The organism is Stenotrophomonas sp. YJH_SMC_81 (assembly GCF_059370875.1).
This window is the reverse complement of sequence record NZ_JCAFUB010000007.1, coordinates 1-57671: the sequence shown is the minus strand read 5'-3', so window position 1 is coordinate 57671 and position 57671 is coordinate 1. Positions and strand designations below refer to the sequence as shown.

Genomic DNA, 57671 nt, shown 5'->3' with positions numbered 1-57671 from the left:
CGGGTCGAACGTGGGCAGGCCACCATGCGCATGCGGAAGCGGCAGCAGGCCATGGCGCGAGATCACGTGCAGCGGGCCGGTGTGGCCGGCGGCAACCAGCGCCAGCACGGTGTCGGCCATGCTCAGGCCGGAGCCGACGATGGCCACGGCCTGCTCACCGGCCAGGGTACGCACGCCGTCGTAGTCCCAGGCCTCGATCACATCATCGGCGGGCAGTGCCTCGGCACCGGCCACCGGCAGCGGCCGCATGCTGTTGCCGGTGGCGAGCACCGCCTGCACGGCGTGCAGCGTCTGGGCATCGCCAAGTGTCAGCCGGTAGCCATGGTCATCCGGCTGCAGGCCCAGCACCGGCTGCGCGATCACCTGCAGCTGCGCCGGGCTGGCCGCAGCGGCCTCCTGCAGGCGCTGCTGCAGGTAGGCCGCAAAGTAGTGGCGGCATACGTAACGCTCGCCCAGCACCTCGCGCGCCTCGCCCGGGTAGGCGTTGGCGGCCATCAGGTAGTCGAGGAAATCGCCAGGCTGGTCGGCAAACGCACTCATCTTCGCCGCCGGCACGTTCAGCAGGTGCTCCGGCCACGGCGTGGCATAGGCGATGCCCTGCGCCAGCTGCGAGGCGGGTTCGAAGATGGCAATCGCCAGCGGCGCCTGGGCCTGGCGCAACACCTGGATCGCCACCAGCACCCCGGCCGCACCACCGCCGATGATTGCCAGGTCCAGTTCGCCATTACGCGGTGAATCAGTCATGCGCCGATTGTAGGCCATCGGCGATGACGGGCCGGGTTGCCGAAGCGGGCGATTGCCGCCATCTCACATCAACGCATCGGCCAGACGTGCGATGCCTTCGCGGCTGCGCCGCCACGTGGGGCGGCTGCGCCACTGCTGCAGGTCCAGCTGCCGCGACTCACGCAGGTAGCCATCCTCGATCGCACACAGCTGCTGCACCAGCGCGCGGTCGTAGCAGACCAGGCCGATCTCGGCATTCAGCGCGAATGAGCGGATGTCCATGTTGATCGAGCCGAGCACGGCGATGTCCTCGTCCACGCTCATGTGCTTGGCATGCAGGAACTGCGGCTCGTACAGCGCGATGCGCACGCCACAGCGCAGCAGCTCGTCGTAGTAGGCCTCCTGCGCCCACGACGTCAGCCGCTGGTTGTTGCTGGCCGAGAGGATCAGCTGCACCTGCACGCCGGACAAGGCCGCAATGCGCAACGCACTGAGCGTGGCTTCGTCAGGCACGAAATACGGCGTGACCATCACCAGCCGTCGCCGTGCCAGGTGGATCAGCGCCGCCACCGCATCACGCGCGTTGCTGTACGGATAGGCCGGGCCGCTGGGCAGCAGCTGGGTGGCGATGTCGTCGCTGCACTCGGGCACATCGGCGATGACGTCCAGGCGCTGGCCGGTTTCCATGTACCAGTCGCTGGCGAACACCGCTTCCAAATGCGCCACGGCCGGGCCACGCACGCGCGCCACCAGCTCGCGGTTCGGGTGGCCGGGCACGAACTGCGGGCCGGCCAGGTTCTGCGAACCGACATAGGCCACTTCGTTGTCGATCACCGCGATCTTGCGATGGTTGCGCAGATCCATGCGCCCGCTGCGGCGCCAGCGCAGGCCACCGGGCAGCATCGCGCGTACCTCGATGTCGCGCGCCTGCAGGCGCTTGCGATAGGCGCGCAGGCCGCGCTTGGCACCCACCGCATCCAGCAGCACGCGGCACTGCACGCCCCGTGCAGCCGCACGCTGCAGTGCCTCGACGATAGCCTCGCCGACCGCGTCGTCGAACATCAGGTAGTACAGCAGGTGCACCCGGTCTTCGGCCTGGTCGATGTCGGCGATCAGCGTGTGCAGCGATTCGTCGTAGTCGGTCAGCAGATCGACGGCGTTGCCGTGCACCGGCATGAAATCGCCCTGGCGCTGCACCAGCGGCACGATTTCGGCGCTGGCGGTGTCCGGCTGCGGTGTCCAGCGCAGGCGATGCTGCAGCGCCTGTTCCTCGCGGATGACCTGCGAGGCCTCGGCCTGGCGGCGGATGCGCTCGCGCGACAGCCACGGGTGGCCGAACAGCAGGTACAACGGCAGCCCCAGCAGCGGCACGAAGCCGACCAGCAGCAGCCAGCTGCGCGCCGCCCCCGGCGTGGTGCGGGTGGGGATCCAGCACAGCGCGACCAGCCGGATCAGCCAGTCGATCAGCAGCAGGTAGGAACCCAGCAACCACTCGAACAGCATCGTGTCGCCCGTCGGGAGGTGATGGGCCATTCTGCCCAGCGGCCTTTGTAGAGTCGAGCCATGCTCGACTGCCTTTCGGCCCGACCGCAGAGCAGCCGAGCGTGGGCTCGGCTCTACAGAATGGCTCAGTGCCGCACCGGCACCTCGCACAGCTGGCGTACCGAATCGGCATGGCGGCGGCCGTTGAGCGCCATGCAGGCAATGGCCTGCGCGGCCCGCTCCAGCTGCGCCTCCGGCAGCGGCGACGGTGCGCCGTTGGCCAGTGCCAAGTGGTGATCGCACAGCAGCAGCGCCATGCCCTCGATGCCTTGCAACATGCGCTGCAGGCGCAGCCAGCCCAGTTCCAGGTCCTGGCGGTGTGATGGGGTGTTCATGCAACCTCCTTCAACGGATCTGGCCACCGGTGAAGGTGGCGGACGATGCGTGGTTGCAATACCGGGGAACAAGCAACGGAAACCAAACCGGCGGGCACGCGGCCCCCACGCACCGCCCGCCATAAGGCAGAGCGGGTCGCCAGCCGCTGCACACGCAGAGACAGCGGCTGGCGAATTTACCGTTACTCGATTCCTCGGGATTGCAAGCCCGACCGCTGCAACCGCAGCGGCTCGCCATCATGGGCACGGCCACGCCCGTCGTTCCAATCGATTTGAACCGTGCGAGGCGCCGGAACCGGTAGGAACAATCACTTATCGCATTCAGCCCTTCGCTCCAGGCATGGTGCCATTGGCGACAGCGTGCGCAGGGACTGCCCAGTGCCGACCAACGGTCGGCACCCACCACGGCAATGCAGGAAGTTCCCACCACCCGAATGCCAGACATGAAAAAACCCGCCACAGGGGCGGGTTTCTTCGCGGGGACCAGCAATCCGTGCGGATTACTTGATCTTGCCTTCCTTGTACAGGACGTGCTTGCGCACGACCGGATCGTACTTCAGGAATTCCATCTTCCCCGGGGTGTTCTTCTTGTTCTTGTCCGTGGTGTAGAAGTGGCCGGTACCGGCCGAGGAAATCATACGGACCTTATCGCGCTTGCCTGCCATGATGCTTTACTCCTCAGACCTTTTCGCCGCGCGCACGCAGCTCAGCCAGAACGGAATCAATGCCGTTCTTGTCGATGGTGCGCAGTGCATGCGCGGAAACACGAAGCTTGACCCAGCGGTTCTCGCTGGCCACCCAGAAACGGCGCTCGTGCAGATTCGGCAGGAAACGACGACGGGTCTTGTTGTTGGCGTGCGAGACGTTGTTACCCGTCTGCACTCGCTTGCCGGAAACCTGGCATACGCGGGACATTGCGCACCTCGATAGTAGTAGTTGTCAGCCCGTAGCCCGGGAGACGGCGGCCTCGATGGTTGCCCACCACACGTCAAGAGAATCAAAGGGTTACGCTGGCGTTGGGCGGCCGGGGACGTGCTCCCGGGGACGCCGCCCGGTAGAAAACCGGACACAGCGAGCCGCGCATTATGCACCGGTTCAAGCACTTGCGCAAGTTACCCACAGGCGGGGACTGAACCGGCAGGACCGGGGGCACTCCGCCAACCGGCATACTGGCCCGGACCACTGCGGAGCTTCCCATGCGGCTGCTGGCCCTGACCTACGGAACCGAAGGCGACACACGTCCCCTGGCCATGCTCTGCCATGGGCTGATCGGCGCGGGCCACGAGGTGACGCTACTGGCCGATGGCGGCACCTTGGGCAGCGCGCAGGCCCTGGATGTGCCCCACGCGGCCCTTGAGGGTGACATCCATGACGACGTGGTCGCCCTGGTCTCGCGTGGCAACGGCGTTGCCGCCGCCAGTACCGGCCTGGCACGGATGGCGCTGCAGCATGTCAGCAGCTGGATGCGCCAAGCCGATGCCGCCGCCGAAGGCTGCGATGCGATTCTGACCGGTGGCCTGGCGGCCTTCGTCGGCATGAGCGTGGGCGAACGCCGCAGGATTCCCGTCATCGGCAGCGGCATGATTCCGCTGACCCCGACGCGGGCCTTCCGCTCTCCGTTCCTGCCACCGGGACGCTCGCCGGGCTGGTTGAACCGCGCCAGCTATGGGCTGGTCAACGGCCTGATCTGGCGCCAGTTCCGCCGGCCGATCAACGCGGCACGCCAGCAGTTGGGGCAATCGCCGCGCCGCGCGCTGTGGTCCGGCCTGCCGATGCTCTATGGCATCTCACCGCAGCTGCTGCCGCTACCGGCGGACTGGCCGGCCGACCACATCGTCTGTGGCCAATGGCGGCTTCCTGATGCGCCCTGGACGCCCCCGGCCGATCTGCGGGTCTTCCTTGATGCCGGCCCGCCGCCGGTCTACCTGGGCTTCGGCAGCATGACCGGCTTTGATCGCGAACGCGTGCTGCCGGCCCTGCTGCAGGCGCTGGCGCCACGCCGGGTGCTGCTGTTTCCTGGCTGGGTGGGACTGCCTGCGATGCGCTTGCCCGATTCGGTCTTCGTACTGGGGCCGACCCCACACGAAGCGCTGTTCCCGCGTTGCGCACTCGCCATCCACCACGGTGGCAGCGGCACCACGCATTCGGCCTGCCGGGCCGGCATTCCCTCGCTGGTGATGCCGTTCGCTGCGGATCAGTTCTTCTGGGCCGATCGCCTGTGTCGGTTGGGCGTGGCACCGGCACCGTTGTCACCGAAGCGACTGGATGCAGCAACGCTGGCAGCAGCCATCACCTTCGCAGAAGCCGACGCAGTACGCGCACGCGCGGCGGCCCTGGGCGTGGCGATGAGCGATGAAGACGGGGTGGCCTGTGGCGTGGCGATGATCGAGCGCTGGTTACGGCCGATGTAACAGCGGGCAAGCCTCAGCGCAGGTGCGGAATCACCTGGGCCAGCAGATGGGCATCCTTGAGCGCACCGTGCAGGCCCCGGTTGCCGGGGATGCGCAGGCGCTGCAGCACATCGTCCAACTTGTTGCCCTGGCCGGGCCAGCGCCCGCGCGCCAGCTTCAGGCTGCAGGTGATGCGGCAGTGCTGGGCCAGCGTGCCGGGAATGCCGGCCAGGCGCAGCTCGTTGTCCAGGAAACCCACGTCGAAGGTGGCGTTGTGCGCGACCATCTCGCTGCCGCGCAGGAAGTCCAGCAGTTCAGCGGCCTTGCTGGAGAACAGCGGTTTGCCCACCAGCATTGCATCGCTGATGCCATGCACGCGCTGTGCGCCCCAGTCCACCTTGCGCTGCGGCTGCAGGTAGGTGTGGAACTGGCGGCCGCTGAGCTGGCCGTCGATCAGTTCGACGGCGCCGATTTCGATCACGCGGTGCCCCAGGCGGTGGGAGATGCCGGTGGTTTCGGTGTCCAGTGCGACGATGCGATTCATGCGTGGCGATGTTTCCTGTTGCGTGCCGCGATGATTTTCGCATGCCTGCAGCAGGAAGCCCTCCCTGTAGCCGAACCCGTGCTCGGCTCACGCGCGAAGCGCGGGCCTTGAGCGTTGGAGCGAGAAGCAGCCGAGCGTGGGCTCGGCTCTACAGGTGCGTGTGCATCACCCCAACGCTTCCACCACCCAATCGATGAACACCCGCAGCCGCTGGCTCATGTGCCGGTTCGGCGGGAACATCACATGCATCGGCATGGGTGGAAGCTGCCAGTCCTGCAGCAGCGGCAGCAATTCGCCGCGCGCCACGTGCGGCGCGGCCATGTAGCTGGGCAGCGCGACCACGCCCAGCCCCGCCAGCGCCGCCGCCAGATAGGCGTTGCCGTCGTCGAAACCGACCGTGTAGCGGCCCTGCACCTCGATGCGCTCATCGCCACGTTGCGCGCTGAACACGCGTGCGCGACCACTGCGCGGGCTGAGGAAGCCGACCATGTGGTGGTCCGGCCCTTCCAGCGCGCGCGGGTCGGTCGGCACGCCGAAACGCTTCACATAGCCGGGGCTGGCGTGGAAACCGATCGGCAGCGCCGCCAGCGGCCGCGCGACCAGTGCCGGGTCGGCCGGGGTGCCGCCGCGGATCACGCAGTCGACGTTGTCGGCGATGACGTCGACCTCGCGGTCACTGACGCCGATATCCAGCTGGATCTCCGGGTAGCGCGCCTGAAACTCCGGCAGCGCCGGTACCAGCCGCAGCCGCGCGTAAGGCCCCGGCACATCCACCCGCAGGCGGCCGCGCGGCTGGCTGGCTGCGTCACCCAGCCCGCCCTCCACCTCTTCCAGCTCGGCCAGCAGGCGGGCGATGCGCGGGTAGTAGGCCGCACCGTCGGCGGTGACGCTGACCCGGCGCGTGGTGCGGTTGAGCAGGCGCAGCCGCAGGTGTGCCTCCAGCTGCTGCACCAGCTGGGTGGCCGTGGTGCGGCTGATCTGCAGGGTCTGCGCCGCACGGGTGAAGCTGCCAGTGTCCACCACCCGGGCAAACGCCCGCATCGCCTCGAAACGGTCCATGGCTGGCCGTGATTGTTTGGAATTGGCAATCAATCTAGGCCGATCATCGCGGTTTATCCAGACACCGCTGGCGGGGAGGATGGCGTCCTCTCCCACGGGATCTTCCCCATGTCACAGCGTGATGTCGTTTTCCCCGCCGGCCGCCAAGCGCTGTACGAGCGCAACCGCTACTCGCCGGCGATCCGATCCAACGGTTTCCTGTTCGTCTCCGGCCAGGTCGGCAGCCGCGAGGACGGCTCGCCCGAGCCGGACTTCGAAATGCAGGTGCGCCGCGCCTTCGAGAATCTCAATGTGGTGTTGGCTGCCGCAGGCTGCACGTTCGATGACGTGATCGACGTGACCGTGTTCCTGGTCGATCCGGAGAAGAACTTCGAGAAGGCCTGGGCGATCGTGCCCGAGTACTGGGGCCAGGCGCCGCACCCGACCCTGACCGGCATCGGTGTGACCTGGCTGTACGGGTTCCAGTTCGAGATCAAGGTGATCGCGAAGCTGCCGTGACCCGGGTAGTGCCGGCCGCTGGCCGGCAACGCGGTGGGGTCAGAGCCCTTTCCGGAGGAAAGGGATCCGACCCCGCGCCCGGTCCACCTGAACGGGAGAATCCGACGGATTCCCGAAGCGGCCATTGATATTGTATCCGGCGAAAACCGCTTGCTAGCCTCCCTTCCATGCGCCGGATCACCCGCCAACTGCGTACGTACCTGATGCTGCTGCTGATGGCGGCATTCGTGGTCGTGCCGGTGGCCGACGTGCTGGCCTGCGCGGTCGAACCGCACGACACCACTGCGGTGCACGTGGAAAGCAACACCAACGATGCCGAGGGTGACAGTGACAGCAAGCACGCCGGTGCCTGCAGCCACAACCACTGCCACCACTCGAACCTGAGCCTGCCGGCCAGCAGCCTCGCCGCCTTCGGTGCGCCGCTGCCGGCGCGCTGGATGAATGCCGGCGACACGGCGACCTATGCGGTCGCCCAGGATGAATTGACGCGTCCCCCCCGGGCGTGAGTTGAGCGCGTCCCGCGATTGCGGGCTCCCGTTTCACTCACAACCGGAATCCCCCTATGTCGATCCTGACACCTCGGTCGCTGCGTGCGGCCGGGCGGGTCGTCGCCGTGTTGCTGGGCCTGGCCCCGGCGGCATCGGTGATGGCGCAAGCCGCCCCTTCCTATGACACCCTGCTTGAACGCCTGGACCAGCTGCCCGGCACCCGCGTCGGCGCGGCGCTGGCCGAGGCCGCCGATGCGCGCGCCGACCAGGCCCGCGCACTACCCAACCCTTCACTCTCCTATTCCGCCGAGAACGCCTGGGGTACCGGCTCCTATGGCGGCATGGGCAGGGCCGATACTGTGCTCACCCTGTCCCAGCCACTGGAGATCTGGGGCCAGCGTGGCGCGCGCGTCCGTGCGGCCCGCGCCGAGGCACAGGCCGCCAACCTGCGTGGTGCCCAAAGCCGCAGCGATGTGGCCAGCCAGCTGGCGGTGGTCTACGCACAGGCGGAAAGTGCACTGCGCCGCTACACCCTGGCCGAAGAGGCACTGAGCCTCACCCGCGATGACGCCAACGCCGTCAACGCGATGGTCAAGCAGGGCCGCGAACCGCAACTGCGCGCGGTGCAGGCGCAGAGCGAAGTGGCCAACGCCAACGCCGCGCTGGATGAAGCGCAGGCCTTCCGCGATGCCGCGCTGGCCCGCCTGGCCGGTGCTGCACTGCTGGATGCGCCGGTGCAGTCGATCGACAACAGCCTGCTCGACCGTGCGCCGCCGCTGCCGCGCGGTGCCACCGATGTAGCACTGGCCGTGCGCATCGCCGAAGCCGAAGCCGATGCGGCGGGCAAACTGGTCGAGGTGGAGCGCAAGCGCGCCCTGCCCGACCTCAGCGTCACCGCCGCGCAGACACGCTTCCGCGAAGGCGGCGAGCGTGCCTACAACCTCGGCGTCAGCATCAGCATCCCGCTGTTCGACCGCAACCGCGGTGGCATCCGCGCCGCCAGTGCCGACCAGCGCGCGGCCGAGGCGCGCCTGGACCAGCAGCGCCGCGACAGCGAGGCGGCACGCCTCTCGGCCGTGGCCGGTTTGAAGGCCGCCGGCAGCCGAACCCGCGCCGCCGATGAAAGCGTGGTCGCCGCCGAAGAGGCGTATCGCCTGGCCCGCATCGGCTTCGACGCCGGACGCATCTCGCAGCTGGAACTGCGCAGCACGCGCAGCGCTCTTATCGCCGCCCGCGCCGCCGCCGTGGATGCGCGCCTGTCGCGCGTCGGCGCGGAAATCGATCTTGCCCGCCTTGAAGGGCGCGCACCCTTTGTGGAGGCCCCATGACTCTCTCCCGTACTTTTCCGCTGATCGGCGGCATGCTGCTGACTGTGCTGCTGGCCGGCTGCGCCGGCAACGCGCAGACGCCTGCCAATGAAGACCCCGCTGCGGCCAAGGCCGGCACCGACGATGGCCATGGCCACGCCGGCAGCAGCAAGGAAGCCAAGGCAGAAATCGCGAAGGCGCCTGCTGACGCCGACGAAGGCGTGGTGCAGCTGACGCCCGAGCAGATCAAGGCGTCCGGTATCGAAGTGGTTGCCGTCGGTCGCGGCGGTGGCGGTTCCACCCGCCTCGCCGGTCGGGTGGAACCCTCGGTCGGTGCCCGTGCCTCGGTGGCCTCGACCGTGACCGGCCGCGTCGAGCGCGTACTGGTCGCGCCGGGCACGGCGGTGAAACAGAACCAGGCGCTGGCCATCGTGGTCAGTGGCGAGGCAGCGGTGTTCCGCGCCAATGCGCTGGCCGCATCCGCCGAAGCCGAGGCCGCACGCCTGGCCTATGGCCGCGACAAGGCCCTGGTCGAGCAGGGCGTGGTCGCCCGCCAGGAGCTGGAAGCCTCGCGTGCGCGTTCGCTGGCGGCACAGGCCCAGGCCGCTGCCGCACAGGCACAGGCCGCCGCCAACGGCGCGCCCGACGCCAGTGGACGCGTGCGCATCACCAGCCCGGTGGCCGGCATCGTCGGCAACGTGCAGGTCACGCCGGGCGGTGTGGTCGCCGCCGGCAGTGCGGTGGCCGACGTCGCCGACCCGTCGATGAACGAGCTGGTGTTCACCGCACCGCCAGCGCTGGCTGCGCAGGTCATGCCCGGCATGACGCTGGAAGTGAGCGTGCCGGGTGGCAGCTTCACCGCTACCGTCACCGGTTCGGCCGCCGATGTACGGCAGCAGGGCGGCGTCGCAGTGATCCGCGCCACGCCGGTGGATGCGTCGCTGCCGCCAGCCGGTTCGCCGGTATCGGCCGTGGTGGTCACCGAAGGCCAGGACGGCTCGCTCAGCGTGCCCGCCGATGCGGTGCAGAACGTTGATGGCAGCAGCGCGGTGTTCGTCGCCGTCGAAGGTGGCTTCAAGGCGCAGCCGGTACTGGCCGGGCGCCGTGCCGGTGACCGCATCGAGATCCTCGGTGGCCTGAGCGGCAACGAGCGCATCGTCGGTGCCAACGCCTTCCTGCTCAAGGCCGAGCTGGCCAAGGGCGAAGCCGAGCACGGCCACTGAGGAGGCGATCATGTTCAAGCTGATCATTGAAACAGCGGTGCGCCACCGCTGGCTGGTGGTGTTCATGGCGGCGCTGATCGCCGCCGTGGGCCTGTTCCAGCTGGGCAAGCTGCCGATCGACGCCGTGCCGGACATCACCAACCGCCAGGTGCAGATCAACACGGTGGCCCCGGCGCTGACCCCGGAGCAGATCGAACGGCAGGTGACCTATCCGCTGGAAACCGCGCTGGCCGGCATTCCCGGCCTGACCACCACGCGTTCGCTGTCGCGCAATGGCTTCTCGCAGGTCACTGCGATCTTCACCGATGCCACCGACATCTACTTCGCCCGCCAGCAGGTGGCCGAACGCATGCGCGAGGCATCGGAAGACCTGCCCGATGGTGCGTCGCCGATGCTGTCGCCGGTCACCACCGGCCTCGGCGAGGTGCTGATGTGGACGGTGGACTTCACCGCGTTCAATCCGGCCAGGCTGGCCAAGCCCGGTGAAGCCGGCTGGCAGGCCGGCGAGGTCTACCGCACGCCGGAAGGCAACCTGCTGCGCACGCCGGAAGAGCGCGCGACCTACCTGCGCACCGTGCAGGACTGGATCATCGCGCCGCAGATGCGCTCCAGCCCGGGGCTGGCCGGGGTCGATACGGTCGGCGGCTACGTCAAGGAATACGGCGTGCATCCGGACAGCGCCAAACTGGCCGCGCATGGCCTCGGCCTGGCCGACCTGGTCACTGCCCTGCAGCGTTCCAACGTGCAGGCCGGCGCCGGCTTCGTGCAGCGTGCCGGCGAAGGCCTCGTGGTGCGTGCCGATGGCCTGGCGCTGACCACCGAGGATCTTGCACAGGCGCCGGTGGCCACCCGCAATGGCGTGGTGGTACGCGTGGCCGATGTGGCCACCGTGGAACTGAGCCGCGCGCCGCGCCTGGGTGCAGCCAGCCGCAACGGCCACGAGGCTGTGCTGGGCACCGCGCTGATGATTGCCGGTGGCAACAGCCGCACCGTGGCGCAGGCCGCGGCCGCGCGTCTGGAACAGGTGAACACCTCGCTGCCGGCCGACATCATGGCCGCACCGGTGCTGGACCGCAGTGTGCTGGTCAATTCCACCATCAAGACCGTGGCCCGGAACCTCACCGAGGGCGCGCTGCTGGTGGTGGTGGTGCTGTTCCTGCTGCTGGGCAACCTGCGCGCGGCCACCATCACCGCGCTGGTGATTCCGCTGTCGTTCCTGTTCGCGGTGATCGGCATGAACCGCTTCGGCATCAGCGGCAACCTGATGAGCCTGGGTGCACTGGACTTCGGCATCCTGGTGGACGGTGCGGTGATCGTGGTCGAGTCGACGCTGCTGATGCTGGGCCAGCGCCGCGCCGAACTGGGCCGGACGCTGACCGCGATGGAACGGCTGCGCGTGGCCGCCGATTCCGCGCTGAAGATGGCGCGCCCGGCGGCGTTCGGCCAGCTGATCATCCTGCTGGTGTTCGCGCCGATCCTCACCCTGGAAGGTGTGGAGGGCAAGACGTTCCACCCGATGGCGGCGACCTTCATGCTGGCCCTGGTCGGTGCCTTCCTGTTCTCCTTCACCTTCGTGCCGGCGATGACGGCGCTGCTGGTGCGCGAGCCGAAGCTGAAGGACGCCGATGCACATGCGGACGACGGCGAGCACGAGACCAGGCTGATACGCGTGCTGCGCGCGCGCATCGAGCCGGTGATCCGCAAGGCCGTGGCGCATCCGCGCACGGTAGTGGCCAGTGCGGTGATGATGGTGGTGGTGGGCATCGGCTCGTTCTTGCTGCTGGGCCGCGAGTTCATGCCGACGCTGGATGAAGGCAACGTGGCGATGCAGGCGTTGCGCGTGCCGTCGACGTCGCTGGAGCAGTCACTGGCCATGCAACTGGCGTTGGAAAAGGTGATTGCCACGCAGCCGGAAGTGGAAACCGTGTTCTCGCGTACCGGTACCGCCGAGGCGGCGATCGATCCGATGCCGACCAACATCTCCGACAGCGTGATCGTGCTGAAGCCACGCAAGGACTGGCCCGATCCGAAGTTGGCCAAGGACGCGCTGGTGGCCCGTTTCGAAAAGCTGGCCGGGCAGCAGCTGGGCAACAGTTTCGAGTTCAGCCAGCCGATCGAGCTGCGCTTCAACGAGCTGATTTCCGGCGTGCGTACCGATCTGGCGGTGATGATCTTTGGCGATGACTTCGGCCAGCTGCAGAAGGTAGCCGACCAGGTGGCGCTGAAGCTGCGTGCGGTGGAGGGCGCGGCCGACGTGCGGGTGGAGCAGATCTCCGGCCTGCCCACGCTGAACGTGGCGATCGATCATGTGGCGGCGGCGCAGTACGGGCTGACTGCAGCGGATGTGAGTGATGCACTGTCCACCGGCATCGGCGGTACCGCCGCCGGCAAGATCTTCGAAGGCGACCGCCGCTTCAACGTGGTGGTGCGCCTGGACGATGCCGCGCGCAACGATCCGGACCAGCTGGCCTCGCTGCCGATCGCCACGCCGTCGGGGCTGGTGATTCCGCTGTCGTCGGTTGCCCGCATCACGGTCAGCGAAGGGCCGAACCAGATCAGCCGCAACAACGGCAGCCGCCGCGTGGTGGTGCAGGCCAACGTGCGTGGCCGCGACCTGGGCGGCTTCGTCGGCGAAGCGCAGGCCGCGGTAGCCGACGTGGCACTGCCGCCGGGTGCCTACCTGACCTGGGGTGGCCAGTTCGAGAACCTGCAGCGCGCGGAAAAGCGGCTGGCGACGGTGGTACCGGTAGTGTTCCTGCTGATCGGCAGCCTGCTGTTCATGGCCCTGCGCAGCGGCAAGGAAGCCATTCTGGTGTTCAGCTGCGTGCCGTTGGCGCTGGTCGGCGGCATCCTCGCACTGCTGCTGCGGGGCATGCCGTTCTCGGTATCGGCAGCGGTCGGCTTCATCGCCGTGTCCGGCGTGGCGACCTTGAATGGCCTGGTGCTGATGCAGGCGATCCGCGAACGTCTGGATGCCGGCGACCTGCCGCTGCAGGCGGCGATCAACGGTGCCTCCAGCCGCATCCGAGCGGTGCTGACCACGGCGCTGGTGGCGATCGTCGGCTTCATTCCGATGGCGATCGCCAGCGGTTCCGGTGCGGAGGTGCAGAAGCCGCTGGCGACGGTGGTGATCGGTGGCCTGATCACCGCCACCGTGCTGACCCTGCTGGTGCTGCCGACCTTCGCAGCACGGGTGGCCAAGCCGCGGGCGGTAGGCTGAGGTGAGAGGGGGTCGGATCCCTTTCCACGGGAAAGGGAACCGACCCGGTGACCGGGTCGGATTGCCGGCCAGCGGCCGGCACTACCCGGTACCGGTCAGGCCTTCTTGCGCTCGGCGATGTAGGCCTGGATCTGCTGTTCCAGCACCGGCAGCGGCACCGAGCCCTGCTTGAGCAGGGTGTCGTGGAAGCCCTTGATGTCGAACTTGTCGCCCAGCTCCTTCTCGGCCTGCGCACGCAGGCGCACGATGGCGATTTCGCCCAGCTTGTAGCTCAGCGCCTGGCCCGGCCAGGAAATATAGCGGTCCACTTCGGTGGTCACTTCATGCTCGCTCAGCGCGGTGTGGTCACGCAGGTAGGCCAGCGCCTGCTCGCGGGTCCAGCCCTTGCTGTGCACGCCGGTGTCGATCACCAGGCGCGCGGCGCGCCACATCTCGTAGGTCAGGCGGCCGAAATCCTCGTACGGGGTTTCGTAGATGCCCATCTCCACGCCCAGCTTCTCGCAGTACAGCGCCCAGCCTTCGCCATAGGCGGAGATGTAGGCGTTGCGGCGGAACTCGGGCAGGTTCTTCTGCTCGGCGGCGATCGCGCCCTGCAGCGAATGGCCCGGATCGGATTCATGCAGGGTCAGTGCCGGCAGGTTGTACAGCGGGCGCGACGGCAGGTTGTAGGTGTTGAGCCAGTAGGTGCCCATGCCACCGCGGCCGGCGGTCCAGAACGGTGCGATGTCCGGCGGCACCGGCACGATGGTGAAGCGCGCGCGCGGCAACGTCATGTACTTGCCCAGCTGGCCATCGGCGCGCTTGGAGATCCACGCGGCGCGCGACAGCAGCTCTTCCGGCGTCTTCGCATAGAACTGCGGATCGGTACGCAGGAAGGTCAGGAACTCGGCGAAGCTGCCCTTGAACTTCACCTGCTTGATGATGGCGTTCATCTCGCCCTGGATGCGTGCGACTTCCTCCAGGCCGATGCGATGGATCTCGTCCGGCGACAGGTCCAGCGTGGTGTACTCGTGGATCTGCTGCCTGTAGTAGGCCTTGCCATCGGGCATCGCTTCGGCGGCCAGGGTGGTGCGCGCCTGCGGCACGTACTCGTTGACGAAGAAGGTGCGCAGCTGCTGGAACGCCGGCACCACCTTGCCGCTGATCGCTTCACGCGCCTGCGCCTGCAGCCTGGCCTGTTCGGCGGCCGGGATGCTGTTGGGCAGCTTCTTGAACGGCGCGTACAGCGGCGATTCGGTCGGGTCCTTCAGCTCGGCGACGGTGGCGATGGACACTTCGCGGCCATCCAGCACCGCGCGCGGCACGCTGAAGCCGCGCTTCAGGCCGGCGCGCATGTTCTCGGTCTGCTGGCCGAAGTAACGCGGCACGTCGTTCAGCCGTGCGATGTAGTTCTGGTAGTCCTGCACGGTCTTCATCTCGCGCCGGGCCATGAAGGACAGGTTGGACCAGAACGAGGAATCGGCGTTGAACGGCATTTCGTAGCCGCGCAGGCGCGTCTCTTCGGCCAGGTTGAACACCTGGTCGTGGTAGATCGCGTAGTTGACCTGGTTGTCCGGCGACAGGGTCTTCGGGTCGATCTTCTTCAGCGCGGCCAGGGTCTCGTCCCACACCTTCAGGCGTGCCTGCTGCGCGGCCGGGCCGACGTCGGGCATGCGGGTGGCGTTGGCGGGCGCGTCTTCGTCCTCGCTGGCTTCACCACCTCCCTGCTGGCGCCACTTCCATTCCTTCTCGTACAGCGCGCGGAAGGCGGCATCCGCGGGCGATTCGGTGGCCACGCTGGCGGGCGCGGCGGCGGCGGGCGGCGCGGCCAGGGCCACGGCGGGAGCGGACAGGGCGATCAGCAGGGCAACGGCAAGACGGGTTTTCACGAGCACAGGTTCCCGGGAAGGCAGGCCCCGATGATGGCACCGCCCACGGCTCATGGCATGGGACGAAGGTCCTGCCTGCAGCTTAGGCAGGACCGGGAACCGGCCGCAGGCCGGGGCCCCAGCGCCGAAGGCGCGTGGTAGAGCCGACTGCTAGTCGGCTGCTCTTCGGCCAGACGTGGCAAAGCCCGCGCTCCGCGCGAAAGTCGACTGACAGTCGACTCTACCCACGGCAGACCGCATCCCGGCGCAGCCTCAGTGGCTGGCCCTGTCGCGCTTCCAGCCGCGGTGCTTGATATCCAGGTGCAGGCTGTACAGGGCGGTAAACGCCGGGAACAGGTTCTGCAGCACGCCCACCGAGTCCTGCTTGGCCGAGAACAGGAAGTAGCTCAGCGTCATCAGGCTGCCGATCACGCTCATGTACCAGAACAGGCGCGGGATGACCGGCTTGCCGGCACGCTTGGAGGCAATGAACTGGACCAGCCAGCGGCCGCCGAACATCAGTGCGCCGGTGTAGCCGATCAGCTTCCAGCCGGTCACATGCAGGCCGGTCCAGTACAGCCAGGTCAAGGGCTGATCCAGCCAGTGCAGCTCCAGATCCATCAGCGCTCCTCCACCGCGGTGCGCTTGCTTCGGGTGATCAGCCAGGCCACGCCACGCAGGTCGCGGATGCCGACCAGCGCGCGGCCGAGGTTGTTGTACTTGGACACGCCGGCGGTACGGTGGCGGTGATTGACCGGCACGCTGGTGGTCTTCCAGCCGGCACGCTGCATCAGCGCCGGCAGGTAACGGTGCATGTGGTCGAAGTACGGCAGGTCGAGGAACGCGCTGCGTTCGAACAGCTTGATGCCGCAACCGGTGTCGGGCGTGTCGTCGCGCAGCATGCGCGCACGGATGGCGTTGGCCCACTTGCTGGCCCAGCGCTTGCTGCCGCTGTCCTGGCGGTTGACGCGCCAGCCGGCGAACAGCTTCACCTGCGCCTCGGCGGCGTCGCGTGCGGCGAGCAGCTTGGGAATATCGGCCGGATCGTTCTGGCCATCGCCATCCAGGGTGGCGATCCACGGCGCCCGCGCATGCTTGACGCCGGTCCGCACGGCGGTGCTCTGCCCGCTCTGGTTCACGTGGTGCAGCACCCGCAGTTCCGGCGTGGTCGCCTTCAGTCCCTGCAACACGGCCAGGGTGTCATCGCGCGAGTGATCGTCGATGTAGACGATCTCGAACGGCAGCCGGCCACGCAGCGCAGCGGTGATTTCGGCGACCAGCGGGGCAACATTGTCGCGCTCGTTGAACACCGGGACGACAACGGAAAGCTCGGGTTGGCTCATAAGGCACTCGGCCAAAGGGGGACAAAGACCGCGCATTCTCCGAAACCGAGGTTATCCGAAGATGAACCCGGCGGCGTGAGGATCCGTCCTCAGGCGCGATCACCAAAATACTCGCGGCACCACTGCACCACAGGCGGCAGGCCTTGTTCGATCGGGGTCACCGCATCGAAGCCGAAAGCGTCATGTGCGCGCCGGGTATCGGCCATCGTGCGCACCATGTCGCCGGGCTGCATGGGCTTGTAGACCTTCTGCGCGGGGCGGCCGGCGGCCTGCTCGATCACGCTGATGAAGCGCTCCAGCTCGACCGGCGTATGGTTGCCGAGGTTGAACACCCGGTGCGGCACCGGACCGTCGGCCGGATGCGCGAGGGCGCCGAGGATACCGGAGACGATGTCGGAGACATGTGTGAAATCGCGCTGCATGCGGCCTTCGTTGAACACGTCGATCGGCCGACCGGCCAGCACCGCGCGCGAGAACAGCAGCGGTGCCATGTCCGGCCGGCCCCACGGGCCATACACGGTGAAGAAGCGCAGCCCGGTGGCATGCAGGCCGTACAGCTGCGCGTAAGTGTAGGCCATCAGCTCGTTGGCGGCCTTGGTCGCCGCGTACAGCGAGCGCGGCTGGTCCACGCGCTGGTCTTCGGAGAACGGCGGCGTGGCCGAATCGCCGTAGACCGAACTGCTGGAGGCGTACACCAGGTGCTGCACGCCACGGTGGCGGCACAGCTCGAGCATGTTGACGAAGCCGACCAGGTTGCTGTCGACGTAGGCATGCGGGTTTTCCAGCGAATAGCGCACGCCGGCCTGCGCGGCCAGGTGGATCACCGCGGTCGGCTGCACCTCGTCGAACAGCGCGGCCAGGCCTTCGCGGTCGGTCAGGTCCAAGGTGCGCAGGTCAAGCGCCGGACACAGCGCGGCCACGCGGTCACGCTTGATCTGCGGGTCGTAGTAATCGTTGAAGTTGTCCAGACCGACCACGGCCTGGCCGGCCTCCAGCAGCGCGCGGGCGGTGTAGGCACCGATGAAGCCGGCAGCGCCGGTGAGCAGGATGGTCATCGCGGGTCTCGATCAAAGCACCCCGCTGCCATCGGCGTGGCCGACGTCGCGGGGATGCGTCGGCCGGCGTGATGTGGCGCCGGGCTCAGCCCTGGCGCGTGCGCAGTTTTTCCAGCACGCCGTCCAGGGTGTCCAGGTCGGTGTAGTGGATGATCAGCTTGCCCTTGCCGCCACGGCCGTGGCTGATCGCCACCTTGGCGCCGAGCGCTTCGGACAGCTCGGTTTCCAGCGAGGCGATGTCGGCCTGCTGCACCTTCGGCGTGGCCACCGGACGGCTGCTCGGCACCTTGCCGGCGGCGAAGGCCTGCGCGCGCCGCTCGACCTCGCGCACCGACCAGCCTTCGTCGGCCGCTTCCTGGGCCAGCTTGCCGGCCAGTTCGGGGGCCAGGGTCAGCAGCGCACGGGCATGCCCCATTTCCAGGCGGCGGGTTTCCAGCAGCAGGCGGATCGCCACCGGCAGTTCCAGCAGGCGCAGCAGGTTGGACACCGCCGCGCGCGAGCGGCCGACGGCCTCGGCGGCCTCGGCATGGGTGAGGGTGAACTCGCTGATCAGGCGCTGCAGCGCTTCGGCTTCTTCCAGCGGGTTGAGGTCTTCGCGCTGGATGTTCTCGATCAGCGCCATCGCGATGACGGTGCGGTCTTCCAGCTCGCGCACCACCACCGGCACTTCGTCCAGCCCGGCCAGCTGCGATGCGCGCCAGCGGCGTTCACCGGCGACGATTTCGTAGTTGCCCGCCGGCAGCTGGCGCACCAGGATCGGCTGGATCACGCCCTGCGACTTGATCGAGTCGGCCAGCTCGGACAGCTTGCCCTCGTCCATCTCGCGGCGCGGCTGGTATTTGCCCGGCTGCAGCTGGCCGACCGGCAACTTGCGCAGCACTTCCCCCGGCAGCGGCTCGATCACCGCCGTGGTGGCCTGCACCTGGCTGACCGCGCCCTTCGGGCCCAGCAGCGCGTCCAGGCCACGGCCGAGGCCTCGCTTCTTGGCTGCCGGCTTGCTGCTGGTCATCAGACGGTCTCCACGGCCTTGGTGGCCTTGTTGCGTTCGTTGTTGCGGCGGATGATCTCGCCGGCCAGGCCCAGGTAGGCCACGCCACCGCGCGAGGCGCGGTCGTAGCCGACGATGCTCTGGCCATGGCTGGGTGCCTCGGCCAGGCGCACGTTGCGCGGCACGATGGTGCGGAACACGCGATCGCCGAAGTGCTCGGTGAGCTCGGCCGACACCGCGTTGGCCAGGTTGTTGCGCACATCGAACATGGTGCGCAGCACGCCTTCGATCTCCAGCGCCGGATTGAGGTCGGCACGCAGCGCTTCGATGGTTTCCACCAGCGCGCTCAGGCCTTCCAGGGCGTAGTACTCGCACTGCATCGGCACGATCACCGAATCGGCGGCGGCCAGCGCGTTGAGCGTCAGCAGCGACAGCGCCGGCGGGCAGTCGATCAGGATGTAGTCGTACTCGTCGCGGATCGGTGCCAGCGCGCGCTTCAGCCGCTGCTCGCGCTCGCTCTGCGCCATCAGCTGGATCTCGGCGGCGGTCAGGTCGATGTTGCCGGGCAACAGGTCGTAGCCTTCGGCGGTCTGCACGCGCACGTCGGCGGCGCTGTTCTCGCCCAGCAGCAGATCGTAGGTGGAGGCGGCCAGCTCACGCTTGTCCACGCCGCTGCCCATGGTCGCGTTGCCCTGCGAATCGAGGTCGACCAGCAGCACACGCTTGGGTGCGTTGGCCAGGGAAGCGGCCAGGTTGACGGCGGTCGTGGTCTTGCCGACGCCACCCTTCTGGTTGGCGATGGCGATGATGCGGGCCATGCGGGTGTGCCTCGTCGACGGATGGTTGGGACCGGTCATTATGCGTACAACCGGCCCCTTGCGGAAATCGTGGATCGCCAACCCGTTGTTCCACAAAGGGCTGGCGGCGGGAATCAGGGACCTGTAACGGTGACCAGGTGGCGTTCGCCGGCCAGGCCGGGCACGCTCAGCGGGGTCACCTCGCGCACCTGCCAGCCCGCCGGCAGTTCCGCGATCTCCTCATGCGGGTAGACGCCCTTCATGGCCAGCAGCACGCCACCGGGGCGCAGCAGATGGCCACCGACGCGGACGATGCCGGCCAGGGTATCCATTGCGCGCGCGGTCAGCTGGTCGTAACGGCCGGCCTCGTCCAGCGCCTCGGCGCGCGATTCGGCCACGCGGGCATTGCCCAGGCCGAGCTGGCGCACGGCCTCGCGCATGAAGCGCGCCTTCTTGCCATTGCTCTCGACCAGGGTCACCTGCAGGCCCGGGCAGGCGATGGCCAGCGGGATGCCGGGCAGCCCGGGCCCGGTGCCGAGGTCGGCCAGGCTGCCATCGGCCACGAACGGCTGCATCGCCAGCGAGTCGAGCAGGTGGCGGGTGACCATCTCCTGCGGGTCGCGGATGGCGGTGAGGTTGTAGGTGCCGTTCCAGCGGTGCAGCAGGGCCAGGTAGCGCAGCAGCGGCAGCGCCAGCGCGGCATCCAGGCCCATGCTGGCCAGGCCCTGTTCCAGCGTGGCAGCCACGCTGGCGGGAAGTGGGTGTTCGCTCATGCCGGCATTATCGCCGGTTTTGCGCGCTGATTCCCCGCCTCAGTGCGGATACCAGGCCAACGCCGCCCGGAACTGACCGGTGGCCTGCCATTCGTGCAGGTGCCAGCGCGCGGCCTCGCCCAGTTCCGGGTCGCACCAGCGCAGGTGCAGGGCGCCATCGGCCCCCGGCGCCAGCTGCAGGCGGTGCAGGCCGAACGAGATACCCTGGCCGTGCGCCTTCAGCATCGCTTCCTTGGCGCACCACACGCGGAAGAACCAGTGTTCGCGGTCGGCCTGGTCCAGGCTTTCCAGCCACGCCACCTCCTCCGGGTGGAAGAAGCGCTGCACGATCTCCAGCAGGCGGGCGCGCGGCCGCAGCAGTTCCAGGTCCACGCCCAGCCGCACGCCTTCGCCCAGCGCCACCAGCAGCACCTCGCCGCTGTGGCTCCAGCCAGTGCCGTAGTGGGCCAATGCGCCGCTCAGTTCCGGCCGGCCCTTGTCATCGCGGACCAGCGGCAGCGTCTCCGGATCGGCCCCGAGGGCCTGCGCCAGAACCTGCCGTGCCTGCGGTTCGCCGCGATGGCCGGGCACGTGCGGGCGCCGCCAGACCGTCACCGGACCAAAGCGCCACGGGCCGTCGAGGGTGGCTGGCAGGCTCATGCGCACGCGCCCGTCACACGATTGCACGACGGGTTCACGGCCGTGCGCGTCAACTGGTCACCGTTCCCCACAGGAGGTTCGATCATGGGCATCATCATCTGGCTGATCGTCGGCGGCATCGTAGGCTGGCTGGCCAGCATCATCATGAAGCGCGATGCCCAGCAGGGCATCATCCTCAACATCGTGGTCGGCATCGTCGGCGCGCTGATTTCCGGCTGGCTGTTCGGCGGCGGCATCAACGAAGCGATCACCATTCGAACCTTCCTGTTCTCGCTGATCGGTGCGGTGATCCTGCTGGCGATCGTCAACCTGTTCACCCGCAAGAGCATACGCTGACGCGGCGGTAACGCCGGCCGCTGGCCGGCGGGCCTTTTAGAACGGGCCCGGCAATCGCCGGGCCTCGTTCATTCAACCGATCTGTACCCACGCCGGCGCATGGTCGCTCGGGCGTTCCCAGGTGCGCGGCTCGCGGTCGATGCCCGAGGCCACCGCACCGCTCTTCAGCGCATCGGAAACCAGGGTCAGGTCGATGCGCAGGCCCAGGTTGCGACGGAAGCCGGCGGCGCGGTAATCCCACCAGCTGAAGGTGCCCGCCTCGTCGTTGTGCAGGCGGAAGCCATCGTGCAGGCCCAGCTGCAGCAGCTTGTTCAATGCGCCGCGCTCGGCGGTGGAGGTCAGGATGTGGTTGTCGTTCCACACCTCCGGGTCGTGCACGTCGCGTGCGTCCGGGGCAATGTTGAAGTCCCCCATCACGATCAGCTTCGGGTGGCGCTGCAGTTCTTCGGCGATCCAGGCATGCACCGCCTCAAGCCAGCGCAGCTTGTACTCGTACTTGTCGGTACCGATGTCCTGGCCGTTGACCACGTACAGGTTGATCACCCGCAGGTCGCCGAAGGTACCGGCGATGACGCGCTTCTGTTCGTCCTCGAAGCCGGGAATGCCGATCTGCACGTCCTGTGCAGGCTCACGCGACAGCAGCGCCACGCCGTTGTAGGTCTTCTGGCCGGCGAACACGCTGCGGTAGCCGGCGGCGATCAGCGCAGAGTCGGGGAACTTGTGGTCCTCCAGCTTGGTTTCCTGGATACCGACGATGTCCGGGCCGAACGCCTTGAGCCACTGCTCCAGGTGCGGCAGGCGGACATTGAGCGAATTGACGTTCCACGAGGCGATTTTCATGCGGGCATTCTACCCGGGTGGCCGGGATGGGGCTCGGGCCGGATTCCCGTGTAGAGCCGAGCCCACGCTCGGCTGCATTGACCAGGCACAGCCAGGAGCAGCCGAGCGTGGGCTCGGCTCTACAGAAGAATCGGGCCGGGCCCTGATTCAGCAGAGCCACGCCCTGCCTGGGTTCACCGCAGCAGCAGCTTCAACAAACCCGCAATCTTCGAATACGGCGGCCGCAGCCGGTCGCTGGCCGCCCAGCGCGATTGCCACAGCACCGCCAGCCGCTTGCTCATCGCATCGAACCCGGCCCGGCCGTGGTAGGCGCCCATGCCGCTGGCCCCCACCCCGCCAAACGGCAGGCCATCGGCGGCGAAGTGCAGCAACGTGTCATTTACCGTCACGCCACCGGCCACCACCTGGCCGAGGATGCGCTCCACCGTGGCCGTGTCATGGCTGAAGGGATACAGCGCCAGCGGCCGGTCGCGGGACAGCACGTCGGCCAGCGCGGCATCCAGATCCGGATAGGCCCGCACCGGCAGGATCGGCCCGAAGATTTCCTCGCGCATCAGGTCCAGATCGTCGGGCGGGTCCAGCACCACGGTCGGCACCAGCAGACGCTCGCGGTCGGCGCGCGCCTCATCCACCTGCGCCAACGGAATCACCGGCACGCCACGTTCGCGCGCCTGCACCAGATAGCCCTGCAGGCGCTGGTACTGGCCCTCGTTGATGATGCGCGTGTAGTCGTCGGCATTGCTGAAGTCGCCATAGCGTTCGCGCACCTGCTGCTGCAGCGCCTGTACGAACTCGCGCTGGCGGACCGTATCGATCAGCACATAATCCGGCGCGATGCAGGTCTGGCCCGCGTTGAACCACTTGCCGGTGGCCAGCCGCGCGGCGGCTTTGTCCAGCGGAAAATCGCGGCAGACGATGGCCGGCGACTTGCCGCCCAGCTCCAGCGTGACCGGCACCAGATGCTCGGCGGCGGCGGCCATCACCTTGCGGCCCACGGCCGTCGAGCCGGTGAACAGCAGATGGTCCAGCGGCAGCGAGGACACCGCCGCGGCCACATCCGCCCCGCCCTGCACCACCGCCACCCGATCGGGCGGGAACACGCTGGCCAGCAGATCGGCCAGGAACGCGCTGGTGCGCGGCGTGTGTTCCGAAGGCTTCAGCAGTACGTGGTTGCCCGCAGCGATGGCGGTGGCCAAAGGCACCAATGCCAGCGTGACCGGGTAGTTCCACGGCGAGATCACCCCGACCACGCCCAGCGGCGTCGGCCGCAGCTGCGCGCGCGCTGGCCACAGCTTCCAGCCCGCCGATGCCCGCTGCGGCTTCGACCAGCGCCGCAGGTGGCGGCGCAGGTGGTCGATGGCCGACAGCACGCTCATGCCATCGGCCAGTTTCGATTCAACGTGGGCGCGATGGCCGAAGTCTTCGGCGATGGCCGTGGCCATGTCGTCCAGGCGTGGCTTCAGCGCCTCGCGCAGGCGGCGCAGGTCGGCCTCGCGCTGGTGCAGCGATGGGCGCTGCGACTGCCAGGCGCTGCGCAGGGAGTGCAGGATGGCGGGAAGGTCGGCTGGGGCGGTGATGGTCATGGGCCGACTATACGGGGTGCTGCGCAACGCCATGGTAGTGCCGGCCGCTGGCCGGCAATGGGTTCATGTCTGCGAAGATTCATGGGGTTGCCGGCCAGCGGCCGGCACTACCGGAATGCGAGCCGAGTGGGCACGGTCCACAAACAGAAAGGCCGCGGTCTGCACCGCGGCCCCTGAAACCCGGTGGGTGCCGACCGTTGGTCGGCACGCCGGTTACTTGGTGATATCCACGTTCTTGGTCTCGCGCAGGAACAGGCCGCCGATCACCACCGACATCAGTGCGATCGCAATCGGGTACCACAGGCCGTAGTACAGGTTGCCGGTACCGGCCACCAGCGCGAACGAGATGGCCGGCAGGAAGCCACCGAACCAGCCGTTGCCGATGTGGTACGGCAGCGACATCGAGGTGTAGCGGATACGGGTCGGGAACAGTTCCACCAGGTAGGCGGCGATCGGGCCGTAGACCATGGTCACGTACAGCACCAGCAGCCACAGCATGAAGATGGTGCCGGCGATGTTGATGCGTGCGCCATCGGCCTTGGCCGGGTAGCCGGCAGAGGTCAGGGCGGTCTTCAGTTCCGCGCCGAACGCATCGGCCTTGGCCTTGCCTTCTTCCTTGGTCAGGCCGGCGGCCTCATACGAGGTGACGCTGGCACTGCCCACGTTCACCATCGCCAGCGAACCGGCGGCGGCGGGCTGCACGTCGTACGGCACACCGGCCTTGGTCAACGCGGCGGTCGCCACGTCGCAGGAGCTGGTGAACTTGCGCAGGCCCACCGGATCGAACTGGAACGAGCAGGTGGCCGGATCGGCGACGACCAGTGCCGGGGAGCTGCTGCGGGCTTCTTCGATGGCCGGGTTGGCGAAGTGGGTCAGGCCCTTGAAGATCGGGATGTAGGTGATGGCCGCCAGCAGGCAGCCGGCCAGGATGATCTTCTTGCGGCCGATGCGGTCGGACAGCCAGCCGAAGAAGATGAAGAACGGCGTGCCCAGTGCCAGCGCTGCGGCGATCAGCAGGTAGGAGGTGGTGGCATCGACCTTCAGCATGCTGCTGAGGAAGAACAGCGCGTAGAACTGTCCGCCGTACCAGACCACGGCCTGGCCAGCCGCCGCACCGAGCAGGACGAGCAGCATCAGCTTCAGGTTGCCGCCCTTCAGGCTGTCGCGGAACGGGGTCTTGGAGCCCTTGCCTTCAGCCTTCATCTGCTGGAACAGCGGCGATTCGCTCAGCTGCAGGCGGATCCATACCGAAATGCCCAGCAGCAGGATCGACACCAGGAACGGGATGCGCCAGCCCCAGGCCTCGAACGCCTCGTTGCCCAGGGTCATGCGGCAGGCCAGGATGATCAGCAGCGACAGGAACAGGCCCAGCGTGGCGGTGCACTGGATGAAGCTGGTGTACAGGCCGCGCTTGTCGTCCGGCGCGTGCTCGGCCACATAGGTGGCGGCACCGCCGTACTCGCCGCCCATCGCCAGGCCCTGGGCCAGGCGCAGGATGATCAGGATCACCGGTGCGGCAAACCCGATCGAGGCGTAGTTGGGCAGCACGCCGACCAGGAAGGTCGAGATGCCCATGATCAGGATGGTGACCAGGAAGGTGTACTTGCGGCCGATGCGGTCGCCGAGGCTGCCGAAGAAGGCCGCGCCGAACGGGCGCACGAAAAAGCCGGCGGCGAACGCCAGCAGGGCGAAGATCATGCCCGTGGTTTCATTGACGCCACTGAAGAACTGCTTGGCGATGATGGCCGCGAGCGAGCCGTACAGGAAGAAGTCATACCACTCGAAGACCGTGCCGAGGCTCGAGGCGAAGATGACCTTCTTGTGGCCCTTGGTCAGGGTGCCCGCTTTATGTGCGGTGCTGGGTGTACTGGACATGGGACGCTTCCCCTCCGAAGCAATCGTTGTTGGTGGGTGCCGACCGTTGGTCGGCACTCAATTCGGTAGATGCCGACCTTGGCCGGCACCCCATCTCGGTAGGTGCCGGCCGCTGGCCGGCACGCTCCTAGAAGCTGTACTTCGTAGTGAACTGCAACCGGGTGATGTCACCCTTGTTGCCGTTCTCCACTTCGCGACGGCCATACATCAGCTCGGCGCCGATATCGACCTTGGGCAGCGGCGAATAGAAGATGTTGCCGCGGATGCTCTGCACGCTCTTGGTCACCAGCGGGCCGAGGATGCTGTCGTTGTCGTAGTCGCTGCGCGCGTAGATCAGGTTGGTGCGCAGCTTCGGCGAGAACGCATGCCGCCAGCCGACATAGCCGGCCAGCACGCCGGTCGGGTTGAGTTCGTCGCGGGCCACGTCATAGGCACTGTCGGCAGTGATGCCCAGGCCGATGTAGCGGGCGATGCCTTCGCCACCGGTCAGCTGGTAATGCAGCGAATCGCTGTCACCCATCACCCACTTGCCGCCCAGGGTCAGGCCGCCGGCCACCTTGTCGGCCTTCGCGCCGGTCGCCTGGTTGTCGACCTTCAACTGGCGGACGATGCCGCCGACACCGAAGGTGCCCCAGTCGCCCTTCCAACCATAGCGCAGGGTCAGGTCGGGCAGGCTGCCACGGTCGGAGTTGGCGCTGGCGTTGGTCCAGGCGCCGGTGACCGGGTTGCGGGTGCCGGTGAGGGTGGTGGTTTCCGGGTTTTCCAGCGCGACGCTGAAGCCACCCTGGGTGTAGCGCACCTGCGCCTGGCGCACGAAGATCACGCCGTCGGTGGGGCCGACGAAGTCGACCGCTTCGGGTAGTGCGGCCGCGTCCATGAAGTTGGACCAGGTCTGGCCGGCCAGCCAGTTGTTCCAGTACATGTAGGCGTGGCGCAGGGTCACGCCGTAGGTATTGGTGGCGGTCTGGTTGCCCAGCGAGTTGCCGAAGAAGTCCATCTCGAAGAACGCACCGGCCTTGTTGCCCGATTCGCTGACGTTGTCGATGCCCAGGTTGAAGCGCGAGAACTTGGCATGGGCGTTGAAATCGGTGCCCGACCGCTTGCCGCTGCCGCCAGCGCCTTCCACCGGGGTCTGGCCCGGCAGGTACAGCGAGCGGCCGGTGGCGTCATCGGCCAGCTGGCCATCGCTGGTCTGGGTGGCCAGGAAGTCGGCCTTGATGAAGCCGCCGATCTTGACCGTCGTGCCCGGTGCCGCGCCCGGGGTGAGGGTGGTGACCTGGATCGGCTGCTTGCCGGCCGGCACCTGTGCGACCGGCTTCTGCCCGGCCTGCACCGTGCGGACTTCGGTCACCGCCTGCTGGGTCTGGCTGATCTGGGTCTGTTGTTGTTGCTGCGAAGACAGCAGCAGCTGGACCTGGCGTTCCAGTTCGGCAACGCGTGCTTCCAGTGCCTTCTCTTTGGCGGTCTCTGCGAACGCCATGCCCGGTGCGACCAGGGCGACCAGCAGGCAGGCCGCCAAAGGTGTGCGCACGGCTTTCAACGTACGGTGGCTCATGTTGCCCTCTCTCCCAAGTGGCAAGGTGATGCCGCGCGTGGGGCACGGTCGAGCCGAGACTGCGGGGCGATTATGTATAGCGGCTATTCGCCATTGGTCGAACCCGGCCCTGCAGGGCGCTCACTTTCGACCATGGTCTAACCAGGGTGGTGACGCGGCCGGGGGTGGATGGGGCAAACTGAGGGGGATTGGTCGTTGCGATGCTGCGACCGCACATACAAAGTCAACGTGCAAGTGAGGGTGCCATGGCTGATATCTACCCCGTCGATCCGCAGTTCGCCGCCAAGGCACGCATCGACAAGAAGACCTATGAACAGCAGTACCAGGCGTCGGTAACCGACCCGGATGGATTCTGGGGCAAGGCCGCCGAGCGCCTGCAATGGATGCGCAAGCCGACGAAGATCAAGAACGTCAGCTACGACCTGTCCGACTTCCACATCAAGTGGTTCGAGGATGGTGAGCTCAATGCCAGCGTGAACTGCCTGGATCGCCAGCTCGAGACGCGCGGCGACAAGACCGCCCTGCTGTTCGAGCCGGACGGCCCGGATGCACCGGCCCAGCACGTGACCTATCGCGAGCTGTATGAGCGCACCTGCCGCCTCGGCAATGCGCTGCGCAACCTCGGGGTCAAAAAGGGCGACCGCGTCACCATCTACCTGCCGATGATCATCGATGCTGCGGTGGCCATGCTGGCCTGCGCGCGCATCGGTGCGATCCACTCGGTGGTGTTTGGTGGCTTCGCGCCGAACTCGATCGCCGACCGCGTCAGCGACTGCCAGAGCAAGCTGATCATCACCGCCGACGAAGGCTTGCGCGGTGGCCGCAGGATTCCGCTGAAGGCCAACGTTGATGCCGCGCTGAAGCTGCCGGGCACGAACACGGTTGAAACCGTGCTGGTGGTGCGCCACACCGGCGGCGCGGTGGACATGCAGGCCCCGCGCGACCGCTGGTTCCACGATGTGGTGGACAGCCAGCCGGCCACCTGCGAACCGGAACGCATGAACGCGGAAGATCCGCTGTTCATCCTCTACACCTCCGGTTCCACCGGCAAGCCGAAGGGCGTGCTGCACACCACCGGCGGCTATCTGCTGTACGCGGCCTGCACCCATGAAGCGGTGTTCGACCTGCGCGAGGACGACATCTACTGGTGCACCGCCGACGTCGGCTGGGTCACCGGCCACAGCTACATCGTGTACGGGCCACTGGCCAACGGTGCGACCTCGCTGATGTTCGAAGGCGTGCCGAACTATCCGGACACCTCGCGCTTCTGGAACGTCATCGACAAGCACAAGGTGACCATCTTCTACACCGCCCCGACCGCCATCCGTGCGCTGATGCGCGAGGGCGAGGAGCCGGTGAAGAAGACCTCGCGCGCGTCGCTGCGCCTGCTCGGCAGCGTCGGCGAGCCGATCAACCCGGAAGCCTGGCGCTGGTACTACGAAGTGGTCGGCGACAGCCGCTGCCCGATCGTCGATACCTGGTGGCAGACCGAGACCGGCGGCATCCTGATCTCGCCGCTGGCCGGTGCGATGGACCTCAAGCCGGGGTCGGCCACCCTGCCCTTCTTCGGCGTGCAGCCGGCGCTGGTCAATGCCGATGGCGAGATCCAGGACGGCCCGACCGAGGGCAACCTGATCATCCGTGACTCCTGGCCGGGCCAGATGCGCACGGTGTACGGCGACCACCAGCGTTTCATCGATACGTATTTCCGCACCTACCCCGGCAGCTACTTCACCGGCGACGGTTGCCGCCGCGACGAGGACGGCTATTACTGGATCACCGGCCGCGTCGACGATGTGATCAATGTGTCCGGCCACCGCATCGGCACCGCCGAAGTGGAAAGCGCGCTGGTCTCGCATCCGAAGGTGGCCGAAGCGGCGGTCGTGGGCTTCCCGCACGACGTCAAGGGCCAGGGCATCTACGCCTACGTCACCCTGGTGGCCGAAGAGGCGCCGAGCGATGAGCTGCACAAGGAACTGATCGCCTGGGTGCGCAAGGAGATCGGCCCGATCGCCACACCGGACCACCTGCAGTGGGCGCCGGGCCTGCCGAAGACCCGCTCGGGCAAGATCATGCGCCGCATCCTGCGCAAGATCGCCGAGAACGCACCGGACCAGCTCGGCGACACCTCGACCCTGGCCGATCCATCGGTGGTGGCGTCGCTGGTGGACGAGCGCAAGGTGCGATGACGTACGACCCGGGGTCGGATCCCTTTGCTCAAGGAAAGGGCTCTGACCCCATCTGCTTTCCCCCACGGTTCCCCCCGACCATGACCACCCTCCTGATTGCCGATGACCACCCGCTGTTCCGCGAAGCCCTGCGCGGCGCCGTGCAGCGGGTCATCCCGGGCGTGCAGCTGTTCGAGGCCGACAGCGTGGAAGCGCTGTACGCGCTGGCCGACCAGCACAACGACGCCGACCTGGTCCTGATGGATCTCAACATGCCCGGTGCGCAGGGTTTCAACGCACTGGTGCACATGCGCTCACTGCACCCCCAGCTGCCAGTGGTGGTGGTGTCCGCGCGCGAAGAGGCCACGGTGATGCGCCGCGCGCTCGACCACGGTGCGCTGGGCTTCATCCCGAAGTCTGCGGATTCGGACACCATCGGCCATGCGTTGGGCACCATCCTCGATGGCGAGACCTGGGCACCGCCGGAAGCGCACAACGTGCCGCCCACCGGCAGCGAAGAACGCGAAGTCGGCCAGCGCCTGCGCGAGCTGACCCCGCAGCAGTTCCGCGTCCTGCAGATGCTCGGCGCCGGCCGCTTGAACAAGCAGATCGCCTACGACCTCAACGTCTCCGAAGCGACGATCAAGGCCCACGTCACCGCCATCCTGCGCAAGCTCGGCGTGACCAACCGCACCCAGGCCGTGCTGATGGCCGGCAAGCTGGCGATCGACGACGACGCCATCGTGCTGCCGCCGGAAGAAGACTGAAGGTGACGGACTGCGGAGCCGAGCATGGGCTCGGCTCTACAGACGTCATGATGCCCCTGTAGAGCCGAGCCCACGCTCGGCTGCTCTTTGCCTCAATACCAATCACTCCTCAAGCAACCATCGACTCCACACATAGGGGTATTCCCCGATGCGCGTGGCCAGCCCAGCACGCACGGGATTGGCCGCGATGTACATCGCCTGCGTGCGCAGGCACTCATCGCCGCGCAGCGCATGATCGTAGTATCCCGGCTGCCAGATCGGCGCGTTCGCCTCAGTGCGCCTGCCGATGGAACGCCCGCTCCGTGATTTGAGGATCTGCATGCAGCCGACGAGCGTGCCGGTACGGAGTTCGAACAGCCAGTGCAGATGATCCGGCATCACCACCCAGGCGAGGGAGGAGGTCCGCCCAGTCCGCTCTACGGTGCGCAGGGCTTCGATCAGCAGATCGACGTTGGCCTTGTCACTGAACCAGGGACGACGCGCATGCGTCACCGTGGTAAGTGCATAGACATTGCCGGTATGCGACCAACGACCATAACGGAGTGCGGGACTGGCCATGCGAAGAGGCTATGGCACGCATGCCAGTCTCTCCATCAGTGCAACACCGCAATGCTTGTCAGCCAACACCCTGATGTAGAGCCGAGCCCATGCTCGGCTGCCATGCAAAGCAGCCGAGCGTGGGCTCGGCTCTACAGGTTTCCCTGCTCACCCCACGCCGTGCAGGTGTTCGTACAGGATCGTCGCGCCGATGATCACCAGGATCACGCCACCGATGATCTCGGCACGCTTGCCGACCATGCTGCCCAGCACGCGGCCGAGCATGATGCCGGCGGTGACCATGGTCAGCGTGCACAGGCCGATGACCGCGGCCATCACGCCGATATGCACGTCCATGAAGGCCAGGCCGATGCCCACCGCCATCGCATCGATGCTGGTGGCGAAACCGGTCAACGCCAGCTTCCAGAAGCCGTGGTGCTGCGAGGGGCCTTCGTCTTCGTCAGCACTGTCCGGGCGCAGGCCGTTGTAGATCATGTGGATGCCCAGCGCGCCGAGCAGGCCGAACGCGATCCAGTGGTCGAAGGCTTCGACATACTGCAGGGCGGCGCGGCCGAGCAGCCAGCCGATGATGGGCGTGATCGCCTCGATGACGCCGAAGATGATGCCGGCACGCAAGGCATCGCGGAACACCGGCTTGCGCATGGCCGCGCCCTTGCCGATCGCGGCGGCAAAGGCATCGGTGGACATGGCAAAGCCGATCAGGAGGATCGAGATGGGGGACATTGGCGACTGCTGAAGGTCGGGCTAGGACGGACGCACGGCCGGCGCTCGCGCCCAACCTGACGTTGCGCGCGCGGGCCGCTGGTCTCGCCAACCATCATGGTTGTCCACGCCACGGCGCACTGGCCGAGTATGTTGACGTGGACGATTCCTGCGAAGGAATCCGGCTACTCCCCAAGGGGACGCGAAGCTTAGCATCGCGATCCACGCGTGGCGCATTTCCATCGAAACGCGCAGGCAGGGCTGGTTTGTATAGCGATGGCTATATCAGCACGTCGCTGCGCGCGGGCTCGGCTCTACAGAGGGCCCCCGCAACTGGATTTTTGTAGAGCCGAGCCAATGCTCGGCTGCTGTTCGTCCGGACCACGGAACACCATGCCGCGCGCAGGAGCCGAGCATAGGCTCGGCTCTACAGTCGCCCGTCAGGCGCCGCTGTTGCCGGCGTCGCGCAGCGCGCCGAGGAAGGCGCGCAGCGAGGCCGGCTTGATCGGCTTGGTCAGCACGCGGTAGCCACGCTCGCGTGCCATCCGCTTCAGTTCGTCGCGGCCATCGGCGGTCAGCAGCGCACCCGGCAGCGGATAGCCGGCCGCCTCGCGCAGCGCCACCAGCGCATCGAGGCCATCCATGCGATCGTGCAGGTGGTAGTCCACCAGCATCACCTGCGGACGCTCGGCAATCTTCTCCAGCGCCTGGTCGACGGTGGCGGCAGTGATCACCTGCACCTGCCAGCGGCCGAGCAGCGCGCGCATGCCGTCGAGGATTTCCTCGTCGTTGTCCACGCACAACACCCGCAGGCCCGCCAGCGAATCGCTGCGCACCGGTGCGGGCACGGCCTGCACCGGCGTGGCCAACTCGGTATACCCGGGTAGTGGCGCCACCCGCGGCAGGATGATCGAGAACATCGAGCCCTTGCCGACGCGGCTGCGTGCGTTCAACCGATGATCAAGCAGGCGCGAGATGCGCTGGCAGATCGACAGGCCCAGGCCCAACCCCTGCTCGCCCCAGTCGAACGGCTGCTGGTAGCGGTGGAACTCGTCGAAGATCTGCCGCATGTGGTGTTCGGGAATGCCCGGGCCGGTATCCCACACCTGCAGTTCCACCTCGTCGCCGCGCTGGCGCACGGCCAGCACGATGCGCCCCTGGCGTGTGTAGCGCAGCGCATTGGCCAGGAAGTTCTGCAGTACGCGGCGCAGCAGGCGGCGGTCACTGCGCACCCAGGCCGGACGCGTGAACAGGTCCAGGCGCAGACCGCGACCCGCAGCGACCGGGGTGTACTGCGCCGCCAGCTCGCGCATCAACGCACTCACGTCGAATTCGCCGATCACCGGGTGCAGGCCACCGGCATCCAGCCGCGACACGTCCAGCAGGCCATCAAGCAGTTCTTCGGCCGCACGCAGCGACGCATCCACGCGCTCGGCAAGATGCTTCTGCTCGTCGCTCACGTGATCACTGTCGCGCAGTGCCGAAGCGAACAGGCGTGCTGCGTTCAGCGGCTGCAGCACGTCGTGGCTGATCGCCGCCAGGAAGCGCGTCTTCGACTGCTGCGCGACCTCGGCCTCATGCGAGCGCTCGGCCACGCGCTGTTCCAGCGTCTCGTTGGCTTCAAGCAGCGCCCTTTCAGCGTGCTTGTAGTCGGTGATGTCGTTGTAGCTGGTCACGTAACCGCCGCCGGGCAGCGCCTGGCCGCGCATCTCGATCACCTTGCCGTCGCTGCGGGTGCGCTCGAACACGTGCGGCGAACCGGCGCGCATGTAGCCGATGCGGCGGTTGATCTGCACTTCGATATCGCCCTCGCCCAGCTCACCGCGCTCGGCGTTGTAGCGGATCAGGTCGGCCACCGGGCGGCCCACGTAGAGCATGCCGTCGGGGTAGCCGAACATGTCCTGGTAGCGGCGGTTCCACGCGGTCAGGCGCATGTCCGGATCGACCACGCTGACCCCGGCGCTGATGTTCTCCAGCGTGGTCGACAGGATCTCGCGGTTGAAGCGCAGTTCCTGCCCGGCTTCGTCCAGCACTGCCACCACTTCGCCCAGGTCCATGCCCGAGCCACGCAGCAGGCTGGTCAGCAGCAGGCGTGCGGACGCCGCGCCGATCGACGCGGCCAGCAGGCGCTCGGTGAACTGCACCCACGGGCGGTCTGCAGGCGCGGAGGATTGCAGTTCACGGCCCAGTGACTGCGCCTGCTCGAAGAACGAACGCCGCGCATGACGTTCGCCGACCACGCGCGAGGCCAGTGCCAGCAGGTCGCCCACATGCACATGACCGGGCCAGCCACCGGCCACCGACGGGCGCTCGGCATACGGGTCGAGGAACGGTGCCGCACGCAGGCGCTCGTCCACACCGGGGCGCCAGCGTGCGGACACCAGCATCATCGTGGCCGCATTGACCAGCAGCGACCAGAACGTACCGTGGGTCAGCGGATCCCAGCCGGACATGCCGAACAGCTGCTGCGGACGCAGCCACTCGATGCCGAACGGGCCGTGCTGCACCCAGGCGGCGTCGACCCAGCCGGCCATGGTCATCGCCGGCAGCAGCAGGGTGTACAGCCAGGTGGCGAAGCCCAGCAGCATGCCCACTTCGACGCCGCGCCGGCTGGCACCGCGCCAGTACAGGCCGCCGATCAGGCCGGGCGCGAACTGCGCCACCGCTGCGAACGCCATCAGGCCGTACGAGGCCAGCGTGCTGTCGTTGCTGCTGGTGCGGTAGTAGCTGTAGGCCATCAGCGCCAGCAGCAGGATCGCCAGGCGGCGGATCCACAGCACGCGCGAGGCGACGTCGGCGGCTTCCTGGTGGTCACCGCTCCGACGCAGCAGCACCGGCATCACCAGGTCGTTGCTGACCATGGTCGCCAGCGCGATGGACGAGACGATGACCATGCCGGTGGCCGCCGAGAAGCCGCCCACGTAGGCGATCAGCGCCAGCGTATTGCGGCCTTCGGCCAACGGCAGCGCCAGCACCATCGAATCGTCGGCGACGCTGCCGCCGGTGCCGAACAGGGTGACGCCGGCGGTGGCGATCGGCAGCACCATGCCCGAGATCAGCACCAGGTAACCGCCGAACATCCAGCGCGCGCGGCGCACGTCGCGCACGTCACCGCACTCGACCACGGCCACGTGGAACTGGCGCGGCAGGCAGATGATGGCGAGGAAACTGAGCAGAGTCTGCGAGATGAAGCCGACCGGCGGCAGGCCGGTGAACAGCGTATGCACCGACTCGACCACCGCGTCGGTGCGGTTGCTCAGCCACAGGTAGGCGAACACGCCCACCGCCAGCATCGCCAGCAGCTTGATCACCGATTCGAAGGCGATCGCCAGCATCATGCCGTGGTGGTGCTCGGTGGCATCGACCTGGCGGGTGCCGAACAGGGTGGCGAACAGCGCCATCAGCAGCGCCACGTACAGCGCCGGGTCGGTGAAGAAGCCGGTGGGGCCGGTGTTGCCGGTCAGTACCTGCAGGCTCATCGCCACCGCTTTGTACTGCAACGCCAGGTACGGAATGATGCCGATCAGCGCGATGATCGCCACCAGCGCCGCCAGCCGCCGCGAGCGACCGAAGCGCGAGGAGATGAAATCGGCGATGGAGACCACGTTCTGGCTGCGTGCGATCAGCGCCAGGCGCTCGATGATGCGCCAGCCGAACAACAGCAGCAGCAGCGGGCCGATGTAGATCGGCAGGTAGCCCACGCCATTGCGCACGGCGGTACCCACCGCGCCGTAGAACGTCCACGAGGAGCAGTACACGGCCAGCGCCAGGCTGTAGACCACCGGCCGCAGCCACGGCCGGTCGGGGTACATCGGCCGACGGTCGCCCCACCACGCCACGCCGAACAGCAGCGCGGCGTAGGCAACCGAGACCAGCAGCAGGATCCAGCTGGAGACCACGCGTGCGTTTCCGTGGGAAGAACCCGCAGTGTAGGCCAGGCGTGGCCGGGGGTGCGGGCGCGTTGGGGGCAACCACCCCCACCCGGGTGGGGGCCTACGCGGTGCGGGCCACGACCGTGGGTCGTGGCCGGCTTCTTACTGGGCCGCCACGCCCATTTCCTTCAGCAGTTCCGGCGCCGGGTAGACCTTGGCCAGCAGCCAGCGCAGGTAGCGCATGTCCACGTGCACGGCGCGCTTGTAGCGCGGGTCGAACCACCAGCTGGCGCTGACCGACTCCCAGTTGCTGTCGAAGTTCAGGCCGATCAGTTCGCCCTTGGCATTGAGCACCGGCGAGCCGGAGTTGCCGCCGGTGGTGTCCAGGTTGGTCAGGAAGTTGACCGTCTGGGTGTTCAGTGCCGGATCGGCGGTGCTGCCGAAGTCACCCTTGGCGATCGCGGCCAGCAGCGGCTTGGGTGCGTCGAACGGATAGGCGCTGGTGTTCTTCTCGACGATGCCGGCCACGGTGGTCACCGGCGAGTAGGTCACGCCATCGCGCGGGTGCAGTGCCTCGACCTTGCCGTAGCTGATGCGCAGGGTGCGGTTGGCATCCGGGTACACGGCGCGGCCCTGCTTGGTACGCCAGGCGAACAGCGCCTGCATGTAGGCCGGGCGCAGGCGCAGCTGCTCGCCCTCGCGGGTCTTGCTTTCGTTCTCGATGCGCAGCTGCGCGGCCACCAGCGGGCCGGCCACAGCGATCAACGGATCGGCGGCCAGGGCCTTGCCTTCGCGCGCGGCCGCGAAGCGCGACAGGCGCTGCGCCTCGTCACCCAGCTGGGTGCCGGCGTACAGGGTGTCCAGTGCCTTGGCCAGCTGCTGCGGGGTACGGCCGAAGGCGGCGTCGAACTCGGCCACGCGCTGCGCGTCCGGCAGCTGCTGGTAACGGGTCAGCAGGGTGGTCAGCAGGGCCTTCTCGACCTCCGGTGCGTAGCGGCGCTGGACCTGCTTGAGCACGCCTTCGATCATCGCCTGGTCGCGCTGCTGGTAACCGCTCTCGCGCTGCGCGTCCGGTTTGGCCGATTCGATGCGCAGGCGCTCCAGCAGCAGCGCCGAGCGCAGCAACTGGCTCTGTGCGGCCATCTGGTCCAGCAGCAGGTCACGCTCGCCCACCGCCGCGCCCTGTGACAGGTTGGCCAGCAGCGCCTTGATGTCGCCCTGGTACCTGCGGTCGGTGGCGGCCAGCATCGCGGTCTCGTCGGCGGCACGCTGGGCCTTGGCATCGCTGCGCAGCAGGCCTTCCAGCTCACCGGCGGCGCGCTTGCGGTTGTTCTTCAGCGACTGCAGCTGCGAAGCGTAACGGGTACGTGCCTGCGCGTCCTTGGCGGTTGCCGCCTCGATGGTGTCGATCATCTGCTGGAACACCGAAACGCGGCGCGGCAGCACGGTGTCGATCTGGCCGGCGAATTCTGCCGCGGTACGGTGGCGGTAGGTGATGCCCGGATAACCGGCCAGCATCGCGTAGTCGCCCTCCTTCGGGCCCTCCACCGACATCTGCAGGTGTGCCGGCGCCTGGTAGGGCACGTTGTCCTTGCTGTAGGCGGCCGGCTTGCCGTCCTTGCCCACATAGGCGCGCAGCAGGGTGAAGTCGCCGGTGTGGCGCGGCCACATGAAATTGTCGATCTCATCGCCATAGTTGCCGATCGCACGCGGCGGCGCGTACACCAGGCGCACGTCGCTCAGTTCCAGCTGGGCGATGCGGTAGAAGTCGGTGCCGTAGTACATGTTGGCCACCGAGCAGCGCACGCTGCCATCCTTCTCGCACTCGGCCACGATCTGCTTGCTGGCCGCATCGACGGCATCGAAGTAGGCACGGCCGGTCTTGCCGCGGGCCTGCGCCAGCACCTGGTCGGTCACCTTGTCGAAGCCGACGGTGACCAGCACGCGGAAGTCCGGGTTGGCCGGGCGCTCATCGGCACGGTCCCTGGCGATGAAGCCACCGTTGATCAGGTCGTGCTCTGGGGAGCTGTTGTACTGGATCACGCCCATCGCCACGTGGTGATTGGTCAGCAGCAGGCCGTCGCTGGACACGAACGAGCCGGTGCCGCCGCCCGCGCGCACCACCGCGCTCAGCGGCGGCGCGGTGACGTTGGCCAGGTCGGCCGGATTGCCCTTGAAGCCAGCGGCCTGCAGCGGCTTGGCCAGGTCCGGCAGCTGGGTCGGCATCCACATGCCTTCATCGGCGTGGGCACCAGCGGCAAGGGTCAGGCCCAGGGCCAGGGCGGTGGGAAGGGCTTTGCGTGGCGACATGAGGCAATCCGGTACGACAGAACAGCCCGGGACCATAGCCGCTGGGGCCGGATGGGGCAACGGCCAATGGTTGGGGACCTGACGGGGAGAGCCGAGCCCATGCTCGGCTGCTCTTCCTTCAACTCGCGCTGCGCGCAGAAGCCGAGCATGGCTCGGCTCTACAGGGATGCCACGGCGGGTTACTTCTCCCGCCGCCAGTTGATCGAACCACGGTTTTCCACCGTGCTCGATTCCACTTCCACATCAAACCCGCGGCGCAGCAGGTACTTCAGCGTGATCACCGAACCGGCGCCCACCAGCGACACGCCGTAACCCACGTAAAGCTTGGGCGAGATGTACTTGCCGACGCCGATCACCGAACCACCCAGCGCGCGCGACTGACTCACGCCTGCATCATCCAGGCCCAGCTTGGCACCCAGCTGCGAGGCGAGCAGGCCACTGCCAGCCGAGAGCGCCGCCGAGGCCGCGTTGACCTGCTGCGCCTGGTCGCTGCTGGCGCCGGTCAGGCTGCGTCCCAGCACCAGATAGGCCAGTGCCTCGGACTGCGACATCGCCGGATCGGACCACACGTCGGCACGCGGTTGCTGGGCACGCCCGGTCACGTCGATGCCGGCGGTGACATCACCGATGCGGCGCTCGGCGCGGATGTTGATGCGCGGGTCGGACACCGCGTTGTAGTTCCAGTTGAGGTTGCCGCGGGTGATGGTCAGGTCCTGACCATACGCCTTGTAGCGGCCGCTCACTTCCAGGCCGCCATTGGCGGTCATTTCGCGGCCGGGCTTGGCCCAGACCTGCATCTTGCCGGTCAGCGCGCCCTTCAGGCCGAAGCCGGTCATCTTGACCTTGTCGCCCAGGCTGACGGTCAGGTCCATGTCCAGCGGCGAGGTGCGCGACTCTTCCGGATCGGCCGGGTCGAGCACCACCACGTCTTCGGACACCGAGGTGCCGCGGTCCAGGCGTTCCAGGTCGATGTCGGCCTCGGGCACGTGCACGGTGCCGCGCAGCTCCATCGCCGCCTTGGCCAGGGTGAAGTCGAGGTTTGGGTTGGCGACGATGCGCAGTTCGCTGGTGTTGGACAGCAGCACGTTCTCGCCATGGATCTTCAGCTGCAGCGGCTGCGCATCGCCGAACCACGACAGGCCACCGTCCACGTACAGCGTGCCCTGGCCCGAGTTGGCCTGCGCGGTGATCTTGGCCGAACCATCGGGCTGGGCCACGAAGCTGCCCTTGCCCTGGTCGAAGGTCAGGCCCAGCGCCGGGAATTCGCCCTTGAAGTTGCTCAGCTGTGCGTCACCGCCCAGCGACGGCTGGCCTCGCGTCCCGCGCAGGCTGACGTGGCCTTCGATCAGGCCGGTCGGTCGCACGATGTCCGGCGAGAACAGCTCCAGCCAGTACAGCCGCGACATGTTGAGGTAGAGCTCACCATTAAGCGGCGCACTGGCTTCCCAGCCGGTCTGCATCCTGGCGTCGACGAAGCCATTGCCCTGGAAGCCCATGCCCAGGTAGCCCTTGATGCTGGCCGGGGTCATGTCGAGCTTCAGCGAGAACTGGTCATAGCGCACCAGCTCGCCGCGGGTGGTATCGCCCACGGTGTTGCGGTTCTCGCCCAGGCGCACGCCGCCTTCCTTCGAGCGCACTTCCACATGGCCTTCCCAGGCGTTGCCGCGCGGGCGGATCTGCGCGTCCAGGCTGACATCGCCGCGAAGGTAGATGCGGCGGCCGGACTGCGGCGGCAACCACGGCTGCACCAGCGCCAGTGGCAGCGCGTCGCTGCGCACCACCAGGCCTTCGCGCGGCCAGTTGGCCTGTGCGCACAGCGCGCCGCTGCTGGCCGCGGCCAGGCAGGCTTCGGACAGCGTGTAGGTGCTGCCGTTGATCGCGAACGCCGCCGGTGCACGCAGCGCCCAGGCATCGCCCTTCACCGGTGCGATGCGCAGCGACGCCAGCTCGCCACGCCACTGCGTGCCCTGCTGGCGCACGCTGCCCTGCAGCTCGACCGCACCCATCTCGTTGCGGGTCTGCGCAGCCAGGCGCAGGTTGGACACACTGCCCTGCGCGTCGATGTTCAGCCGCTCCAGCAGCATGCCCGCGTTGACCTGCTGGCCCTGCACCGCCAGCGTGCCGCTGTCGCCGCGCCACGGCAGGCGGCCCTTGATGCTCACGCTCTCGGCGCCGTAGCCATCCCAGTCGAGGTTGTTGCCGACCAGGTCGGCGGTGATGTCCGGCGCATCGCGCGGGCCCTTCACCTGTACCTGGCCACGCAGGCCACCGTCGGCGCCGGGCAGCAGGTCGCTCAACTGCAATGGCTCGAAACGCGCATCGATGTCGAGGCGGTCGCCGACCTTGCCCGACGCGGTCACCCGGCTGCTGCCCAACGCCAGTTTCAGGTCACCCTGGCCCTGCGCGCCCTGCAGCGCGAACTTGCCCTGTGCGTCGAGATTGCGCTGGCGCAGCATGCCCTTCAGCGAGGGCAGGTCCACCGTGGCTTCCAGCGTACCGGCGGTGCCCGGTGCGGCATTGGCCGGCGGCGGCAGCTGGCGGCCCTTGGAGGCCAGGTTGCCGGACAGGCGGCCATTCCAGCCTGGCACGAAATAGCCGGGGTCGAAGTCCTTCAGCGTGGCCTTGGCGTCCCAGTCCAGCTGCGGCGCCCACGCCACCTGGCCTTCCACCTGCAGCTGCCCACCCGGCGTCTGCGCCTGCAGCTGGTGGATCGACGCGGCCTGGTCGTTGCCACGCACATCGAAGTGCAGCTGCGCCTTCTGCTTTTCGCGTTCGACCTCGGCGCGGCCGATCGCCGCCCAGGCCTTCAGGGTACCGGCCAGGCCGAAGCGTGCTTCCTTCAGAGTGACCGGCACCGGCGCGCTGCCGGCGGTGTTCGGATCAGGCGCCGGTACATAGGTCAGGTCACGCGCGACCACCGAGAAGTTGAGCTTCTGCTGGTCTTCCTGGCTGAAATCGGCGGTACCCTCCAGGCGGGCTTCGCCACCGAGACCCTTCAGCAGCAGCGGCGAAACCTTCAGCACCTGGTCCTGCAATGACACCACGGACGGTGCCAGTTCCAGTTCCTGCTCGCCCTGCTTCACCTTGCCACGCAGGGTGGCATTGCCGCCCTTGCCAGCAGCAGTGAAATCCAGCGACAACGGCGTGATCGCCGAGCTCGCCAATGCCGGCGACAGCAGCGCCAGATCCAGCTCGTCGCTGCGCACGCTGGCATTCCACGTCGGGTCGGTGCGGCCATCGAACACCAGCATCGCGTGCAGCGGCTTCGGTGCACGCCCGGCCACCGCCACTTCCATGTGCGACAGGTCACCGCGGGCGACCAGGCCAACGGTAGCGGCCGTGCGCCCACGCGGTGCCGGCAACACCGCCGTCACCGTCACGTCGGTGTCGTAGTCCTTGGCCGGGATGTAATGGCCTTGGGCAGTGAAGTTGCCCATGTCACTGTCGACCACCAGCTTGTGCGCCTGGAACTCGCCGTTGGCGATCTCGATGCCGCCGCGCACGCGGCTGATGTCGATCACCGGTTCGTTGGCCTGGCTGATGCGGAAGCCATCGATGGCGATGGCATCGGCCTGGATCGCCAGCGGCATCTCGATCTGCGGCAGGGAATCGGGCCAGGACGGCAGCTTGAACGGCTCATCGCTCTTGGCCAGGTTCAACGTCGCGTTGGTCAGCTCCAGCTTGTCCAGCAGCAGCTTGCGGCCCAGCAGCGGGCGCAGGTCCGGCTCCAGGTGCGCACGCTCGGCGTGGAAATGGATGTCGTCATAGCGGAAGTCGACGTTGTACAGGGTCAGCGGTCCGGCCACCGGACCCTCCACCTTGTCCCAGGTGAAGCTGGCACCCACCGGCAGCCGCGCCACCACCTGGGCCAGCAGTACGTCACGTCCGGCCACGGTCTGCAGCAGCCAGTACACCGCCAGCAGGGCCAGCAGCACCAGGCCGATCACGCCGGCGCCGGACCATGCCCAGAAGCGGCGACGGCGATAGAAACGCACGCGTGGCGGCGGGGTGTTCGGGGTCGGTGCGGGCGTGCTCACAGGTCCGCTCCGATGTTCAGGTACAGCTGGAACTGCGAATCCGGGTTGTTCAGGCCGTGCGCCACGTCGATGCGCACCGGGCCCACCGGCGATTTCCAGCGCACGCCGAAGCCGACGCCGGTATGCAGGTCGATGGTGTTGTCGAAGGCACTGCCGGTATCGACGAACACCGCCGCACCCCAGGGGCCACCGTTGAAGTAGTGCTCGTACTCGGCCGAGCCGATCACCAGGTTCTTGGCACCCAGCGCGTACTTGTCCGGCTTCGGCGTACGCGGGCCGACCTCACGGTAGGCGTAGCCGCGGATGCTGCGGTCACCACCGGCGAAATAGCGCAGGCTCGGCGGCATCGCCACCAGATCGCTGGTCCAGGTGGTGCCGCCCTCGCCGCGCAGGATCAGGCGATTGCTTTCACCCACCGGGATGTACCAGCGCAACACGGCATTGGCCTGCACGAAGCTGGTATCCGAGCCGGCGCCTTCCACGCCGGCACGCACCGTCGCCGCGCCGCTGATGCCCTTGCGCGGGAACATCTCGTCGTCGACGTTGACGTAGTCGGCAACCATCTGCGGGTACACCAGCGTCGAGGTGTTGTAGACGGCGTCGGTGAATTCGGTGCCGGAGGCATAGCGCCAGCGCTCGCGCAGCGCGTTGATCGAGGCGATCGCGGTCCAGTGCTCGTTGATCTCGCCGCTGCGGCTGGCGATCAGCTTGAAGTTGCGCAGGTCGATGTAGTCGGTCTGCTCGTCGTACGCGCTGGCGGCGAAGGTGTACCAGCCATCAAGCCAGTTGAAGGCCGGAATGCGGTAACTGGTGACCAGGCTCTTGCGCTTCTGCGCATAGTCCAGCTGCGTGTTCATCTTGTGGCCGCGGTTGTTCAGGAACCGCCGCTCGATGCCACCGCGCACACCCGGGCCGCTCTCGCTGCCGTAGCTCAGGCCTGCGGTGTAGATGGTGCGCTTGGCCCGGGTCAGCTTCACGTCCACCGGCACTTCGCCGTTTTCATCGGCCTGGTCCGGGCGCGGCTGGATGTCGATCACGCTGAAGTAGTCCAGCTTGGTCAGCGACTCGCGCAGCCGGTCCAGCTTGCCCTCGTGGTAGTAGCTGCCCTGGTCCCAGTACACCAGTGGATCGAACAGCTTGTCGACGAAGTAATCCTGCTCGAAGCGCACCGGGCCCATGTTGTAGCGGCGGCCGCTGTCCCAGGTCAGGTCGATGTCGGCGGCGTTGTCGGCGCGGGTGATCTGCACCTGGCGCTGGGTGTAGTCGGCATCGAAGTAGCCACGCTCGGCCAGGCGCCGGGTGATGGTGATCTTGCTGGCTTCGTACTGGGTGTGCTCGAAGCGCTGGCCCTTGCGCGGCTTGAAGGCGGCCAGGTCGTCCTGCAGGTACTGGTCGTACATCGCCGGGCCGGTGATGTCGATGTGCTCGCGGCGCACGGTCACCGGGGCGCCCTTGTCGACATGGATCAGCACGCGCACGTGCTCATCCTCGCGCGGCGCCTCGACCTTGATCACCGGGTTGTAGTACCCGAATGGTTCCAGCGCCTGGCGGGTCTGCCGCTCGGCCTGCGACAGCAGATACTCCAGGCGCGATTCGCCCTGCTCCTTGCCGATCGTGTCGTACAGCGACAGCGATTCCTGGATGTTCTCGATGATTGCGGCGTCGTCGCCCTTGTCCAATCCCTTGATGTCCACCTTGTCGATGGTGCCGCGCGCATGGACCACGGAAGTGGCGGCCAGCGACAGGACCATCAGCGGCAGGGCGTATTTCTTTGGCTGCATGCGGCACAGCATACCGACCGGAGGTGACGATGCGAAATGCATCACGTCATTGCGGATCGGTTGTTAAGTGGCGGTCAAAATACACCGCAAAGTGTCGATTGTCGCAACCGACCAATCAGGATGCCGGCATCGTCCACGATGTCGGCAATGACCCCGATAGACAACGCCGGCGATGTTCCGGTAGTGCCGGCCGCTGGCCGGCACCCCACAGATCGGGGGCAATGCCGGCCAGCGGCCGGCACTACCGATACGGGCGTCAGCTCGACAGATGCTCGATCGCCGCCACCTTGCCCAGGCGCTCGCCCAGCATCGTCAGCAGCGCCAGGCGGTTGCCACGCAGTGCCGGATCTTCCGCGTTGACCATCACGCCATCGAAGAACGCGTCGACCTGCGGACGCAGGCGCGCCAGGCGTGCCAGCACCGCCACATAATCCTTCTGGTGCAGGCTGGCGCCGGTGTCATCGATGGCGGCGGTCACCGCTTCGGCCAGCGCGCGCTCGGCATCTTCCTGCAGCAGTGCCGCGTCGATCTGCGCCGGAATCTCGCCCTCGGCCTTGCGCAGGATGTTGCGGATGCGCTTGTTGGCCGCGGCCAGCGCCTCTGCCTCCGGCAACGCGGCGAAGGTGCCGATCGCATCCAGGCGGCGATCGAAGTCGTACAGCGAGGCCGGCTTCAACTCGGCCACCGCGTTGAAGTGCGTGGCCGGCACGCCCTTGTCGCCGTAGTAGCCCTTCAGGCGGTCGAGGATGAAGTCGTACAGCTCGCCGATATCGGCCTGCACGTTGCGCGCGGCCAGGCCGGCATTGGCGCTGGCCATCAGCGCGCGCAGGTCCAGTTCGAAGCCGCTTTCGATGATCGTGCGGGCCAGGCCCAGCGCATTGCGGCGCAGCGCGAACGGATCCTTGTTGCCGGTCGGCTTCAGGCCTGCAGCGAAACCACCGGCCAGCGTATCCACGCGTTCGGCGATGGCCAGCACCTTGCCCAGCGGCGACAGCGCGATGTCGTCACCACCGAAGCGTGGCTGGTAGGCCTCGTCGATGGCCAGTGCTACGTCGGCCGATTCACCACCGGCGACGGCGTAGTGGCGGCCGGCGATGCCCTGCAATTCCGGGAATTCGTTGACCATGCGCGACTGCAGGTCGTTCTTGGCCAGCTCGGCAGCCCGCCTGGCCTGCGCCGGATCGGCACCGACCTGGGCTGCGATCACTTCGGCCAGTGCGGCCACGCGCGCCACCTTGTCGGCCACGCTGCCCAGCTTGGCCTGGTAGGTCACCGTCTTCAGGCCGTCGCCCATCGACACCAGGCCCTGCTTCAGGTCCTCGTCGAAGAAGAACTTGGCATCGGCGAAGCGCGGGCGGATCACCCGCTCGTAGCCCTTGGCCACTTCGGCCACGTCCTTCGATTCGATGTTGGCGATGCCGATGAACTTCTCGGTCAGCGTGCCGGCGGCATCCAGCACCGGGAAGAACTTCTGGTTGATCTCCATCGTTTCGATCAGTGCTTCCTGCGGCACTGCCAGGAAGGCGCGTTCGAAGCTGCACAGCACCGCCGACGGCCATTCGACCAGGTTCACCACCTGCTCCAGGTTGTCTTCAGTGATGCGGGCGCTGCCACCGGCCCCGGCTGCAGCGGCCTCGACCTCGGCGACGATGCGCGCACGTCGCTCGCTCGGGTCGACCAGCACAAACGCGGCGCGCAGCGCTTCAACGTAGTCCTGCGGCTGCGCCAGCGACACGGCCTGGTCGTGGTGGAAGCGATGGCCACGGCTGGCACGGCCGGCCTGCAGGCCGAACAGTTCGGCCTCGACCACGTCGGCGCCGTGCAGCAGCACCAGCCAGTGTGCCGGGCGGGCGAAGCCCCAGGCGTGATCGCCCCAGCGCATCGGCTTGGGAATCGGCATCGCCGCGATCGCCTCGCGCAGGATGTCCGGCAACAGGCTGGCGGTGCTCGCGCCCGGGGTCACCGCGCGGTGCACGAAGCGCTCACCCTTGTTGTCGGTGGTCTTCTCCAGCGCGGTCCAGTCGATCCCGGCCTTGGCGGCGAAGCCCTGCAGGGCCTTGGTCGGCTGGCCTTCGGCATCCAGCGCGATGTTCAGGTACGGGCCCAGCACTTCGCTGTGCTGTTCCGGCTGTTCCAGGCCGACGCCCGGCAGCAGCACGGCCAGCCGGCGCGGGGTCGACAGCGGGCGGGCATCGCCCAGCTCCAGCGCGACGCCACGCTTGCGCAGGCCTTCGACAACACCGTCGAAGAACGCCTGGGCCAGGCCCGGCAGCGCCTTGACCGGCAGCTCCTCGGTGCCCAGTTCGATCAGCAGGGGGGACAATTGGCTCATCGGTTCGATCCTGTGGTGGGGGCGCAGCGCGCAACGCGTCCGGCGCCCCGGGTAGTTGATGAAAAGCGGGACGGTGCAGGAAGGCGGTCAGGCCTTCTTCGCACCCGGGAAGCCCAGCTTCTCGCGCTGCTCGTAATACGCCCTGGCCACCGCCTGAGCCAGCGCGCGCACGCGCAGGATGTAGCGCTGGCGCTCGGTCACGCTGATCGCGCGGCGCGCATCGAGCAGGTTGAAGGTGTGGCTGGCCTTCATCACCTGCTCGTAGGCCGGCAGCGGCAGGCCCACTTCCACCAGCTTCTGCGCTTCACGCTCGCAGGCATCGAAGCGGTGGAACATTTCGTCCACGTCGGCGTATTCGAAGTTGTAGGTGCTCTGCTCCACCTCGTTCTGGTGGTAGACGTCGCCGTAGGTCACCGGCTGGCCGTCCGGGCCGTAGGTCCAGACCAGGTCATAGACGTTGTCGCAGTTCTGAAGGTACATGCACAGGCGCTCGAGACCGTAGGTGATCTCGCCCAGTACCGGGCGGCACTCCAGGCCACCGGCCTGCTGGAAGTAGGTGAACTGGGTCACTTCCATGCCGTTGAGCCAGACTTCCCAGCCCAGGCCCCACGCGCCCAGCGTCGGCGATTCCCAGTTGTCCTCGACGAAGCGCAGGTCGTGCACCAGCGGATCGATGCCCAGTGCCTTCAGCGAATCCAGGTACAGCTGCTGGATGTTGTCCGGCGCCGGCTTCATCGCCACCTGGTACTGGTAGTAGCGCTGCAGGCGGTTCGGGTTCTCGCCGTAGCGGCCGTCGGTCGGGCGCCGCGACGGCTGCACGTAGGCCGCGTTCCAGCTTTCCGGACCGATCGCACGCAGGAAGGTGGCCGGGTGGAAGGTACCGGCGCCCACCTCCAGGTCGAGCGGCTGGATGAGCACGCAGCCCTGCTGGGCCCAGAACTGGTTCAGGGTCTGGATCAGGCCCTGGAAGGTGATCGGAACGGTCGGGGTCGCGGACATGCGTACGAGTCTTGGCCGGCAAGGGGGTGCGCTAGTATAACGGCCGACCTGCGGGGCATTCCGTACCCGGGAGGAGCAGGCAGATGGAACATCGGCTGCCGGTGGGCACGCCCGGCGAGCCAGGCGGCGTCCCGCTGCCTTGGGGCCGCCTGCATTTCGAGCAGGTCGGTGCGGCGCTGCTGGCCGACGGCCTGGTTGCCGAGCACGAGGGCGAGCGCATGCGGTTTTCCGCACAGGGCGCGCGCAATGCCAGTGAAGTGCACCCGCTGGTGCTGCTGTCCAACCTCAAGCTGGCCACCCGCGACGGCGGCGAACTGACCCTGGAACGCCTGACCGAATGGCTGGCCCAACGCACCGGCAGCCGCTACCTGCGCATCGATCCGACCCGGGTCGACGTCGCTGCGGTCACCGCGCTGGTCTCCCACGCCTATGCCCGTCGCCACCGCTTCCTGCCGCTGGCAGTGGATGCCGAACGGGTGCTGGTGGCCACCAGCGAGCCGCTGGTGCAGGAATGGCGCCGCGACCTGCAGCACCTGACCCGCCGCCGCATCGAGCTGGCGGTGGTCAATCCGCTCGACCTGCACCGCTACACCATGGAGTTCTACGGGGTGACCCGTTCGGTGCGTGGCGCGCGCGGCGACGTCCGCGGCGAGGCCAACACCACCTTGCCCAGCTTCGAGCAGCTGGTCGAGCTGGGCCGCACCGGCGACGTCAATGCCGACGACCAGCACATCGTGCACATCGTCGACTGGCTGCTGCAGTACGCCTATGAGCAGCGCGCCTCGGACATCCACCTGGAACCGCGCCGCGAGATGGGACGCATGCGCTTCCGCATCGACGGCGTGCTGCACAAGGTGTTTGAGGTGCCGCCGGCGGTGATGACCGCGGTGGTCAGCCGCATCAAGGTACTCGGCCGAATGGACCTGGCCGAGCGCCGGCGCCCGCAGGACGGCCGCATCAAGACCCGCTCGCCGGGTGGCCGCGAGGTCGAGATGCGCCTGTCGACCATGCCCACCGCGTTCGGCGAGAAGTGCGTGATGCGCATCTTCGACCCCGATGCCGCCTTCAAGAGCATCGACCAGCTCGGTTTCAGCCCGCAGGAGGCCGCTGGCTGGAATGCCCTGGTCGAGCGCCCGCACGGCATCGTGCTGGTCACCGGCCCGACCGGCTCGGGCAAGACCACCACCCTGTATTCCACGCTGAAGCGGCTGGCCACGCCGGACGTGAACGTGTGCACGGTGGAGGACCCGATCGAGATGATCGCCCCCGAGTTCAACCAGATGCAGGTGCAGGCCAACATCGACCTGGACTTCGCCAGCGGCGTGCGCACCCTGCTGCGGCAGGACCCGGACATCATCATGATCGGCGAGATCCGCGATCTGGAGACCGCGCAGATGGCGGTGCAGGCGTCGCTGACCGGCCATCTGGTGCTGTCCACCCTGCACACCAACGATGCACCGTCGGCGGTCACCCGCCTGCTCGACCTGGGCGTGCCGCACTACCTGCTGGCCAGCACCCTCAACGGCATCCTCGCCCAGCGCCTGGTGCGTACCCTGTGCCCGCACTGCAAGCAGCCGCACACCCTTGCTGCTGCCGACTGGGCGGTGCTCGCTGATAGCCAGGCTGCATATCCAGATGCCGCCACGCCCTGTCGTCCGGTCGGTTGCCTGGAGTGCCGGCGCACCGGATTCCTCGGCCGCATCGGCCTGTATGAGTTGCTGCCATTGGGCTCGCGGCTGCGCGGGCAGATCCGCGCCGACATGGATCTGGCCGGTTTCACCCGTGCCGCGCGCGCTGAAGGGCTGCGAACCCTGCGCCAGGCCGGGCTTGAAAAGGTGGCGCAGGGGCTGACTACAATCGAGGAAGTCCTGTCAGTGCTGCCGCCCCCGGATGAACCCAGCCCCCTTCCTGATCCTTGAAACCGGCCGCCCGGTACCGTCGCTGCGCCGCTACGGGCGCTTTCCGCACTGGATCCGCGTCGCCGCCGGGCTGGAAGAGCACGAGACGGTGGTGGTCGATGTCGAACACGGTGGCGCCCTGCCCGATCCGCACGGTTTTGCCGGCGTACTGGTGACCGGCTCGGCCGCCTTCGTTACTGACCACGCCGACTGGAGCGAGCGCAGCGCGGCGTGGCTGCGCCAGACCGTCCACGCCGGCCTGCCGGTGTTCGGCATCTGCTACGGCCACCAGCTGCTGGCGCATGCGCTGGGCGGTGAGGTGGCCTACAACCCGGCCGGGCGCGAGTCCGGCACGATCGAGCTGGAGCTGCAGCCACAGGCGGCACAGGATCCGCTGTTCCAGGGCCTGCCGCAGCACTTTGCCGCCCACGCCACCCACCTGCAGACCGTGCTGCGCGCGCCCGACGGTGCCGAGGTGCTGGCACGCTCGCCGCTGGATGGCTGCCACGCGTTCCGCTGGGGGCGCCAGGCCTGGGGCGTGCAGTTCCACCCCGAATTCGCCACCCACCACATGCGCGGCTACGTGCGCGCCCGCGCCGACTGCATCGGCCGCCACGGCGGCTGTGCGCGCAGCATCGAGCGCGCAGTCAGCGCCGCACCGCTGGCCCGCCAGCTGCTGCGCCGCTTCGTCCGACAGGCGCGGCTGTCTTCAGCCCAGCCGGCGGCAAAACAGGGATAATCAGCGGCACGGGCAACCGCCCGTCCCCTCCTGTCCTTCCCGGATGTCCATGAAAGAGATTCGCAAGCTGCCGGCCTCGGCGGGCGCCCAGTGGTTGCTGGATACGTTCTCGCTGTATCGGCGTGCGCCGCTGCAGCTGGCCAGGATCGGCCTGGCCTGGCTGCTGGTGAGCTGGGTGGTCACCCTGTTGTCGACGCTGATTCCCGGCGCCGCCGGCATGGCCGTGCAGCTGATGACCCTGGCCATCTCGCCGATCATGTTCGGCGGCATGCTCTATGCCGTGGGTGAGATCGACGAAGGCCGCCCGGGCCTGTCCTCGCACCTGCTGCAGCCGATCCGCGACCACCGTGTCAGCCACCTGCTGGTGCCGCTGGCGATCCAGGTGCTGGCGGTGCTGCTGCTGGGCGCGTTGCTGTTCATGATGATCGGCCGCGAAGGCTTCACCGCCTTCAGCGAGGTCATGACCAAGATGGAAGAGATCAGCCGCAGTGGCCAGCAGATCAAGCCGGACGATGCCGCGGCGCTGGTCGCCAACCTGCCGGCCAAGCGCATCGCGCTGTGGATGCTGCTGGTGTTCCTGAGCGCGGTCGCACTGTCGCTGGCAATGTTCACCCAGCCGGCGCTGGTGGTGTTCGACAAGCAGAGCGGCATGCACGCGCTGCGCCTGAGCCTGCAGGGCTGCATCGAGAACATCGGCGCGATGATCGTGTTCGCCGTGCTCGGCCTGATCGCCGCGTTCTGCATCTACATCCTGTTCGTGATCGTGATCCAGATCGCGATGCTGATCGGTGGCCCGCTGGCCGCCGCCTTCATCGCCCAGCTGGTGCTGACCACGGTGCTGATGCCGCTGTATGTCGGCGCGGTCTACGCCGCGTGGAAGCAGATGTTCGTGCACCGTGGCAGCCGCGCAGCACCGCCGGTCCCGACCACCCCGGCCTCAAGCGACATCTTCCACGCCTGACGAAAAAGGGGACGGAGGGGATTAAGTCGTTTGTGCCACTGTGCCGATAACGACTTAATCCCCTCCGTCCCCTTTTTTAGGCGGCGGGTTTCTTCACCGCCGACGATGGCACCAGCCAGCGTGCGGCGTGGATGCCCAGCTCGTAGAGCAGGCACATCGGGATCGCCAGCATCAGCTGCGAAACCACGTCCGGCGGGGTCAGCACCGCCGCCAGCACGAAGATGCCGACGATCGCGTAACCACGTCCTTCCTTGAACTGCTGCGGCGTCACCCAGCCCAGCAGGACCAGGATCACCATCGCCACCGGCAGTTCGAAACTGCCACCGAAGGCGAAGAAGATCGCCAGCACGAAATCCAGGTAGGCATTCGCATCCGGGGTGATCGCGATCACGTCCGGGCTGAAGGTGGTCAGGAAATGGAACACCGCCGGCAGCACCAGGAAGTAGGCGAAGGCACAGCCGGTGTAGAACAGCAGTACCGAAGACACCAGCAGCGGCACCGCCAGGCGCTTCTCACGCGCGTAAAGCCCCGGGGCGACGAAGGCCCACAGCTGGTACAGCAGCCACGGCACCGCCACGAACAGGGCCACGAAGAAGGTCAGCTTCAATGGCGCGAAGAAGGCACCGGCCGGATTGGTCGCGATCATCGTCTGCCCGTTGGGCAGCTGCGAGACCAGCGGTTCGGCCAGCGCGTTGTACAGCTTCTGGGTAAATGGCAGCAGCGCCAGCAGCACCACGCCCAGGCCCAGCAATGCGCGCACCAGGCGGCCGCGCAGCTCCACCAGATGTTCGACCAGCGAGCTTTCGCCGAAATCCTGTTCACTCATGGCTGGCGCTCCGGGCTGCTCTGCGGCGGCGGCGCACCGGCTTCAGGGGGTGTCGCCGGCGTCGGCTCGGGAGCAACGCTCTCCTGTGCCGGCGCATCGGCATCGGGCGCAGCGCTCATATGCGGCGGCAGATCCGCAGGCGCCGGTGCGCGAACCTCCTGCGCCAGCGTATCGCCCTGCTGCTGCGCCTGCTGCGCTTCGCGACGGATCGCTTCACCGCTGGCGCGCAGCTGGTTCTCGGTGTCCTGCATGCCTTGGCGCACGTCCTGCATCTGCCGCTTGATGTCCTCGGCCTGCAGTTCGCGCTCCAGTTCCTGTTTCACCGAATCCCACTGATTGCGGGCACGGCGCACCCACAGGCCGGCGAAGCGGGCCGCCTTGGGCAGGCGCTCGGGACCGAGCACCACCAGGGCGACCACCGCGATCACCAGCAGTTCGCTGAAGCCGATATCGAACACCGCAACCGCTCCGGATCAGCGAGCGTTACGGTCGTGCTCGTCCTGCGCGGTGCGCGAGGCGTCCTGGCTACGCGACTCATCGCCCAGCTGCGCGTTCGGCTTGTCTTCGTCGCGCATGCCCTTCTTGAATTCCTTGACCGCCGAGCCGAGGTCCTTGGCGCCACTGGTCAGGCGCTTGGTGCCGAACACCAGCAGGACGATGGCCAGCACGACCAACCAATGCCAGATGCTGAAACTGCCCATAAAGACGCTCGTTACGTTAGTGATCAGGCTGTCGAGCATAGCGCACCGGGTGTCAGCCGGCGCGCGTGACGAAAGTCAGTTTCCGCCCAGCGTTTCCGTACGGATTTCACCCTCGCTCACCGGCTGGAAGCCCTGCTGCTGCGCCGGTGGGTTCTGCGGCACATTCTGCAATGGAGCGGTGACGGCCTCGGCCGGTGCGGCCGGGGCTGCCTGAACAGGGGCGGACACAGTGGCGGGCGCCGGGCGCGGTACGTTGCCGCCATTGCCACTGCGGTTGTTGCGGGCAGCGTAGGTGGCCTCTTCCAGGCGATCCCTGAAGGCAATCACGTCCATCGAAGGCGCGCCCGCAGCGCGGCCTTCGAAGATCATCCGCGGCGTGGTGTTGCTGCCGTACGCGTCAAGGTTGGCGGCGTCATCGATCTGCAGCACCGCACCGTCCAGGGCAACTCCGGCAAACAGGCCACGGGCACGCGACCACGACCAGATCTCGGCCTTCAGCTGGCCATCCGTTGCGGCGGCCGCATTGCGGCCGACCGGGCCGGCCGCAACACCGGCGTCAGCACCCAAGGTGAACTTGCCATTCACCAGGTTGTCCAGGCTGCGGTCGTTGCGGAACACCAGCACCACGTCGGAGGATTGCACGCCGGCCTGGAAACCGATGCTGCCCCCGGTCAGCTTGACGAACACCGGATTGGACCAGGCGCCATTGGGCATGCGAACCGACATCAGGCCGTGGCCGCGGCGGCCACCGATGACCAAGCCAGCCTTGATCGTGTCGGGAATGACGATGACCGCGCGGCCTTCGTCGAGCAATTTATCCGGAATGCCCTGTTCAGGAATTTCCTGGATTTCAGCCAGCACGCGCACGGCGTTGCGGGCGCGCTGGTCTTCCTGCGGTCCGGCCATGGCCTGGCTGGACAGCAGGCTGGCGGCGATCAGCAGGGCTTGGATCGGGCGACGCATGGCAGGCTCCAGAAGTCAGTCCATAGGAAGATATAGCAAGTGACTGAAATTAGTGGTGTTGCCATGAATCCCCAATGAGCGTTCCCTGCCCGCATTGATGCGCGCTATGCCTGCAATCCGAACCCTGCATCCCGGTGCGGCGCCGGATAGGCGACAATACCGCCCATGCTCGACGCACCCGATACCGCCGTGCTGGCGGTCAACCTAGGCACGCCCGAGACGCCGACGGCCCCCGCCGTACGCCGTTACCTGGCCGAATTCCTGTCCGACCCGCGCGTGGTCGCGATTCCGGCACTGCTCTGGCAGCCGCTGCTGCGCGGGCTGATCCTGCCGCTGCGAAGTGGCCGGTCGGCGGCCAAGTACGCCCAGGTCTGGCTGCCCGACGGCTCACCGCTGATGGTGCATACGCGCCAGCTGGCGCAGGCCATGCAGGCCCTGCTGCCGACCCTGACGGTGCGCCATGCGATGCGTTACGGCGAACCGGCGCTGGCCGGCGAGCTCGACCGTCTGGCCGCCGACGGCGCGCGCCGGATCGTGGTGCTGCCGCTGTACCCGCAGTACTCCACCACCACCACCGCCTCGGTCGAAGACCGGGTCGATGCGTGGCAGCGCCGCAACCCGGGCGTGACCGTGAGCCTGGTGCGGGATTACTCGGTCGATCCCGGCTGGGTCGAGGCCGTAGCCGGATCGATCCGCCGCTACTGGGAACAGCACGGTCGCGGTCAGAAACTGATGTTTTCCTTCCATGGTATCCCGCAGCGCCTGGCCGACGCGGGCGACCCGTATCCGCAGCGCTGCGAGGCCAGTGCGCAGGCCATCGCCAATGCACTGGGCCTGGGCAAGGACGACTGGCAGATGGGTTACCAGTCGCGCTTCGGCCGCGAGCGCTGGTTGCAGCCGTATGCCGAGCCCAGCCTGTGGGCGCTGGCCGAGTCCGGCGTGAAGCAGATCGACGTGGTCTGCCCCGGATTTGCCACCGACTGCCTGGAGACGCTGGAAGAGGTTGCGCTGGGCTTCACCGAAACACTGGCCGAGCGCGGTGCGACGATGCGCTACATCCCCTGCCTCAACGCCGAGCCGGAGCATGCACGCGCCCTGGCACGGCTGGCCGTGTCCTCGCTGGCATGAGCCTGCAACGGTTTGAACTCCAGGTCGGGGGCGCACGCGTCGCCGGCCTGCGCAACCACGGCGGCGGCCCACGCGTGCTGGCCCTGCATGGCTGGCTCGACAACGCCGCCAGCTTCGTGCCGCTGGCGCCGCACCTGTCGGCGTTGCAGCTGGTTGCCATCGATCTGCCCGGCCACGGTCACAGCGCGCACCTGCCGGCGGGTGCCAGCTACACCACGGCTGCCGCGATCTGCCACGTACTCGATGTCGCCGACGCACTGGGCTGGGACCGATTCAGCCTGCTCGGCCATTCAATGGGTGCCGGCATTGCCAGCCTTACCGCCTCGGTCAGCGACCGTGTCGATCGGCTGGTGGCGATCGAAGCACTCGGCGGCCTGCGCGGTCCCGAGGAAGAAACGGCGCATCGCCTGCGCGAGCATGTGAACGCCACGCGGGCGTTGGCACGCAAGCAGCTGCGCGTGTTTCCCGATCTGGCAGCGCCGATCCGCGCGCGGATGATGACCAACCAGCTCAGCGAACCCTGCGCACGGCTGCTGGTCGAGCGCGGCGTGGAACCGGTCGAAGGTGGCTACCGCTGGTGCAGCGATCCGCGCCTGATGCTGCCCACCGCGATCCGCCTCAGCGAAGGCCAGATCGACAACCTGCTGCAGGCCATCGCCTGCCCGACGCAGGTGATCTATGCCACGCCGGCGCAGTCCTACTATCCCGAGCCGATGCGCAGTGATCGCCTGCAGCACCTGCGTGATGGACGGCTGGCCGTGTTTCCCGGCAACCACCACCTGCATATGGAAGACCCGGCACGCATCGCCGGGGTGATCCTGCGCTTCCTCAGCAACGACAACGCCGGCTGAGTCGCAGCGTCCGCGCACTTCATTCTGCGCAGTTGCGGCCGATACATCGGTTGCGGGCCACTGCGTCCGCAGCACGTGGGCCCGGTCGGGCCTGCGGCGTGTGTCTGGTCCTGCAAGGAAGTCCGCATGCCCGCTCCATTGCTCCGTCACCCACAGGATGTGGTCACGGCGCCCCGTCTGCGCGACGTTGATTGCGTCGCATTCCCCGAATTCCCGGTCCATGCCCTGGCCACGCACTCGTGCGTGCGCCACCGTGTGGCCGTAGCCGTCTGCTGATCCAGGAGTCGCCGATGTCCGCTGCATCCACTCGTCCCCCCGATACCGCCCGCCTGCCGCATCTGCAGCAGCTCGCCCACCGCGCTGACCGCCGATTGCTGATCGGCAGTGCGGCACTGGCGGTGGCCGGCCTGGTGCTGGCCCTGCGCGGGCCTCATGCCCTGACCGCCTCGCTGGTTGCGGCCGCTGTGCTGCCTGGCATATGGCTGGCCGGTCCCAAGGCCGGCCATTGCGTCACCCGCAATGGCCTGGCGCTGTTGTTGTCGCTGCAGCTGGCAGGGCTGTGCGCGATCACGGGCCTGTCACCGGCGTTGCCGATTGCACTGCTGCTGGGCGTGCTGTTGAGCCATCGTGATCGCCTGCCGGTATGGCTGGCCGGTGGCATCGGCACGCTCGCGCTGCTGGCGCCGTTGCAGGACGGTGCCGCGCTGTGGCCAACGCTGCTGCAGGCCAGCATGTTCGCGGGCCTGACCTTGTTCCTCGGCCAGGTCGCACTGCGCCTTCGGCAGCAGACCGAGGCCCTTGGCCACGGCCCGCGTCGGCTTGCCGCGCTGGCACGCGACATTGCCACCGGTGCCGATCTTGGTGCACATGCCGACACCAGCGCCTATGCACCGGGTTCACTCGCCCACGCCCTGGCCGACACTGCACGCCACGTGCAGACCCAGCGTGGACTCGAGGCGGCGGCGCATGCCGAGAATGCGCAGATCCGCCAGGCGCTGGATGCCTCGCGCACTGCGATGATGATCGCCGACAACGATCACGTGATCCGCTATGTGAACCGCTCGGTGGTGGCTCTGCTGCGCAACCAGCAGGCGACACTGCGCCAGGCCTTCCCTGACTTCGATGCCGAACGCCTGGTCGGCAGCAGCATCCATCGCTTCCATGCCAACCCGGACCGCATCCGCGCCATCCTCAATGGCCTGCAGACCAGCCACAACGGCAAGGTACAGATCGGCCCGGTGCACTTCGCCCAGGTGGTCACCCCGGTGTTCGATGCACAGGGCATGCGCCTCGGCTTCGCCGTGGAATGGCATGACCGTACCCAGGAGCTGGCGCTTGAGAACGCCGTGGCCGGCATCGTCGCTGCTGCCGCTGCCGGCGATCTGGGCCAGCGCCTGCAGGCAACCGAAGGCGCCAGCTTCCTCGATGGCCTGACCGGTGGCATCAACCAGCTGCTCGATACGCTGGGCAGCACCGTCGATGAAGTACGGCAGATGCTTTCGGCGCTGGCCAACGGCGATCTTGATCGGCGCATGCGCGGTGAGTACCACGGTGCCTTCGCCGCGATCCAGCGCGATGCCAACGCCACCGCCGGCCAGCTGGCGCGCATGGTGGGGCGCATCCAGCAGTGCGCAGCCTCGATCAGTACCGCCGCCAGCGAGATCGCTGCAGGCAATGGTGCGCTGTCCGAGCGCAGCGAGCGCCAGGCGGCGCACCTGCAGGAAACCGCTGCCTCGATGGAGGAGCTGACCGCCACCGTGCGCCAGAATGCTGCGCATGCGCGCGAGGCCAGTGAGCTGGCTGCGTCCACGCAGAGCGCCGCCAGTGATGGCAACACCGCGATGCAGCGGGTTGTCGACACCATGCAGGCGATTGAAGGCGCCTCGAAGCGGATCGGCGACATCACCGGCGTGATCGATGGCATCGCCTTCCAGACCAATATCCTCGCGCTCAATGCGGCGGTGGAAGCCGCGCGTGCCGGTGAACAGGGCCGTGGCTTCGCCGTGGTGGCCAGCGAGGTGCGCGTGTTGGCGCAGCGCTCCGCCGCCGCCGCACAGGAAATCAAAAAGCTGATCGATGAGGCAGGCCGGCAGGTGGGCGAAGGTGCCCAGCTGGTGGCCGACGCCGGCAAGCGGATGCAGGGCATTGCCGGCGGCGTGGAGGATGTCAGCCACCTGATGCGCGAAATTTCCGCAGCGTCGCAGGAGCAGTCGACCGGTATCGAGCAGATCAACCAGACCGTGGTGCAGATGGACCAGGCCACGCAGCAGAACGCGGCGCTGGTGGAAGAAGCCACCGCGGCCGCACGCGAGCTGCAGTCGCAGGCGGGGACGCTTACCGAGGCGGTATCGGTGTTCCGCCAGCAGGAACCGCACGAGGTCCCGCGGGCCGCCTGATCCGGGCCTGCAATGCGATCCTGGTCAAGACGGCGCCCGCAGGGCGCCGTTTTTTTGCCTGCTTCTGCGTGATGGGTCAGGAAAAGTCCGCTTCCGGATCTGCCGTGAGGAGCGGCCAGCCCTGTTTGGCGCCGCATCCACACACGGCGTGGATCTACCGGTAGTGCCGGCCGCTGGCCGGCAATCGATTGGTAGCGGCCAACCTTGGTTGGCGCAATGCTTCCTCGTGGACGGCATCCACGCATGGCGTGGATCCATCGGGCGATGTAACGCCATCGGGTTGCCGGCCAGCGGTCGGCACTACCCACGTTTCCTGCGCACAAAGAAAAACCCCGCTGCGTCAGCAGCGGGGTTTTGGGTATAAACCCTGGCGATGACCTACTCTCGCATGGCTTGAGCCACACTACCATCGGCGCAGCTGCGTTTCACTTCCGAGTTCGGGATGGGATCGGGTGGTTCCACAGCGCTAATTTCACCAGGGAGGCTTTTGGAGTGTCGCACTCGTCCCTGCGGACAAGGCGCCAGCCTCGCATAGTTCTTGTGACGTAGCGTGCACTTGGATGCTCTTACGACGCTGTCGCAAAGCCAAGGCAACTTGAGGTTATATGGTCAAGCCGCACGGATCATTAGTATCAGTTAGCTCAATACATTGCTGTACTTACACACCTGACCTATCAACCACGTAGTCTACATGGTTCCTTCAGGGGGCTTGTGCCCCGGGA

Annotated in this window: 46 protein-coding genes, 2 rRNA genes and 1 riboswitch (1 of these 49 running past the window's edge); of the genes, 15 read left to right on the top strand and 33 right to left on the bottom strand. The window is 67.5% G+C overall.

Annotation, left to right across the window (positions count from 1 at the left end):
* The 5 genes from AC5P8U_RS14850 to rpmB all read right to left on the bottom strand — a co-directional run.
* Positions 1-762, bottom strand: the 5' portion of a protein-coding gene (locus AC5P8U_RS14850; RefSeq protein ID WP_111008163.1) for an FAD/NAD(P)-binding protein. 660 nt of this gene lie to the left of the window's left edge; 762 of the gene's 1422 nt are visible here — the first part of the coding sequence; it begins with the start codon at positions 760-762; its stop codon lies off the left edge, out of view.
* Between the two features lie 45 nt (positions 763-807).
* Positions 808-2226, bottom strand: coding sequence for a cardiolipin synthase (gene cls / locus AC5P8U_RS14845; protein WP_014648869.1), 1419 nt, complete (start codon positions 2224-2226; stop codon positions 808-810).
* 125 nt (positions 2227-2351) lie between these two features.
* A complete protein-coding gene (locus AC5P8U_RS14840) occupies positions 2352-2600 on the bottom strand; it encodes a hypothetical protein (protein ID WP_005420350.1) in 249 nt (82 codons plus the stop codon).
* Positions 2601-3100: 500 nt separating this feature from the next.
* The gene (gene rpmG / locus AC5P8U_RS14835) at positions 3101-3268 is read right to left on the bottom strand and encodes a 50S ribosomal protein L33 (protein WP_169411268.1); all 168 of its coding nucleotides are present in this window, start codon (positions 3266-3268) and stop codon (positions 3101-3103) included.
* 10 nt (positions 3269-3278) lie between these two features.
* A complete protein-coding gene (gene rpmB, locus AC5P8U_RS14830; protein WP_005411638.1) occupies positions 3279-3515 on the bottom strand; it encodes a 50S ribosomal protein L28 in 237 nt (78 codons plus the stop codon).
* A gap of 281 nt (positions 3516-3796) precedes the next feature.
* On the opposite strand from rpmB, the gene AC5P8U_RS14825 reads away from it, so the two are divergent.
* On the top strand, positions 3797-5011 hold the full coding sequence (locus AC5P8U_RS14825; protein ID WP_072167794.1) for a glycosyltransferase: 1215 nt from the start codon (positions 3797-3799) through the stop codon (positions 5009-5011).
* A gap of 13 nt (positions 5012-5024) precedes the next feature.
* On the opposite strand, the gene dnaQ is transcribed toward AC5P8U_RS14825, so the two are convergent.
* Positions 5025-5534 carry a DNA polymerase III subunit epsilon gene (gene dnaQ / locus AC5P8U_RS14820; RefSeq protein WP_005420353.1) on the bottom strand — a complete coding sequence of 170 codons (510 nt, stop codon included), beginning with the start codon at positions 5532-5534 and terminating at the stop codon, positions 5025-5027.
* Between the two features lie 165 nt (positions 5535-5699).
* Complete coding sequence (locus AC5P8U_RS14815) at positions 5700-6593, bottom strand: LysR family transcriptional regulator (RefSeq protein ID WP_447897488.1); 894 nt, start codon at positions 6591-6593, stop codon at positions 5700-5702.
* Positions 6594-6701: 108 nt separating this feature from the next.
* Here AC5P8U_RS14815 and AC5P8U_RS14810 point away from each other — a divergent pair, with 108 nt between their 5' ends.
* From AC5P8U_RS14810 to AC5P8U_RS14790, 5 genes are all read left to right on the top strand, one after another.
* Positions 6702-7091: a RidA family protein gene (locus AC5P8U_RS14810; RefSeq protein WP_072167792.1), complete on the top strand. Its 390-nt coding sequence runs from the start codon at positions 6702-6704 to the stop codon at positions 7089-7091.
* A 167-nt stretch (positions 7092-7258) separates the two neighbouring features.
* Positions 7259-7597, top strand: a complete 339-nt coding sequence (locus tag AC5P8U_RS14805; RefSeq protein WP_088496658.1) for a hypothetical protein — start codon at positions 7259-7261, stop codon at positions 7595-7597.
* A 56-nt stretch (positions 7598-7653) separates the two neighbouring features.
* Complete coding sequence (locus AC5P8U_RS14800) at positions 7654-8907, top strand: TolC family protein (protein WP_111008165.1); 1254 nt, start codon at positions 7654-7656, stop codon at positions 8905-8907.
* Positions 8904-10109 (top strand): efflux RND transporter periplasmic adaptor subunit, encoded by a 1206-nt coding sequence (locus AC5P8U_RS14795; protein ID WP_088496656.1) that lies wholly within the window; start codon positions 8904-8906, stop codon positions 10107-10109. Before AC5P8U_RS14800 ends, AC5P8U_RS14795 begins: the two co-directional genes overlap by 4 nt.
* A 10-nt stretch (positions 10110-10119) precedes the next feature.
* Complete coding sequence (locus AC5P8U_RS14790) at positions 10120-13329, top strand: efflux RND transporter permease subunit (protein WP_447897487.1); 3210 nt, start codon at positions 10120-10122, stop codon at positions 13327-13329.
* A 95-nt stretch (positions 13330-13424) separates the two neighbouring features.
* On the opposite strand, the gene AC5P8U_RS14785 is transcribed toward AC5P8U_RS14790, so the two are convergent.
* The 8 genes from AC5P8U_RS14785 to AC5P8U_RS14750 all read right to left on the bottom strand — a co-directional run bounded on the left by AC5P8U_RS14785 (position 13425) and on the right by AC5P8U_RS14750 (position 20771).
* Positions 13425-15197: a DUF885 domain-containing protein gene (locus AC5P8U_RS14785; protein WP_252745421.1), complete on the bottom strand. Its 1773-nt coding sequence runs from the start codon at positions 15195-15197 to the stop codon at positions 13425-13427.
* Positions 15198-15449: 252 nt separating this feature from the next.
* The gene (locus AC5P8U_RS14780) at positions 15450-15797 is read right to left on the bottom strand and encodes a lipid-A-disaccharide synthase N-terminal domain-containing protein (protein WP_049415940.1); all 348 of its coding nucleotides are present in this window, start codon (positions 15795-15797) and stop codon (positions 15450-15452) included.
* Positions 15797-16519, bottom strand: coding sequence for a glycosyltransferase family 2 protein (locus tag AC5P8U_RS14775; RefSeq protein WP_005420380.1), 723 nt, complete (start codon positions 16517-16519; stop codon positions 15797-15799). The genes AC5P8U_RS14780 and AC5P8U_RS14775 overlap by 1 nt, the downstream gene beginning before the upstream one ends.
* An 89-nt stretch (positions 16520-16608) precedes the next feature.
* Positions 16609-17574 (bottom strand): NAD-dependent epimerase/dehydratase family protein, encoded by a 966-nt coding sequence (locus tag AC5P8U_RS14770; protein WP_154351647.1) that lies wholly within the window; start codon positions 17572-17574, stop codon positions 16609-16611.
* An 85-nt stretch (positions 17575-17659) separates the two neighbouring features.
* Positions 17660-18583 carry a ParB/RepB/Spo0J family partition protein gene (locus AC5P8U_RS14765; protein WP_049415931.1) on the bottom strand — a complete coding sequence of 308 codons (924 nt, stop codon included), beginning with the start codon at positions 18581-18583 and terminating at the stop codon, positions 17660-17662.
* Positions 18583-19380: a ParA family protein gene (locus tag AC5P8U_RS14760; protein ID WP_072167784.1), complete on the bottom strand. Its 798-nt coding sequence runs from the start codon at positions 19378-19380 to the stop codon at positions 18583-18585. Before AC5P8U_RS14760 ends, AC5P8U_RS14765 begins: the two co-directional genes overlap by 1 nt.
* Before the next feature lie 113 nt (positions 19381-19493).
* Entirely contained in the window at positions 19494-20132 is a 639-nt protein-coding gene (gene rsmG / locus AC5P8U_RS14755; protein ID WP_188241475.1) for a 16S rRNA (guanine(527)-N(7))-methyltransferase RsmG, read from the bottom strand.
* 39 nt (positions 20133-20171) lie between these two features.
* Positions 20172-20771: a 4'-phosphopantetheinyl transferase family protein gene (locus AC5P8U_RS14750; RefSeq protein WP_061480448.1), complete on the bottom strand. Its 600-nt coding sequence runs from the start codon at positions 20769-20771 to the stop codon at positions 20172-20174.
* 84 nt (positions 20772-20855) lie between these two features.
* Here AC5P8U_RS14750 and AC5P8U_RS14745 point away from each other — a divergent pair, with 84 nt between their 5' ends.
* Positions 20856-21107: a GlsB/YeaQ/YmgE family stress response membrane protein gene (locus AC5P8U_RS14745; RefSeq protein WP_005411656.1), complete on the top strand. Its 252-nt coding sequence runs from the start codon at positions 20856-20858 to the stop codon at positions 21105-21107.
* A gap of 72 nt (positions 21108-21179) precedes the next feature.
* Here AC5P8U_RS14745 and xth read toward each other — a convergent pair whose 3' ends face one another.
* The 4 genes from xth to AC5P8U_RS14725 all read right to left on the bottom strand — a co-directional run bounded on the left by xth (position 21180) and on the right by AC5P8U_RS14725 (position 26960).
* Positions 21180-21947 carry an exodeoxyribonuclease III gene (gene xth / locus AC5P8U_RS14740; RefSeq protein WP_005420392.1) on the bottom strand — a complete coding sequence of 256 codons (768 nt, stop codon included), beginning with the start codon at positions 21945-21947 and terminating at the stop codon, positions 21180-21182.
* Positions 21948-22120: 173 nt separating this feature from the next.
* Positions 22121-23530: a coniferyl aldehyde dehydrogenase gene (locus tag AC5P8U_RS14735; protein ID WP_447897515.1), complete on the bottom strand. Its 1410-nt coding sequence runs from the start codon at positions 23528-23530 to the stop codon at positions 22121-22123.
* Between the two features lie 213 nt (positions 23531-23743).
* Positions 23744-25405, bottom strand: a complete 1662-nt coding sequence (locus AC5P8U_RS14730) for an MFS transporter (protein ID WP_005420402.1) — start codon at positions 25403-25405, stop codon at positions 23744-23746.
* A gap of 127 nt (positions 25406-25532) precedes the next feature.
* Entirely contained in the window at positions 25533-26960 is a 1428-nt protein-coding gene (locus AC5P8U_RS14725; protein WP_057494015.1) for a DcaP family trimeric outer membrane transporter, read from the bottom strand.
* Between the two features lie 245 nt (positions 26961-27205).
* Here AC5P8U_RS14725 and acs point away from each other — a divergent pair, with 245 nt between their 5' ends.
* Together acs and AC5P8U_RS14715 are read left to right on the top strand one after the other, a co-directional pair.
* Positions 27206-29149 (top strand): acetate--CoA ligase, encoded by a 1944-nt coding sequence (gene acs, locus AC5P8U_RS14720; RefSeq protein ID WP_228336662.1) that lies wholly within the window; start codon positions 27206-27208, stop codon positions 29147-29149.
* An 80-nt stretch (positions 29150-29229) separates the two neighbouring features.
* The gene (locus AC5P8U_RS14715; RefSeq protein WP_005420420.1) at positions 29230-29895 is read left to right on the top strand and encodes a response regulator transcription factor; all 666 of its coding nucleotides are present in this window, start codon (positions 29230-29232) and stop codon (positions 29893-29895) included.
* Between the two features lie 102 nt (positions 29896-29997).
* Here AC5P8U_RS14715 and AC5P8U_RS14710 read toward each other — a convergent pair whose 3' ends face one another.
* From AC5P8U_RS14710 to glyQ, 8 genes are all read right to left on the bottom strand, one after another.
* Complete coding sequence (locus tag AC5P8U_RS14710) at positions 29998-30453, bottom strand: REP-associated tyrosine transposase (protein WP_072168863.1); 456 nt, start codon at positions 30451-30453, stop codon at positions 29998-30000.
* A 147-nt stretch (positions 30454-30600) separates the two neighbouring features.
* Entirely contained in the window at positions 30601-31176 is a 576-nt protein-coding gene (locus AC5P8U_RS14705) for a manganese efflux pump MntP (protein WP_447897564.1), read from the bottom strand.
* An 89-nt stretch (positions 31177-31265) separates the two neighbouring features.
* Positions 31266-31355: riboswitch (yybP-ykoY riboswitch) on the bottom strand.
* A 240-nt stretch (positions 31356-31595) separates the two neighbouring features.
* On the bottom strand, positions 31596-35054 hold the full coding sequence (locus AC5P8U_RS14700; protein WP_447897565.1) for a hybrid sensor histidine kinase/response regulator: 3459 nt from the start codon (positions 35052-35054) through the stop codon (positions 31596-31598).
* A 135-nt stretch (positions 35055-35189) separates the two neighbouring features.
* Complete coding sequence (locus tag AC5P8U_RS14695) at positions 35190-37337, bottom strand: S46 family peptidase (protein WP_447897566.1); 2148 nt, start codon at positions 37335-37337, stop codon at positions 35190-35192.
* 179 nt (positions 37338-37516) lie between these two features.
* Positions 37517-41374 carry a translocation/assembly module TamB domain-containing protein gene (locus tag AC5P8U_RS14690; protein ID WP_088496643.1) on the bottom strand — a complete coding sequence of 1286 codons (3858 nt, stop codon included), beginning with the start codon at positions 41372-41374 and terminating at the stop codon, positions 37517-37519.
* Positions 41371-43167: an autotransporter assembly complex protein TamA gene (locus AC5P8U_RS14685; protein ID WP_032954656.1), complete on the bottom strand. Its 1797-nt coding sequence runs from the start codon at positions 43165-43167 to the stop codon at positions 41371-41373. The genes AC5P8U_RS14690 and AC5P8U_RS14685 overlap by 4 nt, the downstream gene beginning before the upstream one ends.
* 244 nt (positions 43168-43411) lie before the next feature.
* Positions 43412-45487 carry a glycine--tRNA ligase subunit beta gene (gene glyS / locus AC5P8U_RS14680; RefSeq protein ID WP_447897556.1) on the bottom strand — a complete coding sequence of 692 codons (2076 nt, stop codon included), beginning with the start codon at positions 45485-45487 and terminating at the stop codon, positions 43412-43414.
* Between the two features lie 87 nt (positions 45488-45574).
* On the bottom strand, positions 45575-46486 hold the full coding sequence (gene glyQ / locus AC5P8U_RS14675; RefSeq protein WP_005420440.1) for a glycine--tRNA ligase subunit alpha: 912 nt from the start codon (positions 46484-46486) through the stop codon (positions 45575-45577).
* An 83-nt stretch (positions 46487-46569) separates the two neighbouring features.
* Between glyQ and AC5P8U_RS14670 the strand changes: the two genes are divergently transcribed.
* Genes AC5P8U_RS14670 through AC5P8U_RS14660 form a run of 3 tightly spaced genes read left to right on the top strand, consistent with a single transcriptional unit; the run spans position 46570 to position 50084 of the window.
* Positions 46570-48405, top strand: coding sequence for a GspE/PulE family protein (locus AC5P8U_RS14670; RefSeq protein WP_072168857.1), 1836 nt, complete (start codon positions 46570-46572; stop codon positions 48403-48405).
* Positions 48377-49123: a glutamine amidotransferase gene (locus AC5P8U_RS14665; RefSeq protein WP_072168856.1), complete on the top strand. Its 747-nt coding sequence runs from the start codon at positions 48377-48379 to the stop codon at positions 49121-49123. The genes AC5P8U_RS14670 and AC5P8U_RS14665 overlap by 29 nt, the downstream gene beginning before the upstream one ends.
* A 49-nt stretch (positions 49124-49172) precedes the next feature.
* Positions 49173-50084, top strand: coding sequence for a BPSS1780 family membrane protein (locus AC5P8U_RS14660; protein WP_072168855.1), 912 nt, complete (start codon positions 49173-49175; stop codon positions 50082-50084).
* Between the two features lie 76 nt (positions 50085-50160).
* Here the strand turns inward: AC5P8U_RS14660 and tatC are convergent, their stop codons facing one another.
* The 4 genes from tatC to AC5P8U_RS14640 all read right to left on the bottom strand — a co-directional run bounded on the left by tatC (position 50161) and on the right by AC5P8U_RS14640 (position 52574).
* Positions 50161-50910: a twin-arginine translocase subunit TatC gene (gene tatC, locus AC5P8U_RS14655; RefSeq protein ID WP_005420449.1), complete on the bottom strand. Its 750-nt coding sequence runs from the start codon at positions 50908-50910 to the stop codon at positions 50161-50163.
* Positions 50907-51368 carry a Sec-independent protein translocase protein TatB gene (gene tatB, locus AC5P8U_RS14650; protein WP_072168854.1) on the bottom strand — a complete coding sequence of 154 codons (462 nt, stop codon included), beginning with the start codon at positions 51366-51368 and terminating at the stop codon, positions 50907-50909. Before tatB ends, tatC begins: the two co-directional genes overlap by 4 nt.
* A gap of 15 nt (positions 51369-51383) precedes the next feature.
* Positions 51384-51611: a Sec-independent protein translocase subunit TatA gene (gene tatA, locus AC5P8U_RS14645; protein WP_005420453.1), complete on the bottom strand. Its 228-nt coding sequence runs from the start codon at positions 51609-51611 to the stop codon at positions 51384-51386.
* A 75-nt stretch (positions 51612-51686) separates the two neighbouring features.
* Entirely contained in the window at positions 51687-52574 is an 888-nt protein-coding gene (locus tag AC5P8U_RS14640; RefSeq protein WP_447897557.1) for a lipid-binding SYLF domain-containing protein, read from the bottom strand.
* 165 nt (positions 52575-52739) lie between these two features.
* Between AC5P8U_RS14640 and hemH the strand changes: the two genes are divergently transcribed.
* The 3 genes from hemH to AC5P8U_RS14625 all read left to right on the top strand — a co-directional run bounded on the left by hemH (position 52740) and on the right by AC5P8U_RS14625 (position 56949).
* Positions 52740-53702, top strand: a complete 963-nt coding sequence (gene hemH, locus AC5P8U_RS14635; protein WP_065177801.1) for a ferrochelatase — start codon at positions 52740-52742, stop codon at positions 53700-53702.
* Positions 53699-54553 (top strand): alpha/beta fold hydrolase, encoded by an 855-nt coding sequence (locus AC5P8U_RS14630; protein WP_447897558.1) that lies wholly within the window; start codon positions 53699-53701, stop codon positions 54551-54553. Before hemH ends, AC5P8U_RS14630 begins: the two co-directional genes overlap by 4 nt.
* Before the next feature lie 290 nt (positions 54554-54843).
* The gene (locus tag AC5P8U_RS14625; protein ID WP_447897559.1) at positions 54844-56949 is read left to right on the top strand and encodes a methyl-accepting chemotaxis protein; all 2106 of its coding nucleotides are present in this window, start codon (positions 54844-54846) and stop codon (positions 56947-56949) included.
* Between the two features lie 365 nt (positions 56950-57314).
* Here the strand turns inward: AC5P8U_RS14625 and rrf are convergent.
* Positions 57315-57429, bottom strand: a 5S ribosomal RNA gene (rrf, locus tag AC5P8U_RS14620).
* Between the two features lie 125 nt (positions 57430-57554).
* Positions 57555-57671, bottom strand: a 23S ribosomal RNA gene (locus AC5P8U_RS14615); the annotation flags it as partial.

Excerpts from the sequence above, each read along its gene's own strand:
- tatA (WP_005420453.1), bottom strand. The coding sequence starts at position 51,611 with ATGGGCAGTTTCAGCATCTGGCATTGGTTGGTCGTGCTGGCCATCGTC.
- AC5P8U_RS14715 (WP_005420420.1), top strand. The coding sequence starts at position 29,230 with ATGACCACCCTCCTGATTGCCGATGACCACCCGCTGTTCCGCGAAGCC.
- rpmB (WP_005411638.1), bottom strand. The coding sequence starts at position 3,515 with ATGTCCCGCGTATGCCAGGTTTCCGGCAAGCGAGTGCAGACGGGTAAC.
- AC5P8U_RS14630 (WP_447897558.1), top strand. The coding sequence starts at position 53,699 with ATGAGCCTGCAACGGTTTGAACTCCAGGTCGGGGGCGCACGCGTCGCC.
- rsmG (WP_188241475.1), bottom strand. The coding sequence starts at position 20,132 with ATGAGCGAACACCCACTTCCCGCCAGCGTGGCTGCCACGCTGGAACAG.
- AC5P8U_RS14660 (WP_072168855.1), top strand. The coding sequence starts at position 49,173 with ATGAAAGAGATTCGCAAGCTGCCGGCCTCGGCGGGCGCCCAGTGGTTG.
- glyQ (WP_005420440.1), bottom strand. The coding sequence starts at position 46,486 with ATGTCCGCGACCCCGACCGTTCCGATCACCTTCCAGGGCCTGATCCAG.
- AC5P8U_RS14640 (WP_447897557.1), bottom strand. The coding sequence starts at position 52,574 with ATGCGTCGCCCGATCCAAGCCCTGCTGATCGCCGCCAGCCTGCTGTCC.
- AC5P8U_RS14745 (WP_005411656.1), top strand. The coding sequence starts at position 20,856 with ATGGGCATCATCATCTGGCTGATCGTCGGCGGCATCGTAGGCTGGCTG.
- AC5P8U_RS14765 (WP_049415931.1), bottom strand. The coding sequence starts at position 18,583 with ATGACCAGCAGCAAGCCGGCAGCCAAGAAGCGAGGCCTCGGCCGTGGC.
- acs (WP_228336662.1), top strand. The coding sequence starts at position 27,206 with ATGGCTGATATCTACCCCGTCGATCCGCAGTTCGCCGCCAAGGCACGC.
- dnaQ (WP_005420353.1), bottom strand. The coding sequence starts at position 5,534 with ATGAATCGCATCGTCGCACTGGACACCGAAACCACCGGCATCTCCCAC.
- AC5P8U_RS14790 (WP_447897487.1), top strand. The coding sequence starts at position 10,120 with ATGTTCAAGCTGATCATTGAAACAGCGGTGCGCCACCGCTGGCTGGTG.
- AC5P8U_RS14840 (WP_005420350.1), bottom strand. The coding sequence starts at position 2,600 with ATGAACACCCCATCACACCGCCAGGACCTGGAACTGGGCTGGCTGCGC.
- AC5P8U_RS14760 (WP_072167784.1), bottom strand. The coding sequence starts at position 19,380 with ATGGCCCGCATCATCGCCATCGCCAACCAGAAGGGTGGCGTCGGCAAG.
- AC5P8U_RS14670 (WP_072168857.1), top strand. The coding sequence starts at position 46,570 with ATGGAACATCGGCTGCCGGTGGGCACGCCCGGCGAGCCAGGCGGCGTC.
- AC5P8U_RS14625 (WP_447897559.1), top strand. The coding sequence starts at position 54,844 with ATGTCCGCTGCATCCACTCGTCCCCCCGATACCGCCCGCCTGCCGCAT.
- AC5P8U_RS14810 (WP_072167792.1), top strand. The coding sequence starts at position 6,702 with ATGTCACAGCGTGATGTCGTTTTCCCCGCCGGCCGCCAAGCGCTGTAC.
- AC5P8U_RS14735 (WP_447897515.1), bottom strand. The coding sequence starts at position 23,530 with ATGACCATCACCGCCCCAGCCGACCTTCCCGCCATCCTGCACTCCCTG.
- AC5P8U_RS14685 (WP_032954656.1), bottom strand. The coding sequence starts at position 43,167 with ATGCTGTGCCGCATGCAGCCAAAGAAATACGCCCTGCCGCTGATGGTC.
- cls (WP_014648869.1), bottom strand. The coding sequence starts at position 2,226 with ATGCTGTTCGAGTGGTTGCTGGGTTCCTACCTGCTGCTGATCGACTGG.
- AC5P8U_RS14815 (WP_447897488.1), bottom strand. The coding sequence starts at position 6,593 with ATGGACCGTTTCGAGGCGATGCGGGCGTTTGCCCGGGTGGTGGACACT.
- AC5P8U_RS14695 (WP_447897566.1), bottom strand. The coding sequence starts at position 37,337 with ATGTCGCCACGCAAAGCCCTTCCCACCGCCCTGGCCCTGGGCCTGACC.
- AC5P8U_RS14770 (WP_154351647.1), bottom strand. The coding sequence starts at position 17,574 with ATGACCATCCTGCTCACCGGCGCTGCCGGCTTCATCGGTGCCTACACC.
- AC5P8U_RS14750 (WP_061480448.1), bottom strand. The coding sequence starts at position 20,771 with ATGAGCCTGCCAGCCACCCTCGACGGCCCGTGGCGCTTTGGTCCGGTG.
- AC5P8U_RS14710 (WP_072168863.1), bottom strand. The coding sequence starts at position 30,453 with ATGGCCAGTCCCGCACTCCGTTATGGTCGTTGGTCGCATACCGGCAAT.
- AC5P8U_RS14795 (WP_088496656.1), top strand. The coding sequence starts at position 8,904 with ATGACTCTCTCCCGTACTTTTCCGCTGATCGGCGGCATGCTGCTGACT.
- AC5P8U_RS14775 (WP_005420380.1), bottom strand. The coding sequence starts at position 16,519 with ATGAGCCAACCCGAGCTTTCCGTTGTCGTCCCGGTGTTCAACGAGCGC.
- AC5P8U_RS14800 (WP_111008165.1), top strand. The coding sequence starts at position 7,654 with ATGTCGATCCTGACACCTCGGTCGCTGCGTGCGGCCGGGCGGGTCGTC.
- AC5P8U_RS14805 (WP_088496658.1), top strand. The coding sequence starts at position 7,259 with ATGCGCCGGATCACCCGCCAACTGCGTACGTACCTGATGCTGCTGCTG.
- tatC (WP_005420449.1), bottom strand. The coding sequence starts at position 50,910 with ATGAGTGAACAGGATTTCGGCGAAAGCTCGCTGGTCGAACATCTGGTG.
- AC5P8U_RS14730 (WP_005420402.1), bottom strand. The coding sequence starts at position 25,405 with ATGTCCAGTACACCCAGCACCGCACATAAAGCGGGCACCCTGACCAAG.
- xth (WP_005420392.1), bottom strand. The coding sequence starts at position 21,947 with ATGAAAATCGCCTCGTGGAACGTCAATTCGCTCAATGTCCGCCTGCCG.
- AC5P8U_RS14705 (WP_447897564.1), bottom strand. The coding sequence starts at position 31,176 with ATGTCCCCCATCTCGATCCTCCTGATCGGCTTTGCCATGTCCACCGAT.
- glyS (WP_447897556.1), bottom strand. The coding sequence starts at position 45,487 with ATGAGCCAATTGTCCCCCCTGCTGATCGAACTGGGCACCGAGGAGCTG.
- AC5P8U_RS14725 (WP_057494015.1), bottom strand. The coding sequence starts at position 26,960 with ATGAGCCACCGTACGTTGAAAGCCGTGCGCACACCTTTGGCGGCCTGC.
- AC5P8U_RS14825 (WP_072167794.1), top strand. The coding sequence starts at position 3,797 with ATGCGGCTGCTGGCCCTGACCTACGGAACCGAAGGCGACACACGTCCC.
- AC5P8U_RS14665 (WP_072168856.1), top strand. The coding sequence starts at position 48,377 with ATGAACCCAGCCCCCTTCCTGATCCTTGAAACCGGCCGCCCGGTACCG.
- AC5P8U_RS14780 (WP_049415940.1), bottom strand. The coding sequence starts at position 15,797 with ATGGATCTGGAGCTGCACTGGCTGGATCAGCCCTTGACCTGGCTGTAC.
- hemH (WP_065177801.1), top strand. The coding sequence starts at position 52,740 with ATGCTCGACGCACCCGATACCGCCGTGCTGGCGGTCAACCTAGGCACG.